Below are 56,324 nucleotides of genomic sequence, written 5' to 3'. Positions count from 1 at the left end.
TCGTACGGCTTCTCGTACGAAGTCCGCTGTGGCTCCTCGTACGCGGCGGCCTGCGGCTCCTCGTACGCGGGCTGCGGCTCCTCGTACGCCTGCTCCTGGAAGGCCTGCCGCGGCTGCTCCTGGTACGCAGGCCGCCCGTCGAACAGCGGGTCGGCGTACGCGGGGCCCTCGGCGGCATCCCGCTGCGGCAGATCGGGCTGCTGGCCGTGCGTCTGGGCCTCCAGGGCCGCCCGGCGCTCCTCGCGCATCAGGGAGCGGCCGACGGGGTCCAGATCGCGGAGGTCGTCGGGGACCTCGGTGTAGCGGCTGTCGTCGAAGCCCAGCTCGGCGGCGGTGCGCAGGGGCTGCGCCTGGTTGAAGTTCTCACCCTGGAACTGCTGCTCCGGGATGATCTGCGAGACGGTGAACTCCTCGCGGTCCAGCGGCATTTCGCCGCCACCGCCGTGCGTGATCGCGTCCGGCAGCATGACCAGCGAGGTGGTACCGGCCTGCTCGCCCGAGGGGCGCAGCTGGACGCGGATGCCGTGCCGGTCGGACAGCCGGCCGACCACGAACAGGCCCATGCGCTGGGAGATCGCGGCGTCCACGGTCGGCGGGTTGGCCAGCTTGTGGTTGATGTCCGCGAAGTCCTCGGCGGTCAGGCCGATGCCCTTGTCGTGGATCTCGATCATCACGCGGCCGTCGGGGAGACGGGTCGCGGTGACGCGGACCTTCGTCTGCGGGGAGGAGAACGTCGTCGCGTTCTCCAGCAGCTCGGCCAGCAGGTGCACGAGGTCGGTGACCGCGCGGCCGTGGATCTCGGCCTCCGGGACGCCGGACAGCTCGATGCGCTCGTACTGCTCCACCTCGGAGGAGGCGGCGCGCAGCACGTCGACCAGCGGGACCGGCTGGTCCCAGCGGCGGCCCGGCTCCTCGCCGGCGAGGACCAGGAGGTTCTCGCCGTTGCGGCGCATACGGGTCGCGAGGTGGTCCAGCTTGAAGAGGTTCTCCAGCTGGTCCGGGTCGGCCTCGTTGTTCTCCAGGTCGGTGATCAGGGTCAGCTGGCCCTCGATCAGCGACTGGTTGCGGCGCGACAGGTTGGTGAAGATCGCGTTGATGTTGCCCCGCAGCAGTGCCTGCTCGGAGGCGAGCCGCACCGCCTCGCGGTGGACCTGGTCGAAGGCGCGGGCGACCTCGCCGATCTCGTCCTTGGTGTGGATCGGGATCGGGGCGACCCGGGTGTCGACCCGGCCGGGGTCGGTACGGGAGAGCTGGTCGACCAGCATCGGCAGCCGCTGCTCGGCTATGCCGAAGGCCGCGTTGCGCAGCTGGCGCATCGAGCGGCTCATCTGGCGGGCCACGGCACCGGCCAGGATGAAGGCGAGCAGCAGGGCGACCACGACGACGGCACCGGTGATGAACGCGGAATTCTTGGCGTCGTCGGCGATCGACGAGGCCTCGTTCACGGCCTTGTCGGCCATGTCCGACTCGATCTGGCGGTAGGCCTTGTACTTCAGCGTGTTGACCGCGAACCAGTTGTCGGCGGTGATGCCCTTGGCGCCCAGCTCCTGCCGGGTGAGGAGGCTGGTGTCCTTCATGGTGGCGAGGGCCGCGACCATCTTGGACGGGTCGGCGGGCGGCGGGACGTAGGTCGGGTCCTTCTGCTTCTGCGCCGCGGCCATCGCGGCGCCCTGCGACTCGATCTGCGTCTGCTCCTCGGCCAGCCGCTGCGCGTCGGCCTCGGTGCCACCGCCCTTGTACTCCTCGACGGCGATGCGCTCCAGATAGGCGTACGAGGACAGCGACACCCGCTGCGTCGCCAGGTTCCCGGCGTCCGGACCGGGCTTGACCAGCAGATGCGTGCCGATGGACCGCTCCAGCGACAGCGCCGCCTTGGTCAGCGAGATCGCGTAGACGGTACGGCCGTAGGAGGTGATGTTGCCGGTGCCCAGACCGAGCTCGTTGGCGAACTCCATCAGGGGGTGTGCGACGCCGACGTATCCCTCTTCGGTCGTCACGCCGGTCATCTTGGAGGTGTACGCGGCCTGGCGGAGCTGGGCCAGCTGGGGCTCGGCCTGGCGGAACAGCTTCAGCCGGCGCACCAGGCCCGACTTCTGCGGCATGTTCTGCGCGGCCTGGTCGAAGCCGTCGGCGGCCGCGTCCGTGGCCTTGCGGGCCTGGGCGACGGTCGCCTTGCTCGTGCTGTCGGACTTGTTCAGCAGCAGGGGAGCGGCGGTGACGTCACGCTCGTTCTCGAGGGCGTCGGCGTAGGTGAGGGCGGCACGTACCAGGCGGGCGGTGTTCTCGGCGTCGCGTGCCTGCTGCCAGGTGTCGATCGAGTTCTTCACCTGGAAGCCGCCCATGACGAGGCCGACCGCCACGGGTATCAGCAGGATCGCGTTCAGTCTGGTCGGCACGCGCCAGTTGCGGGGCGAGAAGCGGCCGCCGCTCGATGCGGGCGTGGCCGCCGGCTCCCCGCCGGAGACAGGGGTGGGCGCCGCAGCGCGCGGCGGCGGGGTGAAGTTGCCCCGTGCCGACGGCTCGGGACCGTTCTTGCTTCGCCTCACTCGACCAACAACCTCTCGGCGGTCGGCACCTACGTCGTGCCGCAGTCTCTCAGAGCCCGGTTCGTCATCGACCCTTGAGTACGTCTTTGACTATTGGGCAGTTCAGGCATTCCAGCACGTGGACCAGCGCTCTTCCAAACAGCGGAAACCTCTGAGCGAGGCCCTTGAGCGCCCCAGATAAAACGGTCATAAAGAGCGAGCCCCGCCAAAAGGCGGGGCGATTGTGAGCACAGCGGCACGGGGCGACCGCATCGCGTGGTGATGCCCGGCGATTCCTCTGCCGAACTGTTATGAACACCGGCGCCGACCGTGTCAAAGGCCACAGTCGGCTCCGGAGCGTTTACGACAACTGCCGTACGACACGTCGTACTTGATCGCTTACGGGTGTGCTACTTGAGGCGGGCCATCAGGGCGTGCTCCACCAGCGTGATCAGTGCGCTCTTGGCGTCGGCCCGGTGCCGGGCGTCGGTCGTGATGATCGGGGTGTCCGGCCCGATCTGCAGCGCTTCCCGCACCTCGTCGGGGGCGTAGGGCTGCTGGCCGTCGAAGCCGTTGAGGGCGATGACGAAGGGGAGGCCGCTGTTCTCGAAGTAGTCGACGGCCGGGAAGCAGTCGGCGAGACGCCGGGTGTCGACCAGGACCACGGCGCCGATGGCGCCGCGTACCAGGTCGTCCCACATGAACCAGAAGCGGTCCTGGCCGGGGGTGCCGAACAGGTACAGGATCAGGTCCTGGTCCAGGGTGATGCGGCCGAAGTCCATGGCGACGGTGGTGGTCGTCTTGTCCCCGGTGTGGGTGAGGTCGTCGATGCCCGCGCTGGCGGACGTCATGACGGCCTCGGTGCGCAGCGGGTTGATCTCCGAGACGGCGCCGACGAACGTGGTCTTGCCCACGCCGAAGCCGCCCGCCACCACGATCTTCGCGGAGGTGGTGGCCCGGCCCGCGTCAGAGCTTGCGAAGTCCACTGAGCACCCTTTCGAGCAGCGTCACATCGGGAGCGCCGCCGTTGTTCTCGTCGCCACCCGGCTGGTGGATGGCGACCAGGCCGGCCTCGGCGAGGTCGGCGACCAGGATCCGGGCCACTCCGAGCGGCATGGCCAGCAGCGCGGAGACCTCCGCGACCGACTTGACCTCGCGGCACAGATGGCAGATGCGCTGGTGCTCCGGGAGTAGGCCCATGAGCGCTGCCGGGTCGGCCGTGGTGCTGATCAGCGCCTCGATCGCGAGCTGGTAGCGCGGCCGGGTCCGGCCGCCGGTCATCGCGTACGGACGGACCAGCGGCTGGTCGCCCTCGTCCCCGTACGGGTCCGCGTACGGATCGTGATGGGCGGTGGGCGGGGTCATGAATCCTCCGGGCGGGACAGCAAGTCGGTCGGTCAAGCCGTCTGTCGAGGGCCGGTGGGGGGATTGTGGCGGCCGGACGGTGGTTTGGTGAGGTGGGTGGTGCCGGGGGCGTTCAGTGCAGCAGACTGCCTTGGAGTTCGGCGCGCAGGTCCGGGGTGAGTACCGCCCCCGCGCGGTCGACGAGCAGCGCCATCTCGTAGCCGACGAGACCGATGTCGCACTCGGGGTGGGCAAGGACGGCGAGGGACGATCCGTCCGAGACGGACATCAGGAAGAGAAACCCGCGCTCCATCTCGACGACCGTCTGCGCCACGGTGCCGCCCTCGAAGATCCGGGAGGCCCCGGCCGTGAGCGAGGTCAGCCCGGACGCGACGGCCGCCAGCTGGTCGGCGCGATCCCGCGGGAAGCCTTCGGACATCGCCAGCAGAAGGCCGTCGGCGGAGACCACCACGGTGTGGGACACCCCGGGGGTGTTGTCCACGAAGTTGGTGATCAACCAGTTCAGGTTCTGTGCCGCCTGGCTCATCGGACTCAACTAACGCTCCTGCTGGTGAGTGGGGCTCGGGTAGCTGCCGGTCTGGCCGCTGCCGGCCTGCCGGCCCTGAGCGATACCCCGACGGAGATTGGTCAGCCGTCCGCGTACGTCATCGGGCGCACGCGAGACCTGCGGACCGGCTTGGTGCTGTTGCTGCTGCGCCGTGCCCGGGACGAGGTTCGCCCGGGGCACCCGGCGCGGCAGGCCGGAGGTGGTGACACCGCCCGCGGCGGGCTGCCGCACGCGCTCGGCCTGGCGGACCAGCTCGTCGTTGGGCGAGGTGCGCCAGGAGCCCGTGGCCGGGCCGTTGCCGTTCGCGTTGGTGTTGCCACCGCTCTGGTTGCCGCCGAGGCCGTTCTGGTTGCCGCCGAGGCCGTTCTGGTTGCCGCCGGGGCCGCGCTGCGGGGCCGCCGGGGCGGGTGCCTGCGGCTGCTGAGGCTGCGCCGGTGCGGGCGCGCCCTCCTGCGAACCGCCGTGGAACCAGTTGGTCTCCAGCGTGTCGTACAGCGGGGTACGGCCGTCGACCGGGCCGGTGGCCGGCGGCAGGGCCTCCGGCTCACGCTGCACCGGACGCTGCTGCGGGGCTTGCGGGCGCTGCTGCGGAGCCTGCGGACGCGGGGCGCCGAAGCCGTCCCCGCCGGCCGGCTGCGGGCGCTCGAACTGGCCGGTGCGGGCCGGGTCCTGGCGTCCGGGCAGGGCGTGCTGCCCGGTGGAGCTGCCGTCGTAGCCGCCGTCGAAGCCCTGCGGCGCCGCGAACTGACCAGTGTTCTGGCCGGTGTTGGGGCCCGGGTTCTGCGGGAGGTCGTCCGGCCGCGGGGCCGGCGTGCCGAAGACGTCGGAGCGGACGAACTGACCGGAGTCCTGCGGGTCGCCGCCGGAAGCGTCGAACCGGGGGCGCTCGAACTGGCCCGTCTGCTGCGGGTTGTCCTGGTGGGAGAACTGGCCCGTGGTCGTGGGACCGCCCAGGCCGTTCGCCTCGGGGCGCGGGAACTGGCCGGTGGCGGACGGACCCTGGTCGTCGATCCTGGGTATCTCCGCCGTCGAGCCCGGACCCTGCCGGTCGTCGACGCGCGGCATGCGCGCGGTGTGCGCCGGGTCCTGCTCGTCGTGGCCGCGCGGGGTGTCCAGCGAGGCACGCGACAGCGGGGCCTGGGTGTCGCCCCAGTCCGGGGTGCGCGGCTGGTCGGCGCCGGGCAGCTCGGCCCGCGGGCCTTCGCGCGGCGGCAGCTGGGGCCGGCGGCCCTGGCCGGAGCCGGCGCCGGGCCGCTGCGGGCCACGGCCGCCGAAGGCGTCCTGCTGCGGGCCGCCCGGGTTCGCGGCCTGCAGGTCCTGCGGGGCGCCGGGTGCCTGACCGCCGAAACCGCCCGCACCGGGACCCGCGGGCACCGGCCGGCCCGGCTGCGGACCGCCCAGGCCACCGAGCGCACCGGGACCGCCCTGGGGACCACGCGCACTGCCCGGCGCACCGGGACGGCCGCCCTGGCCCGCACCGGGCAGCGCGGCGCGGGGACCCTGGCCGGCGCCGACCTGGCCGCGCGGAGCGGGACCGGCACCGAGCAGACCGCCACCGGCCGGCGCGCCGCCGAGGGCACCGCCGTTGCCGCCACCGGTCTGCCTGCGGGCCGCGGCCGCACCGGCGGCGGCCTGCGCGGCGGCGGGGCCACCGGTGCCACCGGGCGCGCCCGGCTTGCCCGGACCGGGCTTCTTGCCGCCCTGGGCCACGTCCACGGGCAGCATGACCAGCGCGGTCGTACCACCGGAGTCGGACGGGCGCAGCTGGATGCGGATGCCGTGCCGCTGGGAGAGCCGACCGACCACGAAGAGGCCCATGCGGCGGGAGACGGAGACGTCCACGGTGGGCGGCGAGGCGAGCCGCTCGTTGATCGCCGCGAGGTCCTCGGGGGAGAGGCCGATACCGGTGTCGTGGATCTCGATCAGCACGCGGCCGTCGGGCAGCGCGTGACCGGTGACCTTGACCTTGGTCTGCGGCGAGGAGAACGAGGTCGCGTTCTCCAGCAGCTCGGCGAGCAGGTGCACGAGGTCGTTGACCACGCGGCCGGCGACCTCGGTGGTGGGCACGGAGGCCAGCTCGATGCGCTCGTACTGCTCCACCTCGGACGCGGCGGCACGGAGCACGTCGACCAGCGGGACCGGGCGGGTCCAGCGTCGGCCCGGCTCCTCACCGGCGAGGACGAGGAGGTTTTCGCCGTTACGGCGCATACGCGTGGCGAGGTGGTCGAGCTTGAACAGCGAGGACAGCTGGTCCGGGTCGGCCTCGCGGGACTCCAGTTCGGAGATGAGCGACAGCTGGCGCTGGATGAGGCCCTGGGAGCGGCGCGAGAGGTTGGTGAACATCGCGTTGACGTTGCCCCGCAGCAGGGCCTGCTCGGCGGCGAGCCGGACCGCCTCGCGGTGCACGTCGTCGAAGGCCGCGGCCACCTGGCCGATCTCGTCCCGGGAGTGCACACCGACCGACTCCACGGAGGTGTCGACATCCTGCGGGTCGGACTCCGACAGCTGCTTGACCAGCTCGGGCAGGCGGTCCTGGGCGACCTTGGTCGCGGTCTCCTGCAGCCGGCGCAGCGAGCGGATCATGGACCGGGCCACGACGAACGCGCCGACCAGCGACACGCCGAGCACGAGCAGGATCAGCGCACCGGAGATGATGGCGTCACGCTGGGTGGCGCTCTTCAGCTCGCGGGCCTTCTGCTCCATGTCCTCGAGCAGTGTGTGCTCGATCTTCTTCATCTGCTCGATCTTGGTCGAGCTGTCGTCCACCCAGTCCTTGTACGAGCGGGCGTTCAGGGTCTGGATGCCGTCGCGGGAGTCGAAGACGCGCTTGGCGTAGGTGTCCGCGGACTCGATCGTCGGGTTGCCCTCGTCGATCGGCTTGAGGAGTTCCTCGGCGTTGTTGCTGGCGTAGATCTTCCGGAAGATCGCGATTTCCGAGTTCTCGCTCTGGTACGCCGACTGGCCGTACAGGCGGTCGTTCTCGGAGAGGTCGCCCTTGGTGGTGTTGGTCGAGGGAAGGGCGGCGGCGATCGTGGCGCGCTGTACGGAGGCGTACTCCTTGGCGGTGGAGAAGGCCGCCAGGGCGCGGGTGCGGGAGATCATCTCCGGGTTGCTGGACGCCTCGGCCATGTCCTGGGACAGGCTGATCAGCTGGGTGATCAGCCGGTGGTAGGACTCGATCGTCTGGGTCGAGTTGCCGTTCGCCTTGTACGCCGTCTTGCGGATCTTGGCCAGGTCGTCCAGCTGGTTGGCGAGACCGACCAGCGCGTCGCGGACGCCCTGGAGGTTGCCGTCCTTGCTGGCCGAGTCGATCTGCTCGGAGGAGTTGAGGAAGTTCTCGCGGGCCCGGTCGGTCTTGTCCTCGTAGCCCTTGACCGTGTAGTCGTTCGCGCTCAGGCCGTGCGCCAGGGGACCGGCTGACTGGTCGCGCTCCTCCTGGAGCGCGGCGGCCAGCTCGGTGGCCTGCTTGGTCATGTCCGTCAGCAGCTTCATGTTGTCGAGCTGCTGGATGTCCGTGATGTTCTGGTCGATGCGCAGCGCGCCCAGCGAGGTCGCCGCGACCACGGGCAGCGCGAGCAGCGACACCAGGCGCGTGGAGATGCGCCAGTTGCGCAGGGCCATCCGCGAACCGGGGCCGGAGGGGCCCTTCGGGGGCTTCACGGTCGGCGCGGGGGCGGCGCCGGTGGTGCCCGACCCGGTGGAGGCGGTCGGGGACGACACGCCGGGGCGTCCGCTGCGCGGACCGCCGTCACCGGACGCGGCCGGGCCCGGGTTCTGGGCGTGCTGGGGCGAGGGGCTGCCCTTCATGGGGCCAGTCCCGTTGTGCGACTCCGGCTCCGCCGAAGCGCTGCCATCCCTCTTGAAACGTCCCTGCACTAGCGTCGCAACCTCTGGACCAGGCACCCCTCCGCGTGAACGGAGGGACACGGTGTCGGCGTTGTGGAGAGCGCCCTGAATGCGCGCTCCGGTGGTCTTGAAGTGACCGGCGCTGGTTTCCCCTCATCTCGCCGCCACTCGTCGGCGCTGGTCGCGCCCCTTGTGCGCCGGCTCGATACCCGCGGCGGTCCGTGGAATTCCAGCACAGTGCCGGACCTCCAACAAGGGCCGTGGTCCGAGCTGTGACCTCCGTGACGGGCTGTGAGTGTCATGTCACCTGCCGTGGAAGCCGTTCCTGAACATATCGGGCGTTTCTCTGCGAGTTACCGCTCGGCGTCAGGTGTCTGAGTCGCCATGATCAGGAGCGGAATGATGGGTTCAGGGGGTCAATGTCCGTTTCGTTGGGGCACGTTGCGAGTCAGATTTGACCGAATTGTCTGCGAGGTCGTGAGCAAACTCACATGAAGATCGAGGGCAGTTGGCACCGTCGGCAGGGAATCGGATGTTTAGCCTGACGCTTTACAACAGGGATGGCTCTGTAAACGGAGCTGCTCTGTAAACCCACCCGACCAGAGGGCACAGGACGCAACGGTGAAGACGACGACGATGTTCCACAAGATCGCCAACCCGCGACGCACGACTCTGGCGCATCTCAAGGACGCCGACGAGCTGCAGACGCCCGAGCTGCCGGAGCACTCCGTCGATCTCCCCCTGCAGACCGCCAACCCCCGGCGCACCGTCCTGGTGGACGTCCCGGTGGGTGCGGCGGCCCCGGCCGGAGAGTAGCCGATCACGCTCCCGCGCCCGGCGGCCGGCCCGGCTGCCGCGACTCACCTTTTCCGCTGAATTCCCGGGACCGCGTTTTCGTACGCCGCCTTTCCCGGCCCCCGGCTGCGAATTCCGGCGCGGCTCAGCGGCTGAGCGGCTCAGGGGCGAACCGAAAGTCGGGGGAGGGCGGACGGAAGGCGTCCGAGAGCGGGGGAAGCGAGGGAGAGCGGGCGGAACGCATGAGGGCGCCGACGGGTTCCCGCCCGCCGGTCGCCGCGCCGCAGGGCCGGGGACCGGCCTCGCGGGCGCCCACGGACGGCCTCGGCCGCCGTCCCCCGTGCGGCCGAACGCATCGCCGCCGGAAATACCCCCGCACCCCTTGCGTGAATTCCCATGCCGAACGCCGGACGGTCCGACCGGTTAACCTGGGGCGTCAGTACGCCGGTTCTCAGTAAGGGGCGCAAGGATCCCGTGCGCATCGCCAGGTTCTCCATCGACGGGAACGTAGCCTTCGGCGTGGTCGAGGGCGACAAGCAGGACGAACTCGTCCTCGACATCGTCAAGGGCATTCCCTACGGCGCCGACTTCGAGGTCAGCGGTGTCAAGGTCCCCTTGAGCAAGGTCAAGCTCCTGCCCCCGGTCATCGGTCACAAGATCGTGGCCTTCGGGCGCAACTACGCGGACCACGCGAAGGAGCTGGGCAACGAGGTCCCCGAGGCGCCGTTCGCCTTCTTCAAGCCGGCCACCTCGATGATCGCCTCCGGCGCCGAGATCCAGTACCCGCCGTTCTCCGAAGAGGTCCACTACGAGGCCGAACTGGCCGTCGTCATCGGCCGCATGTGCCGTGAGGTCCCGCGCGAGCGCGTCAAGGACGTGATCTTCGGCTACACCTGCGCCAACGACGTCACCGCCCGCGATGTGCAGAAGCGCGAGAAGCAGTGGGCCCGGGCCAAGGGCTTCGACACCTCCTGCCCGCTCGGCCCCTGGGTGGAGACGGACCTGGACCTGGAGCGCGCGAACGACCTGACCATCCAGTGCACGGTCAACGGCCAGCAGCGGCAACTGAGCCGCACCAGCGAGATGATCCACCCCATCGAGGACCTGGTCGTCAACATCTCCGAGGCCATGACCCTGCTCCCCGGCGACGTCATCCTCACCGGCACCCCCGCGGGGGTCGGCCCCCTGAACGTCGGCGACGAGGTCGCCGTCACCATCGAAGGCATCGGCACTCTCACCAACAAGGTTGTCAAGCGTGGCTAGCGCACCCGTCCGCGTACGTTTCTGTCCGTCGCCCACCGGTAACCCCCACGTGGGTCTGGTCCGCACCGCCCTGTTCAACTGGGCGTTCGCCCGGCACCACCAGGGCACCCTGGTCTTCCGCATCGAGGACACCGACGCGGCCCGCGACTCCGAGGAGTCGTACAACCAGCTGCTCGACGCGATGCGCTGGCTCGGCTTCGACTGGGACGAGGGCCCCGAGGTCGGCGGCCCGCACGCGCCGTACCGGCAGTCGCAGCGCATGGACCTCTACAAGGACGTCGCGCAGAAGCTGCTGGACGCCGGCCACGCCTACCACTGCTACTGCTCCCAGGAGGAGCTGGACTCCCGCCGTGAGGCCGCCCGCGCTGCCGGCAAGCCCTCCGGCTACGACGGCCACTGCCGTGACCTGGGCGCCGAGCAGGTCGCGGAGTACCAGGCCCAGGGCCGCACCCCGATCGTCCGCTTCCGGATGCCGGACGAGACGATCACCTTCACCGACCTGGTCCGCGGCGAGCTGACCTTCACGCCCGAGAACGTGCCGGACTACGGCATCGTCCGCGCGAACGGCGCCCCGCTGTACACGCTGGTCAACCCGGTCGACGACGCCCTGATGGAGATCACCCACGTCCTGCGCGGCGAGGACCTGCTCTCCTCCACCCCGCGCCAGATCGCCCTGTACAAGGCGCTGACCGAGCTGGGCATCGCCCAGCAGACCCCGGCCTTCGGCCACCTGCCGTACGTCATGGGCGAGGGCAACAAGAAGCTCTCCAAGCGTGACCCGCAGTCCTCGCTGAACCTCTACCGCGAGCAGGGCTTCCTGCCCGAGGGTCTGCTCAACTACCTGTCCCTGCTGGGCTGGTCGCTCTCCGCCGACCAGGACATCTTCACGATCGACGAGATGGTCGCCGCCTTCGACATCTCCGACGTGAACCCCAACCCGGCGCGCTTCGACCTGAAGAAGTGCGAGGCGATCAACGGCGACCACATCCGCATGCTGGATGTGAAGGAGTTCACCGAGCGCTGCCGCCCGTGGCTGAAGGCCCCGTTCGCCCCCTGGGCACCGGAGGACTTCGACGAGGCGAAGTGGGAGGCGATCGCCCCGCACGCCCAGACCCGCCTCAAGGTCCTCTCCGAGATCACCGACAACGTCGACTTCCTGTTCCTCGCCGAGCCGGTCTTCGACGAGGCCTCGTGGACGAAGGCGATGAAGGAAGGCAGCGACGCCCTGCTCCGCACGGCCCGCGAGAAGCTGGAGTCTGCGGACTGGACGTCTCCCGAGTCCCTCAAGGAGGCCGTCCTGGCCGCCGGCGAGGCCCACGGCCTCAAGCTCGGCAAGGCCCAGGCCCCGGTCCGCGTCGCCGTCACCGGCCGCACCGTCGGCCTGCCGCTCTTCGAGTCCCTGGAAGTCCTGGGCAAGGAGCAGACGCTGGCGCGGATCGACGCGGCGCTGACCAAGCTGAGCGCATAGTCAGCTTCATGCGTCAGGGGCGGTACCCGGATCTCCGGGTACCGCCCCTGTTGCGTTGCTCACTGAGCGTCCGCTTCGTCGATCAGGTAGGCGCTCTCGTCGAAGATCTCCAGGACGACGATGACCATGATCGCGCCGACAACCATGTACTCCAGCATCAGGCCTGGAGCCACGTACGCCTTGCGGAGATGCTCGTCCGGGCCGAGTGGAGCAGTCGAGGTCTTGCGGAACGGATCGCGGGCCAGTATCCGCAGGGCCTTGTCCAGCTGAGCCTGGCGTGAGCCGGGCAGGGTGTCGTACGTCGCACGAGCCTCGACGGTGAACTGGACGCGGTACTCGCTCATGGACGCCATTTTGCCGACCCTCGGGCAGTACCGTCGGCGGTATGACGATCAGAGCCGTGGTCTGGGACGTGGACGACACGCTGTTCGACTACACCACCGCGGACCGTGAGGGTATGCGGGCGCATCTGGTGGCGGAAGGGCTGTTTGCGGGACACGGGAACGCCGAGGAGACGCTTGCGCGGTGGCGGGAGATCACCGACCGGCACTGGGCACGTTTCTCGGCCGGGGAGGTCTCCTTCGAGGGGCAGCGGCGCGACCGCGTCCGCGTCTTCGTCGGCCAGGAGCTGAGCGATGACGAGGCGGACGCCTGGTTCCGGCGTTACGTCGCTCACTACGAGGCCGCCTGGAGCCTCTTCCCGGACGTCCTGCCCACCCTGGAGGTCCTCGCCGCCAGTCACCGGCATGCGGTGCTGTCGAACTCCAGCCTCACGGTCCAGGAGCACAAGCTGCGCACCCTCGGCCTCCTCGACCGCTTCGAGGCCGTCCTGTGCGCCGCCGAGCTGGGCGTCTCCAAGCCGGAGGCCGGCGCCTTCCTGGCGGCGTGCGAGACGCTGAACCTGCCGCCGCACGAGGTGGCGTACGTCGGTGACCACCCGGAGATCGACGGGCGGGGTGCCGCCGAGGCGGGCCTGATGTCCGTGTGGATCGATCGCGGGACGTCGGCCGCGCGGGCCGCGGAGGAGGCCGTCGTACACCGGATCTCGACCCTCGCCGAACTCCCCGCGCTCGTCCGCGCGGATACCCGTTTTGGAGCCCCGTCCACCTTCGGGTAATGTTCTTCCTGCGCCGAGGGGAGCGGGCCGGAAGGCCGGAGCCCCGAGGAGCACGCTAGAACGAGAACCCCGCAGGGGCTTGAGTTCCAGTGGCCTATGGTGTAATTGGCAGCACGACTGATTCTGGTTCAGTTAGTCTTGGTTCGAGTCCAGGTAGGCCAGCTCGCAGAGCTCATCTGCAAAGCCCCCGTTGTGTAGCGGCCTAGCACGCTGCCCTCTCAAGGCAGTAGCGCCGGTTCGAATCCGGTCGGGGGTACAGATCCTTCCCGCGAGGACGGCTCGGGTAGCTCCCACCGTCGTCGATGCAGGATCGCTAGGGCCCCCGTTGTGTAGCGGCCTAGCACGCCGCCCTCTCAAGGCGGTAGCGCCGGTTCGAATCCGGTCGGGGGTACTGACTGGTCTAAACCATCATTGGTCTATGGTGTAATTGGCAGCACGACTGATTCTGGTTCAGTTAGTCTTGGTTCGAGTCCAGGTAGACCAGCTCGGACCTGCGGAAACGCAGTGTCCACGCCCCCGTTGTGTAGCGGCCTAGCACGCCGCCCTCTCAAGGCGGTAGCGCCGGTTCGAATCCGGTCGGGGGTACAGGAAGAAGGCCCTTCGCTTCGGCGGGGGGCCTTCGTCGTGCCCGGCGTCGGCTACTCGAAGCCGTACCGCCGCGCCGTCTCCTCCTCCTGGGCCAGCCGGTGCAGCGCCTGCAGTACCGGCTCGTTGAGGATCGCCCCCAGGATCGCGAACTCGATCCGCTCCGCCTGTGACGGATACGTCTCCATGTTGTCCAGGTCGAGGACGGCCGTCCGGAACATCAACTCGGCGTACGGTGAGAGCAGTTCGGCCCCGAAGTCGTAGCCGATCCGGCGGAACGCGGCCACCGCCACCACCAGCGAGCGGTAGGCGGGGGAGATGGTCGTGAGCCGCTTGGCGTTCTTCCAGCCGAGTCGGTCCAGAAGCGCGTCGACCTCCTGGTGTGCGGCCTGGACGTACTCGTCGTCCTCGTCCGGCTCCGGCACCTGCGGCAGCGCCCACAGCGCCGCGCCCAGGCGGATCGTGCGGGGCAGGGAGTCGTCGTCCACGTGCCCGAGCACCTCGCGCACCTTCGTCACCGGCACCCCGCCCACCTGGATCATCGCCCGCACCAGCCGCAGCCGGCGCAGATGCTCCTCGTCGTACTCGGCGGTGGTGGCGTTGATCTGGCGGCCCGGCGGCAACAGGCCTTCGCGCAGGTAGTACTTGATCGTCGCGGTGGACACACCGCTGCGTCTGCTCAGTTCGGCGAGCCGCATGTCTTGCGCTCCTTCTCGGATAACGGCACTATCCAAGCATTGCCAGTTGGATAGCTTTACTCGCCAACGAGGGGGATGTCGTCATGGTGGCCCGTACGACTGCCGATGCGAAGGGCGACGTCGTCGTCCTGCTGATCGGCATGCGCATCAACCGCTTCTGGGCGGTGCACCTGTGGTTGCCGGTAATGCTCGCGATGTTCCGCATGCTGAGGGACCTGCAGAAGGAACCCGAGCGGGGCCTGCTCAGCCGGGTCCTGCTGACGGCTTCGCCGCGGACCTACTACGTCGTGCAGTACTGGGAGTCCAAGGACAAGCTGTACGCCTACGCGACCGCGTCGGACGCCTTCCACCACAAGGCCTGGGCGCGCCTCAACCGCAAGGAGCGGGCCGGGAAGCTGCGCGGTCAGGTCGGCATCTGGCACGAGTCGTACGTCGTGCCGGAGGGGTCGTACGAGGCGATCTACGGCGACATGCCCGCGTTCGGGCTGGCCGCGGCGCATGGGCAGATACCGCTGGAGAAGCGGGGCCGGTACGCGAAGGACCGGTTCGCCTACCGGTCGCAGCGGGCACCGGTGGCCGAGAAGGCCGGCTGAACCGAGAAGACCGGCTGAACCAGGGGCCGGGGGAGCGAGGAGGGCCTGCCGCGGCGTTGAGGCAGGCCCTCCTCGGTGTTCCCGGAAGGCTCCCGCTCAGCCCGTGCGGCGCAGGGCCTCGGAGAGGCGCCCGGCGGCGTCGATGACCGCCTGGGCGTGCATACGGCCGGGATGGCGCGTCAGGCGCTCGATCGGGCCGGAGACGGACACGGCGGCCACCACGCGGTTGGACGGGCCGCGTACGGGCGCGGAGACGGACGCGACGCCCGGCTCGCGCTCGCCGATGGACTGGGCCCAGCCGCGCCGCCGTACGCCCGACAGGGCCGTCGCCGTGAAGCGGGCGCCCTGCAGGCCGCGGTGCAGCCGCTCGGGCTCCTCCCAGGCCATCAGGATCTGCGCCGAGGAGCCGGCCTTCATCGTGAGCGTGGAACCGACCGGGACGGTGTCCCGAAGGCCGGACAGCCGCTCGGCCGCGGCCACGCAGATGCGCATGTCACCCTGGCGCCGGTAGAGCTGCGCGCTTTCGCCCGTGACGTCACGCAGGTGGGTGAGCACCGGGCCGGCCGTGGCCAGCAGGCGGTCCTCGCCGGCCGCCGCCGCCAGCTCCGCGAGGCGCGGGCCGAGGATGAAACGGCCCTGCATGTCGCGTGCCACCATGCGGTGGTGTTCCAAGGCCACGGCCAGGCGGTGAGCCGTGGGTCGTGCCAGTCCGGTCGCGCCGACCAGACCCGCGAGGGTGGCCGGACCGGACTCCAGAGCGCTCAGGACGAGGGCCGCCTTGTCCAGAACGCCGACGCCGCTACTGTTGTCCATGAAACGATACTTGCGTCTCACTCTGTGAAACGCAAGTTCAATTTTCCGTGGAACGCGCCACTCTGGAATCACACAGCGGCCCACCGACCAAGGGGCCGGGTGTGGGGCGCCCGCGATCACCGGACACCGGGAACCAGGGCGCTGCTTCCTCAAGATCTCTAGTTGTGTCGGCGTGACCGTGGCCGGCCGGAGGGAAAGCGATGGGTAGGACACTCGCGGAGAAGGTCTGGGACGACCACGTCGTCCGGCGCGCCGAGGGCGAGCCCGACCTCCTCTTCATCGATCTGCACCTGCTGCACGAGGTGACCAGCCCGCAGGCCTTCGACGGGCTGCGGAAGAACGGCCGCCAGGTGCGCCGGCTCGATCTCACCATCGCCACCGAGGACCACAACACCCCGACCCTCGACATCGACAAGCCCATCGCCGACCCGGTCTCCCGCGCCCAGCTGGAGACGCTGCGCAAGAACTGCGCCGAGTTCGGGGTGCGGCTGCACCCGCTGGGCGACGTCGAGCAGGGCGTCGTGCACGTCGTAGGCCCGCAGCTGGGCCTGACCCAGCCCGGCACGACCGTGGTCTGCGGTGACTCGCACACCTCCACGCACGGCGCGTTCGGCGCGCTGGCGTTCGGCATCGGCACCTCGCAGGTCGAGCACGTGCTGGCCACCCAGACGCTGCCGCTGGCCCGCCCGAAGACCATGGCCATCACCGTCGAGGGCGAGCTGCCCGAGGGCGTCACCGCCAAGGACCTGATCCTGGCGATCATCGCGAAGATCGGTACGGGCGGCGGCCAGGGCTACATCCTGGAGTACCGCGGCTCCGCCATCGAGAAACTCTCGATGGAGGCCCGGATGACCATCTGCAACATGTCGATCGAGGCCGGCGCCCGCGCGGGCATGATCGCCCCCGACGAGACCACCTTCGCGTACCTCAAGGGCCGCCCGCACGCCCCCGAGGGCGCGGACTGGGACGCCGCCGTCGCGTACTGGAAGACGCTGAAGACGGACGCGGACGCCGAGTTCGACGCCGAGGTCGTCATCAAGGCCGACGAGCTGTCCCCCTTCGTCACCTGGGGCACCAACCCCGGCCAGGGCGCGCCGCTTTCGGCGTCCGTCCCCGACCCGGCTTCGTACGAAGACGCTTCGGAGCGCCTCGCCGCCGAAAAGGCCCTGGAATACATGGGGTTGGAGGCCGGCCAGCCGCTGCGCTCCATCAACGTGGACACCGTCTTCGTAGGCTCCTGCACCAACGGCCGCATCGAGGACCTGCGCGCCGCCGCCGACATCCTGAAGGACCGCAAAGTCGCCGACGGCGTACGGATGCTGGTCGTCCCGGGCTCCGCGCGGGTCGGTCTGCAGGCCGTCTCCGAGGGCCTGGACGTGGTCTTCAAGGAGGCCGGCGCCGAATGGCGGCACGCGGGCTGCTCGATGTGCCTCGGCATGAACCCCGACCAGCTGGCCCCGGGAGAGCGCTCCGCGTCCACCTCCAACCGCAACTTCGAGGGCCGACAGGGCAAGGGCGGTCGTACGCACCTGGTGTCGCCGCAGGTCGCGGCGGCCACCGCCGTCCTCGGCCATCTGGCCTCCCCGGCCGACCTGACCGACGTCCGTACGCCCGCTGGAGTCTGAGAGATCATGGAAGCCTTCACCACACACACCGGCCGGGCCGTGCCGCTGCGCCGCAGCAACGTCGACACCGACCAGATCATCCCTGCTCACTGGCTCAAGAAGGTCACCAGGGACGGCTTCGAGGACGGGCTGTTCGAGGCCTGGCGCAAGGACGAGAACTTCATCCTCAACCGCCCCGAGCGGCAGGGCGCCACGGTCCTGGTCGCCGGTCCCGACTTCGGCACCGGTTCCTCCCGCGAGCACGCCGTCTGGGCGCTGCAGAACTACGGCTTCAAGGCCGTGATCTCCTCCCGTTTCGCGGACATCTTCCGGGGCAACTCGCTGAAGAACGGCCTGCTCACGGTGGTGCTGGAGCAGAAGATCGTGGACGCGCTGTGGGAGCTGACGGAAGCGGACCCCACCGCGGAGATCACGGTGGACCTCGAGGCGCGTGAGGTGCGCGCCGAGGGCATCACCGCCTCCTTCGAGCTGGACGAGAACTCCCGCTGGCGGCTGCTGAACGGCCTGGACGACATCTCCATCACGCTCCGGAACGAGGCCGACATCGCCGCGTACGAGGCCAAGCGGCCCGCCCACAAGCCGCGGACCCTCCAGGCCTGATCCGGCCCCCCTGAGCGGGGCAGGTTTCGGCCACGTCAACACCCCCGTCCGTACCCCCGATCGCCACGATCGGGGGTACGGCCATGTCTGCCCCCGAACGGCCCCGCACGTCTCCTGCGCCGTGCTCAACTTCCCACGTTAGGAAGGGCGTTACCCGGGTACGTGAGTGCTGGGATCGCGTCCTCCGCAAGTGCCTGGAAGGCCATTTGAGGCGGCAGTTGCCCCCTGCGCAGGCGACAACTCGCCCCAGATGGCACAATCTGTGCATGGAACACGACGGCCAACTCCAGCTCTATACGGCGGTCGCGAACCAACTCAAGGAAGCGCACGCAAGGGTGCGCGCACTGCAAGTCCCGGAGGGCGTACGGATGGCGCTGACCCGGAAGCTGCTGGTCATTACGGCCGCGGCCAAGCACGATCTCGCCACTGCGGCAAGGCGGCTCGAGCAGTTCAACGCGGACCTCGATGCGGGGCGGATCCCCGACGAGGACCACTGAACAGCCCGAGATCACCGAGTCCGTTGCGGCACAAGGGTGATAAGCCCGTTTCGTGTTTGATTTGCGGTATATATCTGCCTAACGTGCGAAAAAGCTTGAACACTTTCGTTCTGGCGATGTCTCCGAAGGGGAAGACGTGAACAAGGCGCAGCTCGTAGAAGCGATTGCCGACAAGGTGGGTGGCCGTCAGCAGGCCGCCGAAGCTGTCGATCATGTCCTGGACGCCATCGTCCGCGCGGTCGTCGCGGGCGAGCGGGTCTCGGTCACCGGCTTCGGGTCCTTCGAGAAGGTGGACCGCCCCGCCCGTTACGCCCGCAACCCTCAGACGGGCGAGCGGGTTCGGGTCAAGAAGACCTCCGTGCCGCGCTTCCGCGCCGGTCAGGGCTTCAAGGACCTGGTGAGCGGCTCGAAGAAGCTGCCGCGCGGTGGCGAGGTCTCGGTCAAGAAGGCGCCGAAGGGCAGCCTGACCGGCGGCGCCGCGGCGACGGTCAAGAAGGCCGCCGCGAAGAAGACCACGGCGAAGAAGGCGGCCGCGAAGAAGGTCACCGCGAAGAAGGCGGCGGTGAAGAAGACCGCGGCGGCCGCGAAGAAGACCACGGCGAAGAAGGCCGCCGCCAAGAAGACCACGGCGGCCGCCAAGACCACCGCGGCGAAGAAGGCCGCCGCCAAGAAGGCGACGGCGAAGAAGGCTCCGGCGAAGAAGGTGACCGCGAAGAAGGCCCCGGCCAAGAAGTCGACGGCCCGCAAGACCACCGCGAAGAAGGCCACCGCCCGCAAGGCGGCGTCGTAAGGCCGCCGGGCACCCACGCGCCGGGCCGGACTCCCCTGGGGAGCCCGGCCCGCGGCGTGTGTAAGGGCAGTTACAGGGTTTGAAGGGTTACGAGGGTGATGCGCAGGGTGTCGCCCCGGCCCTCGGTCTCGATCCGCACGCGCTGGCCGGGGCGCAACAGCCGGAGGCCTCCGGCAGTGAAGGCGGCGGCGTCGAAGGGCACCGGGGTGCCGTCGTCGAGGAGCACCTGTCCACTGCGGGTTTCGGGGTCGTAGGTGTATGCGGTGGCTTGCATGGCTGCAGGGTAGCTCCGGTGCCGGGCGTCGCCGTGGGGTTCCCCGCGCCCCAGGGGGTTGCAGCCGCCGTACCTCCCGGCGAGCAGTGCCCCGAACCTTACGACCCCGGGATCAGCAAACCCGCCGATGTCGCCGCCGTATACGGGCCCACTCCCAAGGCCAGCGCCGACCGCAGATCATCCCCGGTATCCACGTCCTGTCGTACCGAATCGACCTCGGCGAGCTCCAGTTCCCGGGCGCCGGAGGCGCGATGCCGGGAACGGGAATCAAGACCGAACTCCGGGCGCAATTCCGCGTCCGGCCCCGCGGCCAGCAACGTCGTGCCCAGCTGAGCCGCATCCGCGAGAAACGCGCGCGGAAACTCCGCTGCCGCGCCCAGGACAACGGCGAGTTCCGACGGGCGCAACGCCGGGAGATCGGCATTCAGCGCCGCGATCGGTGTGCGCGGGCGCATTTCCCGTACGACGGCCGCGCCGTGCGCCAGAGCGGCGTTCAGCCCGCCCGCCGGGGTGTCCGGCACGATCCGGGCGCCCAGTGCGGCCAGCTCACGCGCGGCCAGCTCGTCGTCCGTGACGACCGCCACATCCGAAACCGCCGTACAGGCCACCGCCGCGGCCACCGTGTCCTGGGCGAACGCCAGGGCCAGCCCCGGCCGCACACCATCGCCGGCCGTGTCCGAGAGCCTGCTCTTGGCCCGGGACAAGGGTTTCAGCGGGATGACCAACGTCCATTGCACCGGCGTACCGCCCCTCTCTCCTCGCGATCATTGTCCCCGCGCCATCGGGCGCCACGAGCGGCGGGGCGTACGGTGTTCTCGACAGACCGGCGGCCTGGGGCGACACTTGTGCGGCCCCCGCCGAGGTGGCAGCCCCTAGAGGAAGGTGTCCTTGTGCCCCGCCGCAGAATCGGCTTCTGGTACCGCTTCGCCGCGGTGCTCTGCAAACCGCCGCTGGTCGTTCTGATCAAGCGGGACTGGCGCGGAATGGAGCACATTCCGGCCGAGGGCGGATTTATCACTGTGGTGAACCACAATTCCCATGTGGACCCCTTCGCGTACGCGCACTATCAGTACAACACCGGACGGGTTCCGCGATTCCTGGCGAAGAGCGGGCTTTTCAAGAAGGGATTCATCGGCGCCGCCATGCGCGGCACCGGGCAGATCCCCGTCTACCGCGAGTCCACGGACGCGCTGAGCGCCTTCCGCGCCGCGATCGACGCCGTGGAGCGCGGCGAATGCGTCGCCTTCTACCCCGAGGGCACCCTCACCCGCGACCCGGACGGCTGGCCCATGACCGGCAAGACCGGCGCCGCCCGCGTGGCCCTGCAGACCAAGTGCCCGGTCGTCCCGGTCGCCCAGTGGGGCGCCAACGAACTGCTGCCGCCGTACGCCAAGAAGCCGAACCTCTTCCCGCGCAAGACCCATCACGTGCTCGCGGGCCCGCCGGTGGACCTGTCGCGCTTCTACGACAAGGAGATGACCCCGGACCTGCTGAAGGAGGCCACCGAGGTCATCATGGCGGCCATCACCCGCCAGCTCGAGGAGCTCCGCGGCGAGAAGGCGCCCGAGACCCCCTACGACCCGCGCCGCGAGCGGATCGAACAACGGCGCCGCACCCAGGCCCAGACACAAGCCGCACAGACGCAGGCCGCACAGACGCAGGGCGCACACACGCAGGCCGCACAGACGCAGGGCACGGAACCGGAGGGGCAGAGCAAGTGAGCGAGGCGGTAAAGGCGGCGGTCATGGGCACCGGCTCATGGGGCACGGCCTTCGGCATGGTGCTCGCCGACGCGGGCTGTGAAGTGACCCTGTGGGCCCGCCGCCCCGAGCTGGCCGAGGCCGTCAACTCCACGCGGACCAACCCCGACTACCTGCCCGGCGTCGAACTCCCCGAGAACCTCAAGGCCACCTCGGACCCGGCCGAGGCGCTGCGGGACGCGGACTTCACCGTCCTCGCCGTCCCCTCCCAGACCCTGCGCGCCAACCTCGCCGAGTGGACCCCGCTGCTCGCTCCGGACACCGTGCTCGTCTCCCTGATGAAGGGCGTCGAACTCGGCTCCACCATGCGGATGAGCGAGGTCATCGACGACGTCGCCAAGGTCGGCGCGGACCGCATCGCGGTCGTCACCGGGCCCAATCTGGCCCGCGAGATCGCCGCCCGGATGCCCGCCGCCGCCGTCGTCGCCTGCGCCGACGAGGCCGTCGCCAGGCGCCTCCAGGCCGCCTGCCACACGCCGTACTTCCGGCCGTACACGGAGACCGACGTGGTCGGCTGCGAGCTCGGCGGTGCCGTGAAGAACGTCATCGGGCTCGCCGTCGGCATCGCGGACGGCATGGGGCTCGGCGACAACGCCAAGGGCTCGCTCATCACCCGGGGCCTCGCCGAGACCGCGCGGCTCGGCGTCGCGCTCGGCGCCGACCCGCTGACCTTCTCCGGACTCGCGGGCCTCGGCGACCTGGTGGCCACCTGCTCCTCGCCGCTGTCCCGCAACCACACCTTCGGCACCAACCTCGGCAAGGGCATGACCCTGGAGGAGACCATCGCCGTCACCAGGCAGACCGCCGAGGGCGTCAAGTCCTGCGAGTCGGTGGCGGATCTGGCCCGCCGGCACGGGGTCGAGATGCCCATCACCGAGACGGTCGTGGACATCGTGCACGAGGGCAAGCCGCCGGTGGTCGCCCTCAAGGAGCTGATGTCGCGCAGCGCGAAGCCCGAGCGACGCTGAGCGAACCCTCTGCGCCGTCGCTGTATCAGGGCTCTACCAACGGGTACTCTCAACGCGTTATGAGCACCGAGAACCTTCCCCAGAGCCCCGAGCAGCCGTCGCGCAAGCCCCGCGTGGCCGTCGTGTTCGGCGGGCGCAGCTCCGAACACGGGATCTCCACGGTCACCGCCGGCGCCGTCCTCGGCGCCATCGACCGGACCAAGTACGACGTGCTGCCGATCGGCATCACGCGGGAGGGCCGTTGGGTGCTCACCGCCGACGAGCCGGAGCGGATGGCCATCACCGACCGCCGGGTGCCCGCCGTCGAGGACATGGCCGAGTCCGCCGAGGGCGGCGTGGTGCTCCCCGTCGACCCGGCCAACCGCGAGGTCGTCTACAGCGAGCCCGGCTCGGTGCCCAAGGCGCTCGGCGAGGTCGACGTGGTCTTCCCCGTGCTGCACGGCCCGTACGGCGAGGACGGCACCCTGCAGGGCCTCCTGGAGCTGTCCGGGGTGCCGTACGTGGGCGCCGGTGTGCTCGCCTCGGCGGTCGGCCAGGACAAGGAGTACATGAAGCGGATCTTCACCTCCTACGGGCTCGGGGTCGGCCCGTACGTGGTGATCCGCCCCCGTGAGTGGGAGCGGGACGAGTCCGCCGCCCGCAAGAAGATCGTCGACTTCGCCGGCGACCACGGCTGGCCGCTGTTCGTGAAGCCCGCGCGCGCGGGTTCCTCGATCGGCATCACCAAGGTCGACGACCTGTCCGGCCTGGACGAGGCGATCGCCACCGCGCAGGCGCACGACCCGAAGATCCTCGTCGAGGCCGCCGTGCGGGGCCGCGAGATCGAGTGCGGGGTGCTGGAGTTCGAGGACGGGCCGCGCGCCTCCGTGCCGGCCGAGATCCCGCCGCCGGACGCGCACGCGTACTACGATTTCGAGGCCAAGTACATCGACTCCACGCCCGGTATCGTCCCGGCGCCGCTCACCGAGGAGCAGACGGCCGAGGTGCGGCGGCTCGCGGTGGAGGCGTTCGAGGCGGTCTCCTGCGAGGGCCTGGTCCGCGCGGACTTCTTCCTCACCGAGGACGGCGAGTTCGTGATCAACGAGATCAACACGCTGCCCGGTTTCACGCCGATCTCGATGTACCCGCAGATGTGGCAGGCCAGCGGCGTCAGCTACCCCGAGCTGATCGACCGCCTGGTGCAGGCGGCGCTGCGCCGCTCGACCGGGCTGCGCTGAGCACCCGGCAGATCATCCGCGCATGGAGGCGATCCCCGTGGGGATCGCCTTCTTCACGGCGTCCGCGAGGTGCGTGAGCACGACCGTGCCCTCGTCCTGCGCGGACATCCCCTTGGGCAGGCTGACCTGCACATAAGCCACGCGGCCCGCGGTGGTGAACCGCCAGGTGCCGTCGCCCTGCCTCTCCATCAGCCAGTCGACGCCGTTCACCCCGCCCGCGATGGCGTCGGGGTCACCGCCCTCGGCCACCTTGGGATCGATCATCTTCGGCGGCCGTACCACCCCGCAGCGCAGTATGATCGCCGGGCTTCCCCAGCCCGCCGTGTAGGCGGACCGGGGCTCGGGGTCGTTGCGGCTTCGTCCGTCGAGCTGCTGCGGCAGCGCCTTGTGCAGATCCCGGCACACCGGGGCCGTCTTCGCGTCGGGGCTGGGAACCGCCACCGTGGCGCTGTCGTCTGCAGATGAACAGCCCGCGACCGTGATCAGCAGCGCGGGCGCGAGCAGGCCGAAGGGCCGGTGACGGAAGATGTTCACCGGCCAAGCGTAGACGGGGGCTACAGATGCACGACCGGACAGGTCAGGGTGCGGGTGATGCCTTCCACTTGCTGGACCTTGGCGACCACCATGCGACCGAGGTCGTCGACCGTGTCGGCCTGGGCGCGCACGATGACATCGTACGGACCCGTCACGTCCTCGGCCTGGATCACTCCAGGGATCTTGGCGATCACTTCGGCGACGGTCGACGCTTTGCCGACCTCCGTCTGGATCAGGATGTACGCCTGTACCACGGAACCTCCAGGGCGGCCACGAGGATCATGTGGGGAAAAGGAACGCCACGGTATCGCGTCGCCGCTCCCCGCGGGGAGACCTGCGGGAACCGGGCTTGCGCGCCAGGGTGCAGGCACCACGGAAGTTGACGGTCCGCGTGACCGTACCGACGGTCGTAAAGGACCGTCTCGACGGTCATCTCGACCGTATCGGGGACACTGATGACGCGCGAGTGGGCACGGCATGGCAGAGAAGGGGAGCCAGGACGATGAAGGGCACTGTTGGTGAGCTCGGGGAGTTCGGGCTCATCAGGGAGCTCACCTCCCGTCTCACCACCACCCCGGCGGTCCGGATCGGCCCCGGCGACGACGCCGCGGTGGTCGCCGCGCCCGACCGGCGGGTGGTGGCGAGCACCGACATCCTGCTGGAAGGGCGGCACTTCCGCCGCGACTGGTCCACGGCGTACGACGTCGGGCGCAAGGCCGCGGCGCAGAACCTCGCCGACATCGCCGCGATGGGCGCCGTACCGACCGCCCTGCTGCTCGGCCTGGTCGTGCCGGCCGAACTCCCGGTGACCTGGCCCAGCGAGCTGATGGACGGCCTGCGCGACGAGTGCCAGGTCGCGGGCGCCTCCGTGGTCGGCGGGGACGTCGTACGCGGGGACACGATCATGGTGTCGATCACCGCGCTCGGCGATCTGCGCAACCAGGAGCCCGTCACCCGGGCCGGTGCCCAGCCCGGCGACCTGGTGGCCGTCACGGGCTGGCTGGGCTGGTCCGCGGCCGGGTACGCGGTCCTCTCCCGCGGCTTCCGCTCCCCGCGCGCCTTCGTGGAGGCTCACCGGCGTCCCGAGCCGCCGTACCACGCGGGCCCGGCGGCGGCCGCCCTGGGCGCGACCGCGATGTGCGACGTGAGCGACGGGCTGATCGCCGACCTCGGGCACATCGCCGAGGCCAGCAAGGTCCGCATCGACATCCGATCCAGCGCGATCGACATCCCGACGCAGATGAACGACATCGGGCAGGCCGTGGGCGTCGATCCGCTGCAGTGGGTGCTGAGCGGGGGAGAGGACCACGCGATCGTCGCGACCTTCCCGTCGGACACCAAGCTGCCGGCCCGCTGGAAGGTCATCGGCGAGGTCCTCAACCCCTCCGCGCTGCCCCAGGTGACCGTCGACGGGGCGCCCTGGACCAGCAAGGGCGGCTGGGACCACTTCGGGGACATCGAGTCATGATTCCCCGGGTTCTCACGGTGGCGGGCTCGGACTCCGGCGGTGGCGCCGGAATCCAGGCCGACCTGAAGACGATGCTGGCGCTCGGGGTGCACGGGATGAGCGTGATCACGGCGGTGACCGCGCAGAACTCACTGGGCGTGCAGGGCGCGTGGGAACTGCCCGTGGCGGCCGTACGCGCCCAGTACCGCAGCGTCGTCGACGACATCGGCGTCCAGGCCGTGAAGACCGGCATGCTGGCCTCGGCGGAACTGGTCGAGGAGGTCGCCGAGTTGATCTCCGGCACGGACGCGCCGGCCGTGGTGGACCCGGTGGGCGTCTCCAAGCACGGCGACCCGCTGCTGGCCGCCTCCGCGCTGGACTCCGTACGGACGAAGCTGCTGCCGGCGGCCACCGTGGCCACCCCCAACCTCGACGAGGTGGCCCAACTCACCGGCGTGCACGTCGAGTCCGAGGACGATCTGCGGCGAGCGGCGGCGGCCGTGCTGGCGTACGGGCCGCGGTGGGTGCTGATCAAGGGCGGGCATCTGTCCGGGGACGCCGTGGATCTGCTGACGGACGGCTCGTCCGAGCACTGGCTGCGCGCCCCCCGCCACGACAACCGGCACACCCATGGCACGGGCTGCACCCTCGCCTCCGCGATCGCCTCGGGGCTGGCGAAGGGACTCACCGTGCCGGACGCGGCCACGCAGGCCAAGGAGTACGTCACCGGGGCGATCGCGGCCGGGTTCGCACTGGGCGCCGGCATCGGCCCGGTGGACCACGGGTGGGCGCTGCGGGGGGCTCACGCCGGGTAGTCGGGCAGCTCGACGAGATACGCGTCCGCGTGGGCGCGGGCGCGGGCGGCTTCGAGTGCGAGCCGGGTCTTGCCCGCCCCGCCGGGCCCGGTCAGTGTGACCAGCCGGGTGTCGGCGAGGAGCGCGCCCAGGCGGGCCAGTTCGGTGTCCCGGCCCACGAAGCGGGTCAGCTGGGCCGGGATCCGGGGCCGCGGCCGGTCCGCCCCGGCACCCCGCAGCAGCTCCAGGTGCAGGGCCGCCAGCTCCGGCGACGGATCGGCGCCCAGCTCGTCGGCGAGCGCGCGCCGGGCCTCCTCGTACACCGTGAGTGCCTCGGCGGGCCGCCCGGCCGTGTGCAGGGCGCGCATCAGCTGCCCGTGGAGCCGCTCGCTCAGCGGCTGCGCGGCCAGCAGGGAGCGCAGCTCGGGCACCAGCTCCGGGCCGCCGCCCAGGGCGAGATCGGCCTCGATCCGGTCCTGTACGGCGGCCAGCCGCAGCTCTTCCAGGCGTGCGGTGTCGGCGTGGGCGTCCGGCAGGTCGGGCAGTGCGGGGCCGCGCCACAGGGCGAGCGCCTCGTGCAGCCGGGCCGCGGCAGCCTCCGGGTCGCCGGCGGCGAGGGCCGCGCGGCCCTCCCGGGCCAGCCGCTCGAAGCGGTGGGCGTCGACGCGGTCGGCGGGGACATCGATCCGGTAACCGGCCGGTCCCGCCTCGATCGTCGCGTGCGGGGCCAGCCGCCTGCGCAGCCGGGATATCTGCGACTGCAGGGCACCCGCCGCCCCGGCGGGCGGCTCGGCGCCGTACAGGCCGTCGGTCAGCCGTTCCGTGGAGACCGGGCGGCCGGCGTCCAGGAGCAGCAGCGTGAGCAGGGCGCGGGGGCGGGGGCCGCCGGGGTCGATCGGGCCGCCGTCGTCGGTACGGATGTCCAGCGGGCCCAGGATGCCGAAGCGCATTCCCCGGATTCTGGCAGGTGGAAAGGGGTCTTGGGTACGGCAAAAAGCCGGTCCACCCTCGGGTGGACCGGCTCAGTGCAGCGAACCAGCAGTGGCCGCGCGCTTAGCGATGCGTCAGCGCGAGACCTTGCCGGCCTTGATGCACGAGGTGCAAGCGTTCACGCGCTTCGGCGTCCCGCCGACCACGGTACGCACACGCTGGATGTTCGGGTTCCAGCGGCGGGACGTACGGCGGTGCGAGTGCGAGATGTTGTTGCCGAAGCCCGGCCCCTTGCCGCAGACGTCGCAGTTGGCAGCCACGGGTCACTCCAAAGACTTCAGATGCACTTACGGTTAATCCCGGCATGCCGGGATCGAGATCGTACGACCTGAGATCTGAGTGGCGTTGCCAGGGGAACGGCCCGATCAGGATCGGGCAACCGGAGCAGCATACAACGACTGCGTCCGTACAACGAAACTACCATGGCAGCTCAGGGCCCCGCCCCCGGCCCTCTTCCGGTGGACACCACCCCGGGGTCTACGCTGCGACCACGTCCAGCCAGTTCAGGGAGGCGCAGGTGGCGCAGGTGCCGCAGACATTCCTCGATGCTCTCGCGGTGCGCACCTGGTGCGGTCTGGCACTCGCGGCGGTGGGGCGCGCGCGTGCGGAGATCGACGCGATCAACGTCTATCCGGTGGCCGACGGCGACACCGGAACGAATCTCTACCTCACCCTGGAGTCGGCGGCCACGGCCGTGGAGGCGGTGTTCGCCGGATACGGGACGGGCGCCGGGGAGCCGTCCCTCGCGGACGCCGCGCACGCGATGGCCCACGGGGCGCTCATCGGGGCTCGGGGCAACTCCGGGACGATCCTGGCGCAGTTGCTGCGGGGCATGTCCCAGGTGCTCGCCGACGACAGCGGGCGTGCGACCCCCCACATCGACGGCGCGGGGCTGCGGCTGGCGCTGCGGCGGGCCGCGGACTCCGCCCGGCAGGCCGTGGCCCACCCCGTGGAGGGCACGGTGCTGACCGTCGCCTCGGCCGCCGCCGAGGCCGCCGAGGGAGCCGAGGGCGACTGCGGGACGGTCGCGCGGGCGGCCTACGAGGGCGCGCGGACGGCCCTCGCGGCCACACCGGAGCAGCTGGCCGTGCTCGGCCGGGCCGGGGTCGTGGACGCGGGCGGACGGGGGCTCGTGGCGGTCCTGGGGGCGCTGGTGGAGGCGTTCACGGGGGAGACGCCGACGGTCCCGGTACCGGTGACGCCGAGAGCCCCGGGCGCTGTTTCCGGCGGGCACGCGCGCGTGGAGCCCACGTCCGACGCTGATGCCGGGCTCTGCGCCGACACGGCCGGCGCCGGCGGGCCCGCCTTCGAGGTGATCTATCTCCTGGAGGCCGACGACACGGCCGTGGCCCGGCTCCGGGCCCGCCTCGACGCCCTCGGCGACTCCCTGGTCGTGGTCGGCGGCGACGGGCTGTGGAACGTCCATGTGCACGTCGACGACGCGGGCGCCGCCGTGGAGGCGGGCGTCGAGGCCGGGCGGCCGTACCGGATCCGGATCACCCACTTCGGGCTCGGCGACGCGCACACCGCCGGCGAGCGGCTCCCGCGCGAGCGGGTCCAGCGGGCCGTCGTCGCCGTCGTACCGGGCGAGGGCCTGGCCGGGCTGTACGGCGAGGCGGGCGCCACGACCGTCCTCGCGCGCCCCGGGGAGCCGCCCGCCAGCGGGGAGCTGGTGCAGGCGCTGCGGCGCGCCCACGCGCGCGAGGTCGTCCTGCTGCCCAACGACGCCGAGCTGCGCCACACGGCCGCCGCGGCCGCCGAGCAGGCCCGCACCGAGGGCATCCGGGTGGCCCTGATCCCGACCCGCTCGGCGGTCCAGGGCATCGCCGCGCTCGCCGTGCACGAGCCGGAGCGCCGGTTCGACGAGGACGTCGTCCAGATGACCGCGGCGGCGGGCGCCACCCGGTACGCGGAGGTCGTCGTCGCCGAGCACGAGTCCTGGACGACGGCCGGCATCTGCCAGGCCGGGGACGTCCTCGGGCTGATCGACGGCGACGTGGCGGTCATCGGCCCCGAGGTCACCGCCACCGCCGCGACCGTCCTGGACCGCATGCTCCAGGCCGGCGGCGAGCTGGTCACCCTCGTCGTCGGTGACGAGGCTCCCGCGACCATCGCCGAGTACCTGGAGACACGGGTACGGGAGTCCTACCTCGCCGTGGACACCGTGGTGTACCGGGGCGGCCGGCAGGGGACCCTGCTGCTCATCGGCGTGGAGTGACCCCGCCCCGGCTCACTGCTCCAGCAGCTGGGCGGCCTCCGCCCGCCGCGCCCGGACGGTGTCGTCCGCCTCGTCGACGTCCTCGTAGGCCGCGAGTACGGCACGCGCGCGTGCCGCCGCCTCCGCGGACCGGCCGAGGTCGGCCGCCAGCCAGCCGGCGGCGAGTTCGGCGCCGGTACGGTCGTGCAGCCCGTCCGCGCCCAGCGTGCCGAACAGCGTGGCCGCCCGGTCCAGCTGGACCAGCGCCGCCTCGAACGCGGCCTGGATCACACCGTCTTCGGCCTCCTCGGCCACCGAGCGGGCCAGCAGATCGCCGAACTGGCGGTGGGTGTGGGCCAGTTCGATGCCGAGCTGGTCCCGGGCCACCGGGTCCGCGGCGGCCGCCAGCGCCCGCTCGCACTCCCGCACCGCCCGCGCCATCAGCTCGCGCGCATCCTCCGCACCGCCGTCCCCGCGCAGCGCCAGCCAGCCCCGGGCCCGCAACGAGCGCACCCGGAACGGCGCGTTGCCCAGCGCGAGCCACAACTCGCCCGCACGCGCGTAGGCCTGATCCGCCTCCTCCACAAGTCCGGCCTTGCTCAGCGACTCGCCGGCGAGATGGGCGAGCGTGGCATGGTCCTGCTGCTCGGGCCAGAGCCGGGCGATCTCGGCCGCGCGCAGCCGGTGTTCGGCGGCCGCGCGATGGTCGCCCAGCTCGCTCAGGCAGTCGCCGAGCCACCACCGCGCCTGTACGACGGCCCCGTCGCCGTGTGTCTCGGCGGACAGGTCGGCCAGCGCCGACTCCAGCACCTCGGCGGCCTCCGCACAGCGGTCCTGGCGCAGCAGGAGCCCGCCCAGCTGCTGCCGTGCCCAGCCGCCCAGCGTGCCGCTCGCCCCTGCCTCGTCGGCCCAGTGCGCGGCCTGCCACGCGTGCTCGGCGGCCTCGGCCACCTCGCCGCGCCCGCCCACGAGCTCCGCGAGCTGCAGATGCAGCTGCGCCCGCCCGACCGGCTCCAGGTACGGCCCGCCGTGCTCCAGGGCGGACCGCAGCGCCCGCTCGGCCCCGGCCAGGTCACCGGCCTGCTGGGCCAGGGCGGCGAGCTGTGCCTCGTACTCCACCGCGAACCACGGCAGCCCGGCGCTCAGATACCCGTCGACCGCCCGCCGGAACAGCTCCGCGGCCCGCCCGCCGTCGCCGCGCAGCAGCGCCAGCTCGGCGAGCATCCCGCGGGCCTCCGCGTCCCGGGCGGCCAGCCGCACATCGTCCGCGCCCCGCCCCCCGACCAGCGCGAGCACCTCCCGCACGGCCTGCTCGGCCCGGCTGAGCCCTTCCGCGCCGTCCGCCTGCGCGAATCCCTCGTGTACGCACCGCATCAGGATCCGGGCCCGGCTCATCACCACCGAGGCGGTCTGCCGCAGGCCGGTGGCCTCGTCGGCGTACAGCGCGAGCGCCTCGTCGTACAGCCCGGTGACCGCCTCCAGGGCCGCGTCCACCTCGCCCGTCAGGGCACGGACGTACGCGCCACGCGCGCGTGCCGCCAGTGCCTCGCCGAGGTCGCCCGCCTCCGTGTACAGCGCCGCCGCCCGTTCGAACAGTTCGACGCCCTCGGGGCCGCGGGCCATCGCCTCGTGGTCGGTGAGCTCCGCGCCGTCGCGCGGTTCCAGTTCCACGCCCTCCGCCGCCTGCGCGGCCGCCGCCCAGGCCTCGAGCGCGTGCGGGAGCAACGACTCCGAGAGCCGGCGGGCCTCGGCCAGCAGGGCGGGCAGGCCGGGCGAATCCGCCGCCTCGGGCGCCGGGGGCGCCGGGGGCACCGGGGGCGCGGCCACCGGCGCCGGGCGCACCGTACGCACGCCCAGCGGCAGCCGGTCCGCCAGCGGCCGCTGCGCCATACGCGCGCGTGTCCGCTCGCCGACGTACGCCGTGCCGTTGCGCCGGTCGAACTGCTCGGCCAGCTCCAGCGCCTCCGCGCGCGCGTGCCCGGCGAGTTCCGCCGCGGTCCAGGCCCGCCCGGCCGGCCCCGGCACCCGCTGTCCGGCGAGCCCCAGCTCGGCCAGCCGGTCCATCAGCAGCGCCACCACGGCCAGGAAGTCCAGCCGGCTGCGCGGCTGCCCGGTGTCCGTGAAGTACGCCGGACGCTCGGCGAGCAGCTCCAGGGCACGCGCCTCGTTGCCGGTCAGCGCGCAGAACTCCACATGGTCGGCGTACGCGCCGCGCATCGACTCCATCGGGCGTACGAGGCGGAAGCCGCGCAGATGGTGGCCGCGCGCCTCGTCCACGCGGCCCAGGCGCAGCAGCGGGGCCAGCGAGGAGGCCAGCACGGTGTGCGGCTCGTGCGCGCACGCGAACTCGCCCTCCAGCACCGGCCGCCACAGCTCCAGCGCCTCCGTGTCCCGGCCGCGCGTGACCTGCCAGGTGCCCTGCCCGTGCAGCTCGCACGCGTGGCAGTCGGCCATCGCGTCCCGGTCCGCGGCGAGCCACGCCGCGTACGCCCGCTCCGCGCGCGCCAGGTCGCCGATGTGCTCGGCCACACTGAACTCGGCTCCGTGCACGGCCCGTTCGGAGTACCCGGCGAGCCGGTAGCGGTGCGCCATCTCACCGAGCCACTTCTCGATCGAGGCGAGCGGGATGTGCGGCTGGTCCAGCATGCCCGCCGACATCCACTTGAAGACCCAGTGCAGCGAATGCGCCTCGTACTCGTCGAAATCCTCGGGCCGCTCGTCCCACATGCGCAGCAGCCGCGCGAACGGGACGAACATCTTGCCCTTCTCGGAGCTGTAGTTGTAGACCTTCAGCTGGTGTCCGAGCGCCTCGATCACGGCGAGCGGGATGTTCAGCCCCTCGGCCGCGGCGAGCAGCTGCTCCGCGCGTGCGTTGCGGGCCGGGCCCTCCGGCTGCTCGGCGTTGTCCGCCAGCGCCCGGCGCAGCGCGTCGAAGTCCGTGATCCTTTCGGTCCCGCCCATCAGCGATCACCCTCCCGATGCGTGGACTCGCCGAGTGTGGCCCATTCCAGGAGGCCGATGAACGCCCGGTTGAGCAGCGCCGAGTCGGCCGGCCGCAGCGGGCGCTGCGCCATCAGCAGGGCCTGCCCGTACAGCGACTCGGTGGCGGTGCCGATCAGCTCCGGGTCCTTCAGTGAACCGATGCGCCGGATCAGCGGGTTGAGGTGGTTGAGCACCAGACGCGCGCGGGGGGCGCTGCCGCGCAGCGAGCCCAGGATGCCCGCCCACAGGTCGTCGGACTGCTCCTCGGCCGCCGCGCGCGCCTGCTCGTGCCGGGCGGCCCGGTCGTCCAGATGCAGCGCGGGCACCGACAGCGGATGGAAGGCGCGCAGTACGACGTCGCAGTTCAGCGGGTCGAGCTTGGCCCGCGCGGCCGCCAGGAAGCCGGTCAGGGCGAGCTCCTCGCCCGGGTCGACGTCGTCCAGGTGCGCGGTCACGGTGTCCGCGTCCAGCTCGGCGACGACCGTCCCCGGCCGGACCGACGGCAGCGCCTCGACCAGCTCGCCGTCGTAGGTGTAGCCGCCGTTGACGACCCCGACGCCCTGCGCCGAGGCGATCGGGGCGACCTGCCGGTACTCCTCGACGGTCCGCGTGAAGTGCACCACCGGGTGCCGCTGCGCGAACTCCTCCAGGGACAGCTGTCCGTCGGTCGTCTCGAACGGCAGCCAGGGCAGCATCGTGCGCAGCATCTCCCGGTCGTGCCGGGCGAGCGACTTCACCCCCAGGTGGTGCACGGCGAGGAAGGCCGTCAGCCGCTCGGGATCACCGGCGGCGAGCCCCGTGAGCCAGGCGCGGATCCTTGTCCCGAGCGCCTCCCGCACGGCGGCCAGCGTCTCGTCCTCGTACAGGGACTCGCGCGAGGCCGTGGGCCGCAGACTGTCGGTGTCCAGCACGCACCGCACGAAGAACGCCCAGTCGGGGAGCAGCTGTTCGGCCCGCTCGGTCAGCAGCATGCCCTTGAGATGCACCCGGTGGGTGGCCCGCTGGGCGGGGCTCACGGCCGCGGGCAGCACATACGCCACCCCGCGGATCCCGGCCAGCGGCACGTCCAGGTCGATCGAGTCCAGCGGCGCGAATCCGAACAGCTCGCGACAGTGCCGGGCCAGCGCCACCCTTCTGCTCGCGGGGCTCGGATACGGCCGGTCCCAGGGCGCGGGCAGCTCGGTGACCGGCTCCTCGCCCACCCGGACGTCGTACGGCAGCAGCGAGCCGAAGTCCCGGGCGAGGGTGCGGACCCGCTCGGGCGCGAGCCACTCGGCCGCCCCGGCCCGCGCGGTCAGATACACGGTGGTGCCGGGCTCGGGCCGCGCCGATCCGTCCAGCGTGCGCACGGTGTACGAGCCGTCGTCGCGCGCGATCCACTCCACCGGCGGCGCGCCGGGTGTACGGGCGCTGCGGCTGACCACCCGGATCCGCTCGGCGACCAGGAAACAGGCGAGCAGACCGATGCCGAACTGGCCGAGGAAGCCCGAGCGGGCCTCCTGCAGGCCCTCGGCCCGCTTCGAGCTGCGTCCGATGGTGGCCAGCAGCTCGTGCACGTCCGCCTCGGTGAGGCCGATGCCGCTGTCCTCCACGCGCAGGCCGCCGTCCGCCGGGTGCAGCCGGATCAGCGCCGGGGCGTCCGGCTGTCCGGTCCGCCGCGCGGTGACGGCGTCGACGGCGTTCTGCAGCAGCTCGCGCAGATAGACCTTGGGACTGGAGTAGAGGTGATGGGAGAGCAGGTCCACCAGACCGCGCAGGTCGACCTGGAACGTGTGAGGTGAGTGAGGTGACTGGGATGCCTGGGCTGACTGTGAGGTCTGGGAGTCCATCGTCACTGCGCCGGAGGGGGGAGTGCGTGCGGCGCGGGGTCGGGCGGTCCCGGCGTGCGGTGACCGCGGAGGATGGCCGGAGCGCGCCATCCTAGAGCCGGATCAGCCCACCTGACCAGGGGTTTCCTGGATGTTAACGGCCTTTCGGACGAATCCGCAGGCTAGCGTCCACCGTGTTCCGCCGGGCGGCGTCTACGGCATTGTCAGTGCCGTGGTGTGCAATGGATCCCGTGCCCGCACTGGAAGAACCACTGAAGCAGCCACTGAAGTCAGTGCTCGGCCCCGCCACCGCGAAGGTGATGGCCGAGCACCTCGGCCTGCACACCGTCGGCGACCTGCTCCACCACTACCCGCGCAGATACGAGGAGCGCGGCCAGCTCACCCATCTCGCCGACCTCCCCATGGACGAGCACGTCACGGTGGTCGCCCAGGTGGCCGACGCCCGGCTGCACACCTTCGCCTCCGCCAAGGCCCCCCGCGGCAAGGGCCAGCGGCTGGAGGTCACGATCACCGACGGCAGCGGCCGGCTCCAGCTGGTCTTCTTCGGCAACGGCGTCCACAAGCCGCACAAGGAGCTGCTGCCGGGCACGCGCGCGTTGTTCGCCGGCAAGGTCTCCGTCTTCAACCGCCGCCTCCAACTGGCCCATCCGGCCTACGAGTTGCTGCGAGGCGACAGTGACGAGACGGTGGAGAGCTGGGCCGGCGCCCTGATCCCCATCTACCCGGCCACGGCCAAACTGGAGTCCTGGAAGATCGGCAAGGCGGTCCAGACGGTGCTGCCCACCGCGCAGGAGGCCGTCGACCCGCTGCCGCCGTCCCTCCGCGAGGGCCGCGCCCTCCTCCCTCTCCCCGAGGCCATCCTCAAGATCCACCGTCCGCACACCAAGGCCGACATCGCGGGCGCCCGTGCCCGCCTGAAGTGGGACGAGGCCTTCGTCCTCCAGGTCGCCCTGGCCCGCCGCCGCCACGCGGACGCCCAGCTCCCCGCCGTGCCGCGCCGTCCCACGCCCGACGGCCTCCTCGCGGCCTTCGACGACCGCCTGCCCTTCACCCTCACCGAGGGTCAGCAGAAGGTCTCCAAGGAGATCTTCGACGACCTCGCCACGGAACACCCGATGCACCGCCTGCTGCAGGGCGAGGTCGGCTCGGGGAAGGCCCAGCCGCTCGACTCGCTCGTGCTCGCACCATCCGGATTCCGTCGTATGGGGGACCTGGCGGCCGGAGACGAAGTTGTCGTTCCGGACGGGGAGATCGCGGTGGTCGACGGTGTCTTCCCGCAGGGAGAGCGCGATGTCTGGCGGCTGGTCCTCTCTGACGGAAGTTCCGTGGAGTGCGACGACGAGCATCTCTGGATCGTCGGCACGCGCCGTGGGTGGCACCGTGGCCAGGCCCCCAGGGTCATGACGACCCGGGAGATCCGTTGCGACACGGTCGAGGCCGACGGATCTTCGAAGTGGTATCTCCCCGTGGCGGCCCCGGTCGACCTGGGGGGCGATGCGCAGCTTCCGCTCGACCCCTACCTGTTCGGTCTGCTGCTGGGCGACGGCTCGTTCCGGCACACCGTGAGGCTGTCCACCGCCGACGCCGAGATCCGCGACGCCGTGGCGTCGGCGGTGGCTCCCGACTGCCGTCTTGTTCCGGTCACGGGCTCTCGATGCGACTACACGCTTGAACTCGCCCGTCGCACGGGCGGAGTGCGCAACCCCGTCATCCAGACCCTCCGTGATCTGGGATTGTGGGGGACGGCCTCGCACGGCACGTTCATCCCCGCCGAGTTCAAGAACACCTCGATCAAGAACCGTCTCGCGCTGCTGCAGGGGCTCCTGGACACGGACGGCACCGTTCAGGCGAATGGCCCCGACATCTCGTTCTGCTCGGCCTCACGCCGGCTCGCGGACGATGTCGCCTGGCTCGTGCGTTCGCTGGGAGGCAGAGCACGGGTCCTGCCGAAGCGAGGCGCCTTCGAGGTCTCCGTCGCGCTGCCGGGCGAGTACGCCCCGTTTCGGCTGTCCCGCAAGGCGGACCGGGTCCGGCCCCGGCCGGAATACGACACCTTCCGCCGCGGGATCCGTGCCGTCGAACATGTGGGGCGCAAGCCGGTCCAGTGCATCAGCGTCGCCCACCCCAGCCGTGCCTACGTCACCGACAACTTCACCGTGACCCACAACACCATGGTGGCCCTGCGCGCGATGCTCGCCGTGGTCGACGCCGGCGGTCAGGCGGCCATGCTCGCGCCCACCGAGGTCCTCGCCCAGCAGCACCACCGCTCGATCACCGAGATGATGGGCGAGCTGGCCGAGGGAGGCATGCTGGGCGGCGCCGAGCAGGCCACCAAGGTCGTGCTGCTCACCGGCTCCATGGGCGCCGCCGCCCGCCGCCAGGCCCTGCTGGACCTCGTCACCGGCGAGGCCGGCGTCGTCATCGGCACCCACGCCCTGATCGAGGACAAGATTCAGTTCCACGATCTCGGCCTGGTCGTGGTCGACGAACAGCACCGCTTCGGCGTGGAACAGCGAGACGCCCTGCGCGGCAAGGGAAAGCAGCCTCCCCACCTCCTCGTCATGACGGCCACCCCCATCCCGCGCACGGTCGCCATGACGGTCTTCGGCGACCTGGAGACCTCCGTCCTCGACCAGCTCCCGGCCGGCCGCTCCCCGATCGCCAGTCATGTGGTCCCCGCCGCCGACAAGCCCCACTTCCTCGCCCGCGCCTGGGAGCGGGTCCGCGAGGAGGTGGCGAACGGCCACCAGGCGTACGTCGTCTGCCCCCGCATCGGCGACGACATCGATGAGGCCGCCGACCCGAGGAAGGCGAAGAAGTCCCCGGAGGACGAGGCCGAGAAGCGTCCGCCGCTCGCCGTCCTCGACGTGGCGGACCAGTTGGCCAAGGGCCCCCTTCAGGGCCTGCGGGTCGAGGTCCTCCACGGCCGTATGCACCCCGACGACAAGGACGCGGTCATGCGCCGCTTCGCGGCCGGCGAGACGGACGTCCTGGTCGCCACGACCGTGATCGAGGTCGGCGTCAACGTCCCCAACGCCACCGCCATGGTGATCATGGACGCCGACCGCTTCGGCGTCTCCCAGCTCCACCAGCTCCGCGGCCGCGTCGGCCGTGGCTCGGCCCCCGGCCTCTGTCTCCTGGTCACCGAGATGCCCGAGGCCAGCGCCGCCCGCCAGCGCCTGAACGCCGTCGCCTCCACCCTCGACGGCTTCGAGCTCTCTCGCATCGACCTCGAACAACGCCGCGAGGGCGACGTCCTCGGCCAGGCCCAGTCCGGCGCCCGCACCAGCCTGCGAGTCCTGGCGGTCATCGAGGACGAGGAGGTCATCGCGGAGGCCAGGGAGGAGGCGACGGCGGTGGTGACGGCGGATCCGGAGCTGCGGCACCTTCCGGGTCTGCGTACGGCCCTGGACGCCCTCTTGGACGAGGAGAGAGAGCAGTACCTGGAAAAGGGATGAGAGCAGTACCCGGAACAGGGATGAGGCGTGCCCGCCCGCAGGCGCGGGGCCGTATCGGCTGTGCGGCTACCGCCACGCGGGCGCGACCAGCCACAATGAACCGTAAAGCCGCCCACGGAGAAGGACCCCCCATGACCCGCGTGATCGCCGGTCGGGCAGGCGGACGGCGCCTGTCAGTACCGCCCGGCACTGGAACCCGGCCGACATCAGACCGAGCACGCGAAGGCCTCTTCTCCACCTGGCAGTCGCTCCTCGGCGGCCCCCTGGACGGCGAACGGGTCCTCGACCTCTACGCCGGCTCGGGAGCCGTAGGCCTGGAGGCGCTGTCCCGAGGCGCGAGCCACACCCTTCTCGTCGAGGCCGACGCCCGCGCCGCGAAGGTCGTCCGCGAGAACGCGAAGAACCTCGCCCTCCCCGGCGCCGAGGTGAGAGCGGGCAAAGCGGAACAAGTCATCAGAACCGCACCCCCCGCCGAGCCGTACGACCTCGTCTTCCTCGACCCCCCGTACGCCGTCACGGACGACGATCTTCGCGAGATTCTGCTCACACTCCTCTCGGAAGGCTGGCTCGCCGAAGAAGCCCTCGTCACCGTGGAGCGCAGCACGAGAGGCGGCCCATTCCACTGGCCGGACGGCTTCGAGGCCCTGCGGTCCCGTCGCTACGGTGAGGGAACGTTTTGGTACGGTCGCGCCGCCGCTACGTGCGAAGACGCACGATGACAGGACCGGAGAGCGAGGGATCACAAGTGCGCCGCGCCGTCTGTCCCGGGTCGTTCGACCCGATCACCAACGGACATCTCGACATCATTGGCCGCGCCTCCCGTCTGTACGACGAGGTCTACGTCGCCGTGATGATCAACAAGTCCAAGAAGGGCCTGTTCGAGATCGAGGAGCGGATCGAACTGATCCGCGAGGTCACCGCCGACTACGGCAACGTCCGGGTCGAGGCCTTCCACGGCCTCCTCGTCGACTTCTGCAAGCAGCGCGACATCCCGGCCATCGTCAAGGGCCTGCGCGCCGTCAGCGACTTCGACTACGAACTGCAGATGGCGCAGATGAACAACGGCCTCACCGGCGTCGAAACGCTGTTCGTGCCCACCAACCCCACCTACAGCTTCCTCTCCTCCTCCCTGGTCAAGGAAGTCGCGGCCTGGGGCGGCGACGTCTCCCACCTGGTGCCCGCCCCGGTGCTGGAGGCCCTGAACAAGCGCCTGCGCAAGGACTGATGGGACTACAGTCGTCCCGTCCGTCTCCAACCCGGCTGTAGAGAGTGGCGAGCACAGGTGGACGTGCAGAAGAAGCTCGACGAGATCGTCTCCGCGGTCGCCGGCGCCCGGGCCATGCCCATGTCGGCGTCCTGCGTGATCAACCGCGCCGAGCTGCTCGCACTGCTGGAAGAGGTGCGCCAGGCCCTGCCCGGCTCCCTCGCGCAGGCGCAGGAGCTCATCGGCGGCCGGGAGCAGATGGTCGAGCAGGCCCGGCAGGAGGCCGAGCGGATCATCGAGAACGCGCACGCCGAGCGCGGCTCCCTGATCTCCGACACCGAGATCGCCCGCCGCTCCCAGGGCGAGGCCGACCGGATCCTCACCGAGGCCCGCCAGGAGGCCGAGGAGATCCGCGCCGAGGCCGACGACTACGTCGACTCCAAGCTCGCCAACTTCGAGGTCGTCCTCACCAAGACCCTCGGCTCGGTCGGCCGCGGCCGCGAGAAGCTGCTCGGCACCGGCCCCGGCCTGGACGAGAACGGCTACGAGGACGAGGACGCCCCCGAGCGCAGCCACGACCCGGAGACCCTGCGCCACACCGCCGACCAGTACGTCGACGCCAAGCTGGGCGCCTTCGAGGCGGTCCTGGCCAAGACCCTGGAGGCCGTCGGGCGCGGCCGGCAGAAGCTGCACGGCCGGATCGCCACGGACGACCTCGGCGCCCTCGCCGACGACACCACGACCTTCCAGCACTCCAGCGACGCCGACTACCTCGCCGACCTGGCCGCCCTCGCGGAACAGGACACCCCGGCCGAGCGCCCGGCCCAGCAGCCGCAACAGCAGCAGCAGCCGTCATACGAGCCGCAGCCCGTCTACGCGTACGACCAGCAGCAGCCGGACCCCTACGGCGGCTTCCCGCAGCAGCCCGCCGCCTACGCCCAGCAGGACCCCTACGGCTACCAGCAGGCGGACCCCTACGCCGCCTACCAGGGCGCCTACGACCCCCAGCAGGCCGCGTACGACCCGCAGCAGGTCCAGCAGCAGCCCCACCAGCACCAGCCGCAGCAGGGCTACGCTCTCGACGAGACCAGCCTCTTCGACACCGGCATGATCAGCGCGGAGCAGCTCAGGGCGTACGAACAGGGCCGGGGACTGTAGCTCCAGCGAGCCCGGGGGAGCGCGTGCCGACCACCGGATTGGGCCGTGAGCGAAAGGTCCAGTATCCTGGCTCTTCGGTCGCGCGTACGTCCGCGATCAACGCTGCCCGGAACACCGACGGGCGGCGTCCCTCCGAGTTCGAAGATCGAAAGCAGGAATGGCTCCCAACGCCCGCCTCGACCACCGCAACCCTCTCGTGTTCGATACGCACGAGCTGGGTCGGCGTCCTGGCGCGCTGCAGCGCCTGACCCGCACGATCGACGCTCCCGCGGATCTCGGCATCCAGGGAGTCATCGGAGTGCCGGAAGGCGCCCCGGTGGAGCTCGAACTCCGGCTCGAGTCGGTCATGGAAGGGGTGCTCGTCACAGGCACCGCCCGTGCACAGGCCGAGGGGGAGTGCGTAAGGTGTCTGGAGCCGGTCGGGCTGGAGCTCGAAGCGGACTTCCAGGAACTGTTCTCGTACCCTGACGCCGACGACCGGGGCCGCGTGATCGCGGAACCGGGCGACGACGCCGAGGACGACGAGGACCGGTTCTTCCTCGAGGACGGACTGTTCGACCTCGAACCTCTGCTGCGCGATGCGGTGGTGCTCGCACTGCCGATGCAGCCGGTGTGCCAGGAAGACTGCCCGGGCCTGTGCTCCGAGTGCGGGGCGCGGCTCGCGGACGACCCGGATCACCATCACGACGCCGTCGACATCCGTTGGGCGGCTTTGCAGGGACTCGCCGGTTCCATGAAGGACGGCGAGAAGGACGAGATGAGCGGCGCCGAAGCGGAAGCGGGCGTCGACGAGAAGCAGGAGAAGTAGCCGTGGCTGTTCCGAAGCGGAAGATGTCGCGCAGCAACACGCGCCACCGCCGGTCGCAGTGGAAGGCTGCGGTCCCCACCCTGGTTGCGTGCGAGCGCTGCCACGAGCCCAAGCAGCAGCACATTGCGTGCCCGTCTTGCGGCACCTACAACAAGCGCCAGGTCCTCGAAGTCTGAGGGGCTGGTGAGAGGCACCGTGTCCACGCCAAAGAAGAACGCAACGGACCACACGGCCTCGTCCCACACGCTTCTGGAAGGGCGGCTCGGCTATCAGGTCGAGTCCGCCCTTCTGGTGCGCGCGCTGACCCACCGTTCCTACGCATACGAGAACGGCGGTCTGCCGACGAACGAGCGGCTGGAGTTCCTCGGGGACTCCGTGCTCGGCCTCGTCGTCACGGACACGCTGTACCGCACCCACCCCGACCTGCCCGAAGGCCAGCTGGCCAAGCTGCGGGCCGCGGTGGTCAACTCGCGTGCGCTGGCGGAGGTCGGCCGTGGGCTCGACCTGGGCTCCTTCATCCGGCTCGGCCGCGGTGAAGAGGGCACGGGCGGCCGGGACAAGGCGTCCATCCTCGCCGACACCCTGGAAGCGGTGATCGGCGCGGTCTATCTCGACCAGGGCCTCGACTCGGCGTCCGAGCTGGTGCACCGGCTCTTCGACCCGCTGATCGAGAAGTCCTCCAACCTCGGCGCAGGCCTGGACTGGAAGACGTCCCTGCAGGAGCTGACCGCGATCGAGGGGCTCGGCGTGCCCGAGTACCTGGTCACGGAGACCGGCCCCGACCACGAGAAGACCTTCACTGCTGCCGCCCGCGTCGGAGGCGTCTCGTACGGCACCGGCACCGGCCGCAGCAAGAAGGAGGCGGAGCAGCAGGCCGCCGAGTCCGCCTGGCGGGCCATCAAGGCCGCCGCGGACGAGCGCGCCAAGGCGGCCAGGTCGACGGCCGCCGAGGCCGCCGCGGCGGCTCCGGCTCCGGAGGCCGGCGCGGCCTCCGCCAAGGACGGCAACCCGTCGTCCGCTCCTGCCTGATCCACAGCAGTACCAGCAGTACCGAGCGCCCGCCCCGCCGTTTCCGACGGGGTGGGCGCTCGCTCATCCACCGCTCTGTACGGGGGTCCCGATGCCCGAGTTGCCCGAGGTCGAGGTCGTCCGGCGCGGCCTTTCGCGCTGGGTCGCTCACCGCACGGTCGCCGAGGTCGAGGTGCTGCACCCGCGCGCCGTACGCCGGCACATCGCGGGCGCCGACGACTTCGCGCACCGGCTCAAGGGCCACCACATCGGCACCCCCAGTCGGCGCGGCAAGTACCTGTGGCTGCCGCTGGAGGAGACGAACCAGTCCGTCCTCGCCCACCTCGGCATGAGCGGCCAGTTGCTGGTGCAGCCGTACGAGACGCCGGACGAGAAGCACCTGCGCATCCGGGTCCGGTTCGCCGACTCCCTCGGCACGGAACTCCGCTTCGTCGACCAACGCACCTTCGGCGGGCTGTCGTTGCACGACAACACCCCCGACGGCCTGCCCGACGTCATCGCGCACATCGCCCGCGACCCCCTCGATCCGCTGTTCGACGACGAGGCCTTCCACCAGGCGCTGCGCCGCAAGCGGACCACGATCAAGCGGGCCCTGCTGGACCAGTCGCTGATCAGCGGCGTCGGCAACATCTACGCGGACGAGGCGTTGTGGCGCGCCCGCATCCACTACGAGCGCCCGACGGCGAACTTCACCCGCCCGGTCACGACCGGACTCCTCGGCCACGTCCGGGACGTGATGAACGCGGCCCTCGCCGTCGGCGGCACCAGCTTCGACAGCCTGTACGTCAACGTGAACGGCGAGTCGGGCTACTTCGACCGGTCCCTGGACGCGTACGGCCGCGAGGGCGAGCCCTGCTCGCGGTGCGGCACGCCGATCCGCCGGCGCCCCTGGATGAACCGCTCCAGCTACTTCTGCCCGCAGTGTCAGAGGGTGTCGCGCGTCTCGTCGTAACGCGCGCGGGCGGCCAGCACGTCGTCCATCGAGCCCTCCACGCAGTGGATGAGGGCGAGCAGCCGCTCGGCGACCCGGCGGCCCAGAGGGGTCAGTTCGTAGTCCACGCGCGGCGGGTTGGTCGGCTGTGCCTCGCGGTGCACCAGGCCGTCCCGCTCCAGCGCGTGCAGCGTCTGGGACAGCATCTTCTCGCTCACCCCGTCGACCCGGCGGCGCAGCTCGTTGAAGCGCAGCGAGCCCTCGTACAACGCGCCGAGCGTCAGTCCGCCCCAGCGGCCCGTGACGTGCTCCAGCGTGCCGCGGGACGGGCAGGCCTTGGCGAAGACGTCGAAGGCGAGGTCGTCGTGCTCCTGAGTGGTGGCGGTCATGACACCAAGGATACCCGTGTGCAGCGCTAACCACTAGGTTGCACTATCCAGAAGTTAGTGCTTTCCTGAGGTCACTGCTTCCGAGCTGCCCATTCGAGGAGTCTTCGTGACCACCCCTGTCGTTTCCCTTGCCTACCACTCCGGCTTCGGCCACACCGCCGTCCTCGCCGAGGCCGTCCGCGCCGGTGCCGTCGGCGCGGGTGCCGAGGTGCACCTGATCAAGGTCGACGAGATCACCGACGAGCAGTGGGAGATACTGGACCGCTCCGACGCGATCGTCTTCGGCTCGCCCACCTACATGGGCACCGCCTCCGGTGCCTTCCACGTCTTCGCCGAGGGCACCTCCAACCGCTGGTACACCCGCGCCTGGCAGGACAAGCTGGCCGCCGGCTTCACCAACTCGGCCTCCAAGAGCGGCGACAAGCTGCACACCCTGCAGTTCTTCCAGACGTTCGCCGCCCAGCACGGCATGACCTGGGTCAACCTCGGCCTGCTCCCCGGCTGGAACGCCAGCACCAGCTCCGAGAACGACCTCAACCGCCTCGGCTTCTTCTCCGGCGCCGCCGCCCAGAGCAACAACGACCAGGGTCCCGAGGGCGTCCACAAGTCCGACATCGCCACGGCCGAACACCTGGGCCGCCGCGTGACGGAGACGGCACGGGTGTTCACGCGCGGGCGGCTCGCGGCCTGAGGCCGCGGGCAAGCGGGCAAGCGGCTCGCGGCCCGAAGCCGCCGAAATCCGGGGGACGTGCGCGGGGCGCGCCGCGTACCGTACCCGCATGCCCGAGCTGCAGCCGCTCCGCCCGGACCATGCCCCCGCGCTCCTCGCCTTCGAGCGGGAGGACCGGGCGTACTTCGCCGCGACCGTCCCGGACCGGGGCGAGGAGTACTTCGCCCGGTTCGAGGAGCGGCTGCGCGCCCTGCTCGACGACCAGGCGGCGGGTGCCGGCTTCTTCCATGTGGTGACCGGCGCCGAGGGCGAGATGCTGGGGCGCGTCAACCTCTACGAGGTGACGGACGGGAGCGCGGACCTCGGATACCGGATCGCGGAGCGCGCCGCCGGCCGGGGGCTCGCCACCTGGGGAGTGCGGGAGGTGTGCGCGCGTGCCGCCGAGCGGTACGGGCTCACCGTCCTGACGGCCTCGACCACCCTCGACAACGCGGCCTCGCGGGCCGTGCTGGCCCGCACCGGGTTCACCGTCGTCGGTGCGACACGGCTCAGCGGCCGCCCCGGACTCTCGTATCGCCGGAGTCTGTGAGCGTCAGTAGCCGAGCGTCAGTAGCCGAAGTCCTGGGTCCACCAGGGCCCGCCCGGGCCGAGGTGGACGCCGACGCCGAGGGTCTTGAAGTCGCAGTTCAGGATGTTGGCCTTGTGGCCGGGGCTGTTCATCCAGGCCTGCATCACGGCCGCCGCGTCGGCCTGGCCGCGGGCTATGTTCTCGCCGCCGAGGCTGGTGATGCCGGCCGCCGCGGCCCGGTCCCACGGCGTCCTGCCGTCCGGGTCGGTGTGGTCGAAGAAGCCCCGCGCGGCCATGTCCCCGCTGAACGACTCGGCCAGCTTGCCCAGCGCGGAGTTGGCGGCCAGCGGGCTGCACCCGACCTTCGCCCGCTCCTGGTTGACGAGCCCCAGCACCTCGGCCTCGGCGGCGTTCGCCGACGACACCCCCACCGGTGCCGAACCCGCCTTGTGCGCCCCCTTGCCGTCCGCGCCCGCCGTACGCGAGGGGGTGCTCTGCGGCGCGCCGGACGGCGTCGCCCCGGGCGTCGGCTTGTCGGTCGCCGTCTTCGACGGGCTGGGCGTGGGGGAGGGCGACGTGGTCGTCGAAGCGGAGGCGGACGGGCTCGGGGACGCCGGGCGCGTGGTGTCCCGGCTGGTACCGGTGTCGCCCGCGTGGCCGTCGGCGCCGCCCGAGGTGCCGCCCTGCTCGACGGCCGTGTTGCCCGGCGTGTCCACCGCCTGCACCTGCTCGCTGCCGGTGGTGTGCGCGTCACCGCCGAGCTTGTAGTTCTGCAGGCCCGGCATCACACCCGTGGCCACCGCGGCCGTACCGAGCGCGACCGCGGCAGTCACCCCGATCAGGCTCGCGCGCACCGGCTTCGAGCCCCGCTTCCGGCGCCGCCGGCCGGGGGAGGAGGCGCCGGAAGGCGCGACGCCACCGGGGCCGCCCGGGCCCTCGTCCTCGGCCGCGAACAGATAGGCGTGGGCCTTGGCGGTCGCATCCGCATAGGCCAGCGGCCGCAGACCGGTCTCCTCGGGGTAGGCCTCCGGGTTCAGATACGGTGCGATGCCCCGGGGCGCCTGCTCACCGGCGTACGAGCCCTGCCCGGGGGGCAGCTCACGGGGGTAGAAAACCTGCCCGGGAGCCAGCTCCCGCGCGTAGTAGTCCTGTCCGGGCGGCAGCTCGCGCGCGTAGTAGTCCTGTCCGGGGGCCAGCTCGCGCGCGTAGTAGTCCTGTCCGGGACCCAGCTCGCGCGGGTACGCGTGCCGTCCGGGGGGCAGCTCACGCGGGTACGAGTCCTGCGGGTCACCGCTCCCGGTGGCGGAGCTCTGCGTGTGTATGACCCCCGTGGCGCGGCCCTTGGCGGCGCGGCCGGCGGCGGAGCGTCGGTGGCGTCCCATGTCCTTGCCCTCTTCCTCGTCCTCGCGGTCCTCGCGGTCGAGCGGAGCCCGCGCGGCGCATGACTCCCTCTGGCCCACCAAGCTCACTCGATCGAGTGGTTTTCATATGAGATTCAGTGGGTGCGGACGCTACCGCATGCCGCAGAGGGGCGACGTGTCCTGAGCGACATCGGCCGGTTAGGTTGCACCCATGAGCGAGGAAGTGCGACTGGTCGCCTGGGTGCGTGGACGCGTGCAAGGTGTGGGTTTTCGGTGGTTCACCCGTGCCAAGGCACTGGAGATCGGCGGCCTGAGTGGCTTTGCTCTCAATTTGGCCGACGGTCGCGTCCAGGTCGTCGCCGAGGGCTCGCGCGAGGGCTGTGAAGGGCTCCTGGACTGGCTCGAGGGTGACGACACGCCCGGACGTGTGGACGGAGTCACCGAGATCTGGGACACACCCCGCGGCGGCTACGACGGCTTCGCCATCCGCTGACCCCGTTCTGTGAAGCCGTGCAGGCCGGCCCGCGGGAAGTTGCCGCGGGCACCTGCACGAAGCAGAAACGACCTGGTGGTTGCCAAGAACGGCCCGGCGTGGCAGGCTCCGCTGGTACAGCTGATCGTCACGCCCTGAGGGCCCCGGATGACTCGCAGCGCCGCCGTTCTTCCGGCCGCGCGCCCCGGTCTGCCCGCCAATACAGGGCGTGATCGTGTTGACCGTCAAACTTTTTGGTGAGACGCTGAAAGCCCCGCGCACCTTAGCTGTTTGGCATGGAGCAACAGCAGAGCAACACCCGGATGTGCCAAGCACCGCGGGTGCGAATCCCTCACGACCCACACCGCATCGGTCGGTCACTCAGTGTGGAGGACCATCCATCATGGCAAAGGCGCTTCTCGGTTACGTCGGCGGCTCCGACCCTCGACTCCTCGCCGAGATGCGACGGCTGCAGCAGCGTGTCCAGGACCTTGAATCCGAGCTCGTACGGATCCAGGCGGAGAACGACGCGCTGACGGCTGCCGCCTCTCAGGACAGGATCATGGAGAGCATCGACGCACACCAGGCGGAGCCTGCGCTCACCTGATCACTGCATCAGCTCCACGACAGTAGTCGCAGCGATCGGGCTGCCGTATCAACCGCTCAGTTGATCGGGCGACCGAGACCCGGCCGCCAGAGTTGCAAGGGACGCTTCGGCGTCCCTTCTTTCTGTGTCCCGCGCATCCTTTCACTGTCTTTAACGTACGGTGTGCCCTGCATGTTCATTGGCGAAACCGCGCGGTTGCGAGGGTTCATGGAGTGAGATAGCGCCGCCCGGTAGAGTCCAGCGGCGTGCACCTCAAGGCCCTGACCCTCCGCGGGTTCAAGTCGTTCGCCTCGGCGACCACGCTCCGGTTCGAACCGGGCATCACGTGTGTCGTCGGACCGAACGGCTCGGGCAAGTCCAATGTCGTGGACGCGCTCAGCTGGGTCATGGGCGAGCAGGGCGCCAAGTCGCTGCGCGGCGGCAAGATGGAGGACGTCATCTTCGCCGGCACCACCGGCCGCCCCCCGCTGGGCCGTGCCGAGGTGTCCCTGACCATCGACAACTCCGACGGGGCGCTGCCCATCGAGTACGCCGAGGTCACCATCACGCGGATCATGTTCCGCAACGGCGGCAGCGAGTACCAGATCAACGGCGACACCTGCCGCCTCCTCGACATCCAGGAGCTCCTCTCCGACTCCGGCATCGGCCGCGAGATGCATGTCATCGTCGGCCAGGGCCAGCTCGACTCCGTCCTGCACGCCGACCCGATGGGCCGCCGCGCCTTCATCGAAGAGGCGGCCGGCGTCCTCAAGCACCGCAAGCGCAAGGAGAAGGCGCTGCGCAAGCTGGACGCGATGCAGGCCAACCTCGCGCGCGTGCAGGACCTGACGGACGAACTGCGCCGCCAGCTCAAACCCCTCGGCCGCCAGGCGGCGGTGGCCCGCAGGGCCGCCGTCATCCAGGCGGATCTCCGCGACGCCCGCCTGCGCCTGCTGGCCGACGACCTTGTCCGACTGCGCGAGGCGCTCAAGTCCGAGGTCGCCGACGAGGCGGCCCTGAAGGAGCGCAAGGAAACAGCCGAGCAGGAGCTGAAGAAGGCGCTCCAGCGCGAGGGCCTGCTGGAGGACGAGGTACGACAGCTCACCCCCCGCCTGCAGCGCGCCCAGCAGACCTGGTACGAGCTGTCCCAGCTGGCCGAACGCGTCCGCGGCACGATCTCGCTGGCCGACGCACGGGTGAAGAGCGCGACCTCCGCGCCCCCCGACGAACGCCGGGGCCGCGACCCCGAGGACCTGGAGCGCGAGGCCGCCCGCGTCCGCGAGCAGGAGGCCGAGCTGGAAGCGGCCCTGGAGGCGGCCGAGCGTGCCCTCGACGACACCGTCGCCCACCGCGCCGAACTGGAGCGGGAGCTGGCCGCCGAGGAGCGCCGCCTCAAGGACGTCGCCCGCGCCATCGCCGACCGGCGCGAGGGCCTGGCCCGTCTCTCCGGGCAGGTCAATGCGGCCCGCTCGCGCGCCGCCTCCGCCCAGGCCGAGATCGACCGGCTGGCCACGGCCCGCGACGAGGCACAGGAGCGCGCCACCCGGGCCCAGGAGGAGTACGAGACGCTCAAGGCCGAGGTCGACGGCCTCGACGCGGACGACGCGGACCTGGCCGAGCGGCACGACGCGGCCAAGCGGCAGCTGGCCGCGGCCGACGCCGCGCTGAGCGCGGCCCGCGAGGCACTCACCGCGGCCGAACGCACCCGCGCCGCCACCCAGGCCCGGCACGAGGCGCTGGCGCTGGGCCTGCGCCGCAAGGACGGCACCGGAATACTGCTGGGCGCCCGCGACCGGCTCACCGGAGTCCTCGGCCCGGCGGCGGAACTGCTGACGGTCACGCCCGGCTACGAGGTCCCCCTGGCCGCGGCGTTCGGCGCGGCGGCGGACGCGATCGCCGTATCGACCCCGGCATCAGCGGCGGAAGCGATCCGCCTCCTGCGCAAGCAGGACGGCGGCCGAGCGGCGCTCCTCCTGGCGGGCGCCCCTGAAGGGCCGACGTCAGGGGCAGCCCCCCAAAGGGGCGCGGGGAACGGCGCGATCAGCCACGACGAACTCGCACACGACCGAGGGCCCGGCTCCCCCCTGTCCGCAGCGGAGCTGGTCCGCGGCCCCGCCGAACTCATGCCCGCCGTACGCCGCCTCCTGCACGGCACGGTCGTGGTGGGCACCCTCGCGGAAGCCGAAGACCTCGTCTACGCGCACCCGGAACTCACCGCGGTGACCGCCGAAGGCGACCTGCTCGGCGCCCACTTCGCGCACGGCGGATCGGCCGGTGCCCCGAGCCTCCTGGAGGTACAGGCCTCCGTGGACGAGGCCGCCGCCGAACTGACCGAGCTGGCGGTGCGGTGTGCGGAGCTGGCCGAGGAGCAGCGGGCGGCGGCGGAACGACGTGCCGAGGCCGCCGCCCTCGTGGAAGAACTGGCAGAGCGGCGCCGGGCCGCCGACCGGGAGAAGTCGGCTGTCGCCCAGCAGCTGGGCCGGCTCGCCGGGCAGGCGCGGGGCGCCGCCGGAGAGGCCGAGCGCTCCGCCGCGGCCGCCGCCCGTGCCCAGGAGGCACTGGAGAAGGCCGTACAGGAAGCGGAAGAGCTGGCCGAGCGGCTCGCGGTCGCCGAGGAGATGCCCATCGAGGAGGAGCCGGACACCTCCGTACGCGACCGGCTCGCCGCCGACGGCGCCAACGCCCGGCAGACCGAGATGGAGGCCCGGCTCCAGGTCCGTACCCACGAGGAGCGGGTCAAGGGGCTCGCCGGACGGGCCGACTCCCTCGACCGGGCCGCCCGCGCGGAGCGCGAGGCACGCACGCGTGCCGAGCAGCGCCGCGCCCGGCTGCGGCACGAGGCGGCCGTCGCCGAGGCCGTCGCCTCCGGCGCCCGGCAGCTGCTCGCACACATCGAGGTGTCCCTCGCCCGCGCCGAGCAGGAACGCTCCGCCGCCGAGGCCGCGAAGGCCCTGCGGGAACAGGAGCTGACCACCGCCCGCACCCAGGGCCGCGACCTCAAGGCCGAGCTCGACAAGCTCACCGACTCCGTGCACCGCGGCGAGGTGCTCGGCGCCGAGAAGCGGCTGCGGATCGAGCAGCTGGAGACCAAGGCGCTGGAGGAGCTGGGCGTCGAGCCGGCGGGGCTCGTCGAGGAGTACGGCCCGCACCAGCTTGTGCCGCCCTCGCTCCCCGCCGAGGGCGAGGTCCTGCCCGAGGACCCCGAGCATCCGCGCAATCAGCCGAGGACCTTCCACCGGGCCGAGCAGGAGCGCCGGCTCAAGGCCGCCGAGCGGGCGTACCAGCAGCTCGGCAAGGTCAACCCGCTGGCGCTGGAGGAGTTCGCGGCGCTGGAGGAGCGGCACAAGTTCCTCAGCGAGCAGCTGGAGGACCTGAAGAAGACCCGCGCCGACCTGCTTCAGGTCGTGAAGGAGGTCGACGAGCGCGTCGAGCAGGTGTTCACCGAGGCCTACCGGGACACCGCCCGCGAGTTCGAGGGGGTCTTCGGCCGGCTCTTCCCGGGGGGCGAGGGGCGGCTGGTCCTGACCGATCCCGACAACATGCTCACCACCGGCGTGGACGTCGAGGCGCGCCCGCCGGGCAAGAAGGTCAAGCGGCTGTCCCTGCTCTCCGGCGGTGAGCGCTCGCTGACGGCCGTCGCCCTGCTGGTGTCGATCTTCAAGGCCCGGCCGAGCCCGTTCTATGTGATGGACGAGGTCGAGGCGGCCCTGGACGACACCAACCTCCAGCGGCTGATCCGGATCATGCAGGAGCTTCAGGAGGCCTCGCAGCTGATCGTGATCACGCACCAGAAGCGCACGATGGAGGTCGCCGACGCGCTCTACGGCGTGTCCATGCAGGGCGACGGCGTATCCAAGGTCATTTCTCAGCGGCTTCGCTAGCCGATTCAAGATCAACTCACCTCTGTGTTCAAGAAGTGAACATCACGAGGTCGCTGGAATATCTAAAAGCTCACAGCCGCTGAACTATTGACTTCGAAACTTGAAGGCATAGTCTCTGCAACGTTGCTTTTACCTTCAGGGGTGAGCGCAGCCCCTCGCATGCGCCACTTCACCTGACAGGGCTCGCCCCCACCCGGCAGCGTTGCCGCGGCCCGAGGAGATTTACGTGACCAGCACAGCGCAGGCACCTCAGTCAGCAGCCAGAACGGCTCATCCCGAGCATCTCGGGCACGTCATCTTCATCGCGGCGGCCGCCGCCATGGGCGGCTTCCTCTTCGGCTACGACAGCTCCGTGATCAACGGCGCCGTCGAGGCCATCCGAGGGCGCTACGACATCGGTTCCGCGGCCCTCGCCCAGGTCATCGCGGTCGCTCTGATCGGGTGTGCCATCGGCGCCGCCTACGCCGGCCGCATAGCCGACCGGATCGGCCGCATCCGTGTCATGCAGATCGCCGCCGTCCTGTTCACGGTGAGCGCCATCGGCTCGGCGCTGCCCTTCTCGCTGTGGGACTTCGCCCTCTGGCGCATCGTCGGCGGCTTCGCCATCGGCATGGCCTCCGTGATCGGCCCGGCCTACATCGCCGAGGTCGCCCCGCCCGCCTACCGCGGCCGGCTCGGCTCCTTCCAGCAGGCCGCGATCGTCGTCGGCATCGCCATCTCCCAGCTGGTCAACTGGGGCCTGCTCAACGCCGCCGGCGGCAACCAGCGTGGCCACCTGATGGGCCTGGAGGCCTGGCAGGTCATGCTCGGCGTCATGGTCGTCCCGGCCGTCCTCTACGGCCTGCTCTCCTTCGCGATCCCCGAGTCCCCGCGCTTCCTGCTCTCCGTCGGCAGGCGTGAGCGGGCCAAGGAGATCCTCGCCGAGGTCGAGGGCCAGAGCACCGACCTGGACGCCCGCGTCGCCGAGATCGAGCACGCGATGAAGAGCGAGCACAAGTCCACCTTCAAGGACCTGCTCGGCGGCGGCTTCTTCTTCAAGCCGATCGTCTGGATCGGTATCGGTCTGTCCGTCTTCCAGCAGTTCGTCGGCATCAACGTCGCGTTCTACTACTCCTCGACCCTCTGGCAGTCGGTCGGCGTCGACCCGACGGACTCGTTCTTCTACTCCTTCACGACGTCGATCATCAACATCATCGGCACCGTGATCGCGATGATCTTCGTGGACCGCATCGGCCGCAAGCCGCTCGCCCTCATCGGCTCGGTCGGCATGGTCGTCGGCCTCGCGCTGGAGGCCTGGGCGTTCAGCTCCCACCTGGTCGACGGCAAGCTCCCGACGACCCAGGGCTGGGTCGCCCTGATCGCAGCCCACCTCTTCGTCCTCTTCTTCGCCCTGTCGTGGGGCGTGGTGGTCTGGGTCTTCCTCGGCGAGATGTTCCCGAACAAGATCCGCGCCGCCGCCCTGGGCGTGGCCGCCTCCGCGCAGTGGATCGCCAACTGGGCCATCACCGCGAGCTTCCCGTCGCTGGCCGACTGGAACCTGTCCGGCACCTACGTCATCTACACGATCTTCGCCGCGCTCTCCATCCCGTTCGTCCTGAAGTTCGTCAAGGAGACGAAGGGCAAGGCGCTGGAGGAGATGGGCTGAGGCCCCGCAGTCCCGAGGAGACGGGCCCAGACCCCGCTGCCCTTCTCCTCGTACCGTCCGCTGCCCCCGCTCGGCCACTGTCCGAGCGGGGGCAGCGGTCTGTTGTCCGCCCGTCCTCACCAGATGAGGACGCCACCGCCGATCTCCAGAGCCTTGCGGGCGCTCTCCTCGATGATCCGCAAGCGGGTCTCGATCCGATGCCGGTGCTCCGCCACCGTCCGCGGCCGGGCGGTACCGTGTGCGACCGCGTCGAGACGCGTACGCAGCAGGCCGACCTCGCGCAGGAACTCCGGCACGTCCCCGGCCTCCACATAGAGATCGTCCTCGGCCAGCAGGGGCAGGAATCGGGCGCCGAGCGCGCGGACGAACTCGTGTCCCCACACCGTCGTGCGCCACGACTCGAAGCCGCCGGACCGGTACCCGGCGTCCGGCACGTCGAGTATCCGGATCTCTCCGTCCGGCTCGCGGACGAACACTTCCACCAGCAGACTCATGAGGTCAGTCGATCACCGCCGGGCCCGACCGGACCACCGGATATCGCCGCAGCTCAGCCCTCAGCCCCTCAGTGCCGGAAGCACCCGCTCCGCGAACAGCCTGAGGCTCCGCCAGCCCTCCGCCACCGGCATTCCGCCCGCCAGCGGATGCAGGACGAGGCTGTCCAGGCCCTGCGTCGCACACTGTTCCGGGGTGAGGATCCGGTACACGCCCTCCGCGCGCAGCTCCTCGACGGTCGTGGCCGCGGACTTCACGGCCGAGCGGATCTGCCCCGACTGCCAGGCGGCGTACGTCCGCGCCTCGTGCAGGAAGTGCTCGCCGTACACGGACCACGCCCGGTCCGGGTCCTCGGCGAGGTGCAGCAGGGGCGTCTCGGCGGCGGGCATCATCGTCCAGCCCTCGGTGCCGTACTCGGTGAGCTGCTCCTTGTAGTAAGCCTCCAGTTCCGGCAGATGCGCGCTCGGGAAGAACGGCAGGCCGAGCCGTGCCGCGCGGCGGGCGGCGGCCTTCGAGGAGCCGCCGACCAGGAGCAGCGGGTGCGGATCGGTGTACGGGCGCGGGGTGAGCCGTACCCTGCGGCCCCGGTACTCGAACTCCTCGCCGGTCCACGCCGTCAGCAGGGTCGCCAGCAGCTCGTCCTGGAGCCGGCCCCGGCGCTTCCAGTCCACGTCGAACAGGGCGTACTCCTCGGGCCGGTAGCCGATCCCGGCCACCGTCACCAGCCGCCCGCCGCTCAGCAGGTCCAGTACGGCGATCTCCTCGGCCAGGCGGAGCGGGTCGTGCAGCGGGCCGATCACCGCCGACACCGTCACCGCGATGTTCCGGGTCGCCCCGAACACCGCGCCCGCGAAGGCGAACGGCGACGGCAGCCAGTTGTTCTCGGCGCCGTGGTGCTCCTCGGTCTGTACGGTGCTGATCCCGTGCTCGTCCGCGTACGCGGCCATCTCCAGGGCGGCCCGGTAGCGGGCGGAGAGGGCGGCCGGGGAGGCGCCGGGAGCGACGAGGTTGAAACGAACGACCGTGACGGGCATGGGAAGTCCCCCTCCGGTGCGATGCGGTGGAGGGGGACGGTAGCTGACGTGGCGTCAGATGGCCAGATGGCCCTGGGGAGGCGGAGGCAGGCTCGCGGGGCGGCCGGAGCCGTACCCGCGGATCCGCGCGCGGGGGTCGGCCGGGGGCCGGATCGCCCGGTGGCTCGATCCGAACGATCCGCGCTGGCTCGCCCGCCGCTGCCGCTGCCGCTGCCCAGACGAGGCCGAGCGGGAAGTGCAGGGCCGCGCCTACCTGTGGTTCCGGGCGAGCGCGACCCTGCACAAGAGCGGCCTGGCCGGCGCGGACAGCGGGCGCTGCCCTTCCGGCTGAGCCGGCCTACGCGTCGACGGTCGCGGGCTCCGCGGTCGGCTCGGCGGCCGGCGCCGGCTTCACGACCGCCGGCTTCGGCAGGGCCACGTACAGCAGGCCCGAGATCACGATCGTGGCGACCCAGCCGAGGCCGTACTCGCCGATGACGTTGTTCTTCGCGAGCGGGCCGGTGAACCAGTCCGAGGTCGTGAACATCAGGCCCGAGACCAGGCCGATCGCCCAGGCGGCCACGGCCGCGGGGGAGAAGCCGCCCTTGTACCAGTAGGCGCTGGCGCGGGTCGTGTCCACCATGGCCCGGCCGTCGTACTCGGTGCGGCGCAGCATGTCCGCGCCGAAGACGCCCACCCAGGCGGAGAAGGCGACCGCCAGCAGCGACAGGAAGGCGATGAACGAGCCCATGAAGCTCGTCGCCACCAGCATCAGCACCCCGCCGAAGATCAGCGAGATCACGGCGTTCACGGAGACCGCCCAGTGCCGCGGCACCTTGAAGCCGAGGGTCTGCGCGGTGAACCCCGCCGAGTACATCGACATCGAGTTGATCAGCAGCATGCCGATCAGCGCGATGAACAGGTACGGCACCGCGATCCACGTCGGCAGGATCTCGCCGAGGAAGGACACCGGGTCGGTGGCCGAGGCCAGGTCCGGCGTGGAGACCGCCATCACCGCGCCCATCAGGACCATGGGGAGCACGACCACACCGGCGCCGCCGACCGCCGTGCCCACGATCGCCTTCGAGGACGCCGTGCGCGGAAGGTAGCGGGTGAAGTCCGGCGCGGTCGGGATCCAGCTGACGCCACCGGCCGCGATCATGCCGATGCCGGTGATCACCGCGGCGGTCGAACCGCCGCCGTGGTGTACCACCTTCGACCAGTTCGTGTTCACGGCCAGGTACGCCAGCACCAGCACCGAGAACAGACCGAAGAAATAGGTCGCGTACTTGTTGCACTTCTGCACGGCGTTGATGCCGAGACCGGAGATCGCGAAGGTCGCGACGACGAACACCAGCAGCATCACCATGTCCAGCACGCTGTTCGCCTTGAGGCCGAACATGATGTCCAGGATGGTGAGCATCGCGTAGGCGCCGGTGACCGCGTTGATCGTCTCCCAGCCCCAGCGCGCGACCCAGATCAGCGAGCCGGGCAGCAGATTGCCGCGCTGTCCGAAGACCGCGCGCGAGAGCGCCATGCCGGGCGCGCCGCCGCGCTTGCCGGCGATGCCGATCAGCCCGACCAGGCCGTACGACACGATCGGCGCGGCCACTGCGACGACGAGCGCCTGCCAGATGTCCAGGTGGTACGCCACGACGAGGCTCGCGCCCATCGTCAGCAGCAGCACGCTGATGTTGGCGCCGACCCAGGTGGGGAACAGCTCACGGGTCTTCGCGGTGCGCTCGTGATCCGGGACCTGCTCGATGCCTCGGGTCTCGAGAGCGCCTTCGGTCTCGACGGTTTTGGTCATGAAGAAATGGCCAGACGTGGGGGGACAGCGGACGATCGGGACTCTACGCGCGTCAACAGAGTCGCCACCATCGTACTTTGCTCCGACTCCCTGCTTTAAGCGGCCTTTGTCTCTCAGAGGAAGCCACAAAGAGGCTCCCCTCGTCACCCATGGCTGATACTGGACGGGTTATGGAAACCGTCATCCTTGCTGTAGTCATCGCCGTGGTCGTGATCGGCGCGCTCGGTGGGCTGATCGTGGGCACCCGGCGCCGGAAGCCGCTGCCTCCGCCGCCCCCGAAGGCGCCCGACATCACCGCGCCCCCGGCCGAGCCGCACGTCGGCGACGAGGCCGAGACGCCGCGCGACGAACCGCGCCGGACGATCGAGGAGGTGGATCTCCCCGGTGGCGCCGCACCGGTCGCCGTGGAGGAGCCTCCTGCCGGCCCCGCCCTCGAAGAGGCGCCGGAGCTGGAGATCCCGGAGCCCACCGCGGGCCGGCTGGTCCGGCTGCGCGCCCGCCTGTCCCGCTCCCAGAACGCGCTCGGCAAGGGCCTGCTCACGCTGCTCTCGCGCGAGCACCTGGACGACGAGACCTGGGAGGAGATCGAGGACACGCTGCTCACCGCCGACGTCGGCGTGCAGCCCACCCAGGAGCTGGTCGAGGGCCTGCGGGAGCGTGTGAAGGTGCTCGGCACCCGCACGCCCGACGAACTGCGCGGCCTGCTGCGTGAGGAGCTGCTCAAGCTGGT

At 71.0% G+C, this 56,324-nt stretch carries 51 protein-coding genes, 5 tRNA genes and 1 pseudogene (2 of these 57 running past the window's edge); 36 read left to right on the top strand and 21 right to left on the bottom strand.

The annotated features are described in order from the left end of the window. The 5 genes from AB5L52_RS13410 to AB5L52_RS13390 form a co-directional block, all read right to left on the bottom strand. Positions 1-2,546: the 5' portion of a nitrate- and nitrite sensing domain-containing protein gene (locus AB5L52_RS13410; RefSeq protein ID WP_369364162.1), read on the bottom strand. It extends 685 nt beyond the left edge of the window; the window shows 2,546 of its 3,231 coding nt (coding positions 1-2,546); its start codon is at positions 2,544-2,546; its stop codon lies off the left edge, out of view. A 389-nt stretch (positions 2,547-2,935) separates the two neighbouring features. Then, a complete protein-coding gene (locus AB5L52_RS13405) occupies positions 2,936-3,511 on the bottom strand; it encodes an ATP/GTP-binding protein (protein WP_230919148.1) in 576 nt (191 codons plus the stop codon). Then, positions 3,492-3,890, bottom strand: a complete 399-nt coding sequence (locus tag AB5L52_RS13400) for a DUF742 domain-containing protein (protein WP_076091212.1) — start codon at positions 3,888-3,890, stop codon at positions 3,492-3,494. Before AB5L52_RS13400 ends, AB5L52_RS13405 begins: the two co-directional genes overlap by 20 nt. Before the next feature lie 112 nt (positions 3,891-4,002). After that, the gene (locus AB5L52_RS13395) at positions 4,003-4,416 is read right to left on the bottom strand and encodes a roadblock/LC7 domain-containing protein (protein ID WP_023546525.1); all 414 of its coding nucleotides are present in this window, start codon (positions 4,414-4,416) and stop codon (positions 4,003-4,005) included. 9 nt (positions 4,417-4,425) lie between these two features. Continuing rightward, positions 4,426-8,313: a nitrate- and nitrite sensing domain-containing protein gene (locus AB5L52_RS13390; protein ID WP_369364161.1), complete on the bottom strand. Its 3,888-nt coding sequence runs from the start codon at positions 8,311-8,313 to the stop codon at positions 4,426-4,428. A 591-nt stretch (positions 8,314-8,904) separates the two neighbouring features. Between AB5L52_RS13390 and AB5L52_RS13385 the strand changes: the two genes are divergently transcribed. From AB5L52_RS13385 to gltX, 3 genes are all read left to right on the top strand, one after another. Continuing rightward, positions 8,905-9,099, top strand: coding sequence for a hypothetical protein (locus tag AB5L52_RS13385; RefSeq protein WP_351024335.1), 195 nt, complete (start codon positions 8,905-8,907; stop codon positions 9,097-9,099). A gap of 453 nt (positions 9,100-9,552) precedes the next feature. Next, the gene (locus AB5L52_RS13380; protein ID WP_351024337.1) at positions 9,553-10,341 is read left to right on the top strand and encodes a fumarylacetoacetate hydrolase family protein; all 789 of its coding nucleotides are present in this window, start codon (positions 9,553-9,555) and stop codon (positions 10,339-10,341) included. Then, the gene (gene gltX / locus AB5L52_RS13375) at positions 10,325-11,809 is read left to right on the top strand and encodes a glutamate--tRNA ligase (RefSeq protein WP_351024339.1); all 1,485 of its coding nucleotides are present in this window, start codon (positions 10,325-10,327) and stop codon (positions 11,807-11,809) included. The genes AB5L52_RS13380 and gltX overlap by 17 nt, the downstream gene beginning before the upstream one ends. Before the next feature lie 59 nt (positions 11,810-11,868). Here gltX and AB5L52_RS13370 read toward each other — a convergent pair whose 3' ends face one another. After that, positions 11,869-12,153, bottom strand: a complete 285-nt coding sequence (locus AB5L52_RS13370; protein WP_351024341.1) for a hypothetical protein — start codon at positions 12,151-12,153, stop codon at positions 11,869-11,871. A gap of 41 nt (positions 12,154-12,194) precedes the next feature. Here AB5L52_RS13370 and AB5L52_RS13365 point away from each other — a divergent pair, with 41 nt between their 5' ends. The 6 genes from AB5L52_RS13365 to AB5L52_RS13340 all read left to right on the top strand — a co-directional run bounded on the left by AB5L52_RS13365 (position 12,195) and on the right by AB5L52_RS13340 (position 13,511). Further along, entirely contained in the window at positions 12,195-12,926 is a 732-nt protein-coding gene (locus AB5L52_RS13365) for an HAD family hydrolase (RefSeq protein ID WP_369364158.1), read from the top strand. Between the two features lie 90 nt (positions 12,927-13,016). Continuing rightward, positions 13,017-13,088: transfer RNA gene (locus AB5L52_RS13360), tRNA-Gln, on the top strand. Between the two features lie 21 nt (positions 13,089-13,109). Then, positions 13,110-13,182 (top strand) — tRNA-Glu (locus tag AB5L52_RS13355). 62 nt (positions 13,183-13,244) lie between these two features. Next, positions 13,245-13,317 (top strand) — tRNA-Glu (locus tag AB5L52_RS13350). 21 nt (positions 13,318-13,338) lie between these two features. After that, positions 13,339-13,410, top strand: a tRNA-Gln gene (locus tag AB5L52_RS13345). Positions 13,411-13,438: 28 nt separating this feature from the next. Then, positions 13,439-13,511: transfer RNA gene (locus AB5L52_RS13340), tRNA-Glu, on the top strand. Positions 13,512-13,564: 53 nt separating this feature from the next. On the opposite strand, the gene AB5L52_RS13335 is transcribed toward AB5L52_RS13340, so the two are convergent. Next, complete coding sequence (locus AB5L52_RS13335; RefSeq protein WP_369364156.1) at positions 13,565-14,209, bottom strand: MerR family transcriptional regulator; 645 nt, start codon at positions 14,207-14,209, stop codon at positions 13,565-13,567. 83 nt (positions 14,210-14,292) lie between these two features. On the opposite strand from AB5L52_RS13335, the gene AB5L52_RS13330 reads away from it, so the two are divergent. Next, the gene (locus AB5L52_RS13330; RefSeq protein WP_351024348.1) at positions 14,293-14,802 is read left to right on the top strand and encodes a DUF4188 domain-containing protein; all 510 of its coding nucleotides are present in this window, start codon (positions 14,293-14,295) and stop codon (positions 14,800-14,802) included. Positions 14,803-14,898: 96 nt separating this feature from the next. Here AB5L52_RS13330 and ndgR read toward each other — a convergent pair whose 3' ends face one another. Beyond that, a complete protein-coding gene (ndgR, locus tag AB5L52_RS13325; protein WP_020270051.1) occupies positions 14,899-15,615 on the bottom strand; it encodes an IclR family transcriptional regulator NdgR in 717 nt (238 codons plus the stop codon). 200 nt (positions 15,616-15,815) lie between these two features. On the opposite strand from ndgR, the gene leuC reads away from it, so the two are divergent. The 4 genes from leuC (at position 15,816) to AB5L52_RS13305 (ending at position 19,127) form a co-directional block, all read left to right on the top strand. Continuing rightward, the gene (gene leuC, locus AB5L52_RS13320; protein WP_351024352.1) at positions 15,816-17,240 is read left to right on the top strand and encodes a 3-isopropylmalate dehydratase large subunit; all 1,425 of its coding nucleotides are present in this window, start codon (positions 15,816-15,818) and stop codon (positions 17,238-17,240) included. 6 nt (positions 17,241-17,246) lie between these two features. Continuing rightward, positions 17,247-17,840, top strand: coding sequence for a 3-isopropylmalate dehydratase small subunit (leuD, locus tag AB5L52_RS13315; RefSeq protein WP_351024354.1), 594 nt, complete (start codon positions 17,247-17,249; stop codon positions 17,838-17,840). 266 nt (positions 17,841-18,106) lie between these two features. Next, positions 18,107-18,337 carry a hypothetical protein gene (locus AB5L52_RS13310; RefSeq protein WP_351024357.1) on the top strand — a complete coding sequence of 77 codons (231 nt, stop codon included), beginning with the start codon at positions 18,107-18,109 and terminating at the stop codon, positions 18,335-18,337. A gap of 136 nt (positions 18,338-18,473) precedes the next feature. Continuing rightward, complete coding sequence (locus AB5L52_RS13305; protein WP_351024360.1) at positions 18,474-19,127, top strand: HU family DNA-binding protein; 654 nt, start codon at positions 18,474-18,476, stop codon at positions 19,125-19,127. A 70-nt stretch (positions 19,128-19,197) separates the two neighbouring features. Here the strand turns inward: AB5L52_RS13305 and AB5L52_RS13300 are convergent, their stop codons facing one another. Beyond that, the gene (locus tag AB5L52_RS13300) at positions 19,198-19,401 is read right to left on the bottom strand and encodes a hypothetical protein (RefSeq protein ID WP_351024363.1); all 204 of its coding nucleotides are present in this window, start codon (positions 19,399-19,401) and stop codon (positions 19,198-19,200) included. Between the two features lie 98 nt (positions 19,402-19,499). Then, positions 19,500-20,138 carry a 2-phospho-L-lactate guanylyltransferase gene (cofC, locus tag AB5L52_RS13295; protein WP_369364152.1) on the bottom strand — a complete coding sequence of 213 codons (639 nt, stop codon included), beginning with the start codon at positions 20,136-20,138 and terminating at the stop codon, positions 19,500-19,502. A gap of 153 nt (positions 20,139-20,291) precedes the next feature. Here cofC and AB5L52_RS13290 point away from each other — a divergent pair, with 153 nt between their 5' ends. Genes AB5L52_RS13290 through AB5L52_RS13280 form a run of 3 tightly spaced genes read left to right on the top strand, consistent with a single transcriptional unit; the run spans position 20,292 to position 23,346 of the window. Then, the gene (locus AB5L52_RS13290) at positions 20,292-21,122 is read left to right on the top strand and encodes a lysophospholipid acyltransferase family protein (RefSeq protein ID WP_369364151.1); all 831 of its coding nucleotides are present in this window, start codon (positions 20,292-20,294) and stop codon (positions 21,120-21,122) included. Continuing rightward, positions 21,119-22,129, top strand: coding sequence for an NAD(P)H-dependent glycerol-3-phosphate dehydrogenase (locus AB5L52_RS13285; RefSeq protein WP_369364149.1), 1,011 nt, complete (start codon positions 21,119-21,121; stop codon positions 22,127-22,129). Before AB5L52_RS13290 ends, AB5L52_RS13285 begins: the two co-directional genes overlap by 4 nt. A 59-nt stretch (positions 22,130-22,188) precedes the next feature. Further along, a complete protein-coding gene (locus AB5L52_RS13280; RefSeq protein WP_351024373.1) occupies positions 22,189-23,346 on the top strand; it encodes a D-alanine--D-alanine ligase family protein in 1,158 nt (385 codons plus the stop codon). 12 nt (positions 23,347-23,358) lie between these two features. Here the strand turns inward: AB5L52_RS13280 and AB5L52_RS13275 are convergent, their stop codons facing one another. Continuing rightward, the gene (locus tag AB5L52_RS13275; protein WP_351024376.1) at positions 23,359-23,880 is read right to left on the bottom strand and encodes a DUF3515 domain-containing protein; all 522 of its coding nucleotides are present in this window, start codon (positions 23,878-23,880) and stop codon (positions 23,359-23,361) included. 20 nt (positions 23,881-23,900) lie between these two features. Continuing rightward, complete coding sequence (locus tag AB5L52_RS13270; RefSeq protein ID WP_023546505.1) at positions 23,901-24,134, bottom strand: Lrp/AsnC family transcriptional regulator; 234 nt, start codon at positions 24,132-24,134, stop codon at positions 23,901-23,903. Between the two features lie 248 nt (positions 24,135-24,382). Between AB5L52_RS13270 and AB5L52_RS13265 the strand changes: the two genes are divergently transcribed. Continuing rightward, positions 24,383-25,348 (top strand): thiamine-phosphate kinase, encoded by a 966-nt coding sequence (locus AB5L52_RS13265; RefSeq protein ID WP_369364146.1) that lies wholly within the window; start codon positions 24,383-24,385, stop codon positions 25,346-25,348. Then, a complete protein-coding gene (thiD, locus tag AB5L52_RS13260) occupies positions 25,345-26,142 on the top strand; it encodes a bifunctional hydroxymethylpyrimidine kinase/phosphomethylpyrimidine kinase (protein ID WP_369364144.1) in 798 nt (265 codons plus the stop codon). The genes AB5L52_RS13265 and thiD overlap by 4 nt, the downstream gene beginning before the upstream one ends. A gap of 35 nt (positions 26,143-26,177) precedes the next feature. Here thiD and AB5L52_RS13255 read toward each other — a convergent pair. Both AB5L52_RS13255 and rpmB read right to left on the bottom strand, forming a co-directional pair. Continuing rightward, positions 26,178-27,071: pseudogene (locus AB5L52_RS13255) on the bottom strand (BTAD domain-containing putative transcriptional regulator); the annotation flags it as partial. Positions 27,072-27,185: 114 nt separating this feature from the next. After that, positions 27,186-27,371 carry a 50S ribosomal protein L28 gene (rpmB, locus tag AB5L52_RS13250; protein WP_003993230.1) on the bottom strand — a complete coding sequence of 62 codons (186 nt, stop codon included), beginning with the start codon at positions 27,369-27,371 and terminating at the stop codon, positions 27,186-27,188. Between the two features lie 257 nt (positions 27,372-27,628). Between rpmB and AB5L52_RS13245 the strand changes: the two genes are divergently transcribed. Then, on the top strand, positions 27,629-29,329 hold the full coding sequence (locus tag AB5L52_RS13245; RefSeq protein ID WP_351024390.1) for a DAK2 domain-containing protein: 1,701 nt from the start codon (positions 27,629-27,631) through the stop codon (positions 29,327-29,329). 12 nt (positions 29,330-29,341) lie between these two features. On the opposite strand, the gene AB5L52_RS13240 is transcribed toward AB5L52_RS13245, so the two are convergent. Further along, a complete protein-coding gene (locus AB5L52_RS13240) occupies positions 29,342-32,269 on the bottom strand; it encodes a tetratricopeptide repeat protein (protein WP_369364141.1) in 2,928 nt (975 codons plus the stop codon). After that, complete coding sequence (locus AB5L52_RS13235; RefSeq protein WP_351024395.1) at positions 32,269-34,119, bottom strand: HSP90 family protein; 1,851 nt, start codon at positions 34,117-34,119, stop codon at positions 32,269-32,271. The genes AB5L52_RS13240 and AB5L52_RS13235 overlap by 1 nt, the downstream gene beginning before the upstream one ends. 221 nt (positions 34,120-34,340) lie before the next feature. Here AB5L52_RS13235 and AB5L52_RS13230 point away from each other — a divergent pair, with 221 nt between their 5' ends. From AB5L52_RS13230 to mutM, 8 genes are all read left to right on the top strand, one after another. Next, positions 34,341-37,577, top strand: coding sequence for a helicase-related protein (locus AB5L52_RS13230; RefSeq protein ID WP_369364139.1), 3,237 nt, complete (start codon positions 34,341-34,343; stop codon positions 37,575-37,577). Positions 37,578-37,708: 131 nt separating this feature from the next. After that, positions 37,709-38,296 carry a 16S rRNA (guanine(966)-N(2))-methyltransferase RsmD gene (rsmD, locus tag AB5L52_RS13225; RefSeq protein ID WP_351024400.1) on the top strand — a complete coding sequence of 196 codons (588 nt, stop codon included), beginning with the start codon at positions 37,709-37,711 and terminating at the stop codon, positions 38,294-38,296. Positions 38,297-38,322: 26 nt separating this feature from the next. Further along, complete coding sequence (coaD, locus tag AB5L52_RS13220) at positions 38,323-38,802, top strand: pantetheine-phosphate adenylyltransferase (RefSeq protein WP_351024403.1); 480 nt, start codon at positions 38,323-38,325, stop codon at positions 38,800-38,802. A gap of 57 nt (positions 38,803-38,859) precedes the next feature. After that, positions 38,860-39,939, top strand: coding sequence for an ATP synthase F0 subunit B (locus AB5L52_RS13215; protein WP_369364136.1), 1,080 nt, complete (start codon positions 38,860-38,862; stop codon positions 39,937-39,939). A gap of 157 nt (positions 39,940-40,096) precedes the next feature. Continuing rightward, positions 40,097-40,747 (top strand): YceD family protein, encoded by a 651-nt coding sequence (locus tag AB5L52_RS13210; RefSeq protein ID WP_351024409.1) that lies wholly within the window; start codon positions 40,097-40,099, stop codon positions 40,745-40,747. Positions 40,748-40,749: 2 nt separating this feature from the next. Then, positions 40,750-40,923: a 50S ribosomal protein L32 gene (gene rpmF, locus AB5L52_RS13205; protein WP_003951102.1), complete on the top strand. Its 174-nt coding sequence runs from the start codon at positions 40,750-40,752 to the stop codon at positions 40,921-40,923. Between the two features lie 19 nt (positions 40,924-40,942). Continuing rightward, on the top strand, positions 40,943-41,776 hold the full coding sequence (gene rnc, locus AB5L52_RS13200; protein WP_351024413.1) for a ribonuclease III: 834 nt from the start codon (positions 40,943-40,945) through the stop codon (positions 41,774-41,776). A 91-nt stretch (positions 41,777-41,867) separates the two neighbouring features. Further along, positions 41,868-42,728 carry a bifunctional DNA-formamidopyrimidine glycosylase/DNA-(apurinic or apyrimidinic site) lyase gene (gene mutM / locus AB5L52_RS13195; RefSeq protein WP_351024416.1) on the top strand — a complete coding sequence of 287 codons (861 nt, stop codon included), beginning with the start codon at positions 41,868-41,870 and terminating at the stop codon, positions 42,726-42,728. Here the strand turns inward: mutM and AB5L52_RS13190 are convergent. Next, positions 42,701-43,096 carry a helix-turn-helix domain-containing protein gene (locus AB5L52_RS13190; RefSeq protein ID WP_351024419.1) on the bottom strand — a complete coding sequence of 132 codons (396 nt, stop codon included), beginning with the start codon at positions 43,094-43,096 and terminating at the stop codon, positions 42,701-42,703. The two genes, mutM and AB5L52_RS13190, sit on opposite strands and share 28 nt — an antisense overlap. Positions 43,097-43,202: 106 nt before the next feature. On the opposite strand from AB5L52_RS13190, the gene AB5L52_RS13185 reads away from it, so the two are divergent. Both AB5L52_RS13185 and AB5L52_RS13180 read left to right on the top strand, forming a co-directional pair. Beyond that, entirely contained in the window at positions 43,203-43,787 is a 585-nt protein-coding gene (locus tag AB5L52_RS13185; protein ID WP_369364134.1) for a flavodoxin family protein, read from the top strand. Between the two features lie 88 nt (positions 43,788-43,875). Next, positions 43,876-44,355: a GNAT family N-acetyltransferase gene (locus tag AB5L52_RS13180; protein WP_369364133.1), complete on the top strand. Its 480-nt coding sequence runs from the start codon at positions 43,876-43,878 to the stop codon at positions 44,353-44,355. A gap of 17 nt (positions 44,356-44,372) precedes the next feature. Here AB5L52_RS13180 and AB5L52_RS13175 read toward each other — a convergent pair whose 3' ends face one another. Then, a complete protein-coding gene (locus tag AB5L52_RS13175) occupies positions 44,373-45,716 on the bottom strand; it encodes a CAP domain-containing protein (RefSeq protein ID WP_369368865.1) in 1,344 nt (447 codons plus the stop codon). Between the two features lie 190 nt (positions 45,717-45,906). Here AB5L52_RS13175 and AB5L52_RS13170 point away from each other — a divergent pair, with 190 nt between their 5' ends. From AB5L52_RS13170 to AB5L52_RS13155, 4 genes are all read left to right on the top strand, one after another. Then, positions 45,907-46,188, top strand: a complete 282-nt coding sequence (locus AB5L52_RS13170; RefSeq protein ID WP_351024428.1) for an acylphosphatase — start codon at positions 45,907-45,909, stop codon at positions 46,186-46,188. Positions 46,189-46,570: 382 nt separating this feature from the next. After that, on the top strand, positions 46,571-46,774 hold the full coding sequence (locus AB5L52_RS13165; protein WP_023546484.1) for a hypothetical protein: 204 nt from the start codon (positions 46,571-46,573) through the stop codon (positions 46,772-46,774). A gap of 245 nt (positions 46,775-47,019) precedes the next feature. Then, positions 47,020-50,634, top strand: coding sequence for a chromosome segregation protein SMC (gene smc, locus AB5L52_RS13160; RefSeq protein ID WP_369364132.1), 3,615 nt, complete (start codon positions 47,020-47,022; stop codon positions 50,632-50,634). A 226-nt stretch (positions 50,635-50,860) separates the two neighbouring features. Next, complete coding sequence (locus tag AB5L52_RS13155) at positions 50,861-52,279, top strand: sugar porter family MFS transporter (RefSeq protein ID WP_369364131.1); 1,419 nt, start codon at positions 50,861-50,863, stop codon at positions 52,277-52,279. Positions 52,280-52,395: 116 nt separating this feature from the next. On the opposite strand, the gene AB5L52_RS13150 is transcribed toward AB5L52_RS13155, so the two are convergent. Both AB5L52_RS13150 and AB5L52_RS13145 read right to left on the bottom strand, forming a co-directional pair. After that, positions 52,396-52,773 (bottom strand): hypothetical protein, encoded by a 378-nt coding sequence (locus tag AB5L52_RS13150; protein ID WP_369364130.1) that lies wholly within the window; start codon positions 52,771-52,773, stop codon positions 52,396-52,398. A gap of 60 nt (positions 52,774-52,833) precedes the next feature. Next, positions 52,834-53,805 carry an LLM class flavin-dependent oxidoreductase gene (locus AB5L52_RS13145; RefSeq protein WP_351024440.1) on the bottom strand — a complete coding sequence of 324 codons (972 nt, stop codon included), beginning with the start codon at positions 53,803-53,805 and terminating at the stop codon, positions 52,834-52,836. Between the two features lie 58 nt (positions 53,806-53,863). Here AB5L52_RS13145 and AB5L52_RS13140 point away from each other — a divergent pair, with 58 nt between their 5' ends. Further along, complete coding sequence (locus AB5L52_RS13140; RefSeq protein WP_369364129.1) at positions 53,864-54,136, top strand: hypothetical protein; 273 nt, start codon at positions 53,864-53,866, stop codon at positions 54,134-54,136. Positions 54,137-54,142: 6 nt separating this feature from the next. Here the strand turns inward: AB5L52_RS13140 and AB5L52_RS13135 are convergent, their stop codons facing one another. Then, entirely contained in the window at positions 54,143-55,594 is a 1,452-nt protein-coding gene (locus AB5L52_RS13135) for a cytosine permease (protein ID WP_369364128.1), read from the bottom strand. Between the two features lie 170 nt (positions 55,595-55,764). On the opposite strand from AB5L52_RS13135, the gene ftsY reads away from it, so the two are divergent. After that, positions 55,765-56,324, top strand: partial view of a signal recognition particle-docking protein FtsY gene (gene ftsY / locus AB5L52_RS13130; RefSeq protein WP_351024449.1) — the start only. 655 nt of this gene lie beyond the right edge of the window; the window shows 560 of its 1,215 coding nt (coding positions 1-560); the start codon lies at positions 55,765-55,767; its stop codon lies beyond the right edge, outside the window.

Origin of the sequence: Streptomyces sp. CG4, from assembly GCF_041080655.1 — a bacterium.
Classification (GTDB): domain Bacteria; phylum Actinomycetota; class Actinomycetes; order Streptomycetales; family Streptomycetaceae; genus Streptomyces.
Note: the sequence above shows the minus strand (reverse complement) of the source record. Positions and strands in the feature narration are given on the sequence as shown.

Coding starts and splice junctions, on each gene's coding strand:
- AB5L52_RS13400 (WP_076091212.1), bottom strand. CDS start 3,890: ATGACCCCGCCCACCGCCCATCACGATCCGTACGCGGACCCGTACGGG.
- AB5L52_RS13395 (WP_023546525.1), bottom strand. CDS start 4,416: ATGAGCCAGGCGGCACAGAACCTGAACTGGTTGATCACCAACTTCGTG.
- AB5L52_RS13370 (WP_351024341.1), bottom strand. CDS start 12,153: ATGAGCGAGTACCGCGTCCAGTTCACCGTCGAGGCTCGTGCGACGTAC.
- AB5L52_RS13365 (WP_369364158.1), top strand. CDS start 12,195: ATGACGATCAGAGCCGTGGTCTGGGACGTGGACGACACGCTGTTCGAC.
- AB5L52_RS13335 (WP_369364156.1), bottom strand. CDS start 14,209: ATGCGGCTCGCCGAACTGAGCAGACGCAGCGGTGTGTCCACCGCGACG.
- AB5L52_RS13330 (WP_351024348.1), top strand. CDS start 14,293: ATGGTGGCCCGTACGACTGCCGATGCGAAGGGCGACGTCGTCGTCCTG.
- ndgR (WP_020270051.1), bottom strand. CDS start 15,615: ATGGACAACAGTAGCGGCGTCGGCGTTCTGGACAAGGCGGCCCTCGTC.
- leuC (WP_351024352.1), top strand. CDS start 15,816: ATGGGTAGGACACTCGCGGAGAAGGTCTGGGACGACCACGTCGTCCGG.
- leuD (WP_351024354.1), top strand. CDS start 17,247: ATGGAAGCCTTCACCACACACACCGGCCGGGCCGTGCCGCTGCGCCGC.
- AB5L52_RS13310 (WP_351024357.1), top strand. CDS start 18,107: ATGGAACACGACGGCCAACTCCAGCTCTATACGGCGGTCGCGAACCAA.
- AB5L52_RS13300 (WP_351024363.1), bottom strand. CDS start 19,401: ATGCAAGCCACCGCATACACCTACGACCCCGAAACCCGCAGTGGACAG.
- AB5L52_RS13280 (WP_351024373.1), top strand. CDS start 22,189: ATGAGCACCGAGAACCTTCCCCAGAGCCCCGAGCAGCCGTCGCGCAAG.
- AB5L52_RS13265 (WP_369364146.1), top strand. CDS start 24,383: ATGAAGGGCACTGTTGGTGAGCTCGGGGAGTTCGGGCTCATCAGGGAG.
- thiD (WP_369364144.1), top strand. CDS start 25,345: ATGATTCCCCGGGTTCTCACGGTGGCGGGCTCGGACTCCGGCGGTGGC.
- AB5L52_RS13240 (WP_369364141.1), bottom strand. CDS start 32,269: ATGGGCGGGACCGAAAGGATCACGGACTTCGACGCGCTGCGCCGGGCG.
- AB5L52_RS13235 (WP_351024395.1), bottom strand. CDS start 34,119: ATGGACTCCCAGACCTCACAGTCAGCCCAGGCATCCCAGTCACCTCAC.
- AB5L52_RS13230 (WP_369364139.1), top strand. CDS start 34,341: ATGGATCCCGTGCCCGCACTGGAAGAACCACTGAAGCAGCCACTGAAG.
- rsmD (WP_351024400.1), top strand. CDS start 37,709: ATGACCCGCGTGATCGCCGGTCGGGCAGGCGGACGGCGCCTGTCAGTA.
- AB5L52_RS13210 (WP_351024409.1), top strand. CDS start 40,097: ATGGCTCCCAACGCCCGCCTCGACCACCGCAACCCTCTCGTGTTCGAT.
- mutM (WP_351024416.1), top strand. CDS start 41,868: ATGCCCGAGTTGCCCGAGGTCGAGGTCGTCCGGCGCGGCCTTTCGCGC.
- AB5L52_RS13190 (WP_351024419.1), bottom strand. CDS start 43,096: ATGACCGCCACCACTCAGGAGCACGACGACCTCGCCTTCGACGTCTTC.
- AB5L52_RS13180 (WP_369364133.1), top strand. CDS start 43,876: ATGCCCGAGCTGCAGCCGCTCCGCCCGGACCATGCCCCCGCGCTCCTC.
- AB5L52_RS13175 (WP_369368865.1), bottom strand. CDS start 45,716: ATGGGACGCCACCGACGCTCCGCCGCCGGCCGCGCCGCCAAGGGCCGC.
- AB5L52_RS13170 (WP_351024428.1), top strand. CDS start 45,907: ATGAGCGAGGAAGTGCGACTGGTCGCCTGGGTGCGTGGACGCGTGCAA.
- AB5L52_RS13165 (WP_023546484.1), top strand. CDS start 46,571: ATGGCAAAGGCGCTTCTCGGTTACGTCGGCGGCTCCGACCCTCGACTC.
- AB5L52_RS13150 (WP_369364130.1), bottom strand. CDS start 52,773: ATGAGTCTGCTGGTGGAAGTGTTCGTCCGCGAGCCGGACGGAGAGATC.
- AB5L52_RS13145 (WP_351024440.1), bottom strand. CDS start 53,805: ATGCCCGTCACGGTCGTTCGTTTCAACCTCGTCGCTCCCGGCGCCTCC.
- AB5L52_RS13140 (WP_369364129.1), top strand. CDS start 53,864: ATGGCCAGATGGCCCTGGGGAGGCGGAGGCAGGCTCGCGGGGCGGCCG.
- AB5L52_RS13135 (WP_369364128.1), bottom strand. CDS start 55,594: ATGACCAAAACCGTCGAGACCGAAGGCGCTCTCGAGACCCGAGGCATC.